This window comes from Pseudoalteromonas sp. Xi13 (assembly GCF_003952205.1).
Classification (GTDB): Bacteria; Pseudomonadota; Gammaproteobacteria; order Enterobacterales; family Alteromonadaceae; genus Pseudoalteromonas; species Pseudoalteromonas atlantica.
Genome location: NZ_CP034439.1, coordinates 37,501 through 95,171, shown reverse-complemented (window position 1 = coordinate 95,171; position 57,671 = coordinate 37,501). Strand labels below are relative to the sequence as shown.

Here is a 57,671-nt window from a genome sequence, read left to right as displayed (position 1 = left end):
TTTTCTGCCGACATACACAACTCCTTTGGGCATAATAAAATAAAAGCCGAATGTACGCTAAAGTACACTCAGCTTTGTATCATGTTTTTTACGTTACGCGTACTACTTTAAACTGCGATAAAAAAGTGTAGTCACTTTCTCTTTTGGCAACCAGCCTGCGTACTTAAGATTAAGCGCAGCCAGCGGATCGGCTTTTAGTACTTGCTCTAAGCTTGCGTTATTTTGCATTGCTTTTAGCATTAAATCTTTGGCTTTTTTAACAAGTTTAGCATACGTTTCCAGCCCTGAACGGTCACTTACCGGCCCATGCCCGGGTATCACTATGGTGCGCTCATCTATTTGCTTAATAACGTCATTTACGGCTGCTAATATTCCATCAACACTGCCGCCGCTATCTACATCTACAAACGGCAAGCTGCCAAAGTTAAAGTAAATATCGCCCATGTGCACTATGTTATCGTTATTAAAAAATATCACCGAATCACCGTCTGTATGTGCATGGGCGTAGTGCACTACATGGGCGTGTTCGTTATTAAAATGCAGTTTTAAATCGTGGCCAAAGCTAATGCGTGGCAGGTAATCTGAGTTTGCACCGTGTTTTTCTTCTAATCGCTTATGTACGTTGTCGTGCGCAATGACATGCGCACCGGCTTTGGCAAAGTTTTCGTTGCCGCCAGTGTGGTCGCCATGATGATGCGTATTAATTACAAACTCTGCACTACCGGGTTTTAAATCGCTAATGGTTTTTTTAATGTCGTCTGAAAGCTTAGCAAATTGGTCATCAATAATGTAAATGCCATCTTCCCCTACACTTGCGGCAATGTTACCGCCTTGGCCAAACAGTACATACACACTGTCGCTTAGTTTTTCTGCCGTTACCGGATTTTCATCTGCCTGTGTTGCACTGCTAAGTAATAAGCCTGTTATTAATGCGGGTAGTATTTTTTTCATTTTAGTTCTCTGTTGATTTATTAATGATTATATAGAACGTGATTAACTGTAATTTAGTTCATCGTGCTGGCTCTATCACTATTTGATGTATTAGCGTTTGTGGTAGTAAAGGCGTGTGCTTACCTTCAATGTAGTCACTAAAGCCTGCACGGTAGAACGCGGATAGCGGATGCCCCGACTGCCCACCGGGCACTGCCATAATGGCGTTTTCTAAATGCCCTGGTTGGGCAATAAAGCGCTGCGATGCACCAAAGCTTTTGCCCTGTACGGCGGGCATGTAGCTATCGCCAAAAGCTGGCGCTACAGGCATATTTAAAAGCTTAGCCAGTATGGGCATTTGTTTAGCAAACGGGTGCTCAATATTAAGCGCATTAACTTTACCCCACTGCCAATTTTGTAAGTTATCCCCATACTCAGCCCCAAGTGCGGTCACTGTTTGGCTAAATGCACCTAATAACTGCTCGTCCCAATTTTTATACTCAGGGTTTACCCATGAGCCCGGCCTATCTTTAATAAGCTGCCATATAGCTGGTTCTAGATCGCGTTTTACATATCTAAGCGTGGCGTCTTGCTCATTAAGTTTGTTCTCCATGCTTGCAAATACAGTATTAATTAATGTGCTGCGGTAGTGTTTAACTAAGGTATAACCTACCGAGCTTGCACATGCGCATTGCTGCCAGTTTTCAAGTGCACTTATGTACTGTGCGTTTTTGGCTTTGTCTTTTTTAAGCTGATTAAGTAGCAATGTGTGCCATGGCGTTAAAAAGCGGGCTTGGTTATCAAGCTGTAGCGCGTAAAAGTCGCTTTCAGCAAAGCTTTGTTTTTCAAATAATCTATCACGAATTTGGCTTGAGCGTGCGCCTAGTGCATAACCACCGTTACCAAAGCGTGCATTATCAGAGGCCGACACAACGCGGGAATTACCTGTCCATAATCGTCCATTTTGCGGGTTTTTAATATAAGGGCGCTGATGCTCATTTTGCTGCCAGTCGGGTGAGTATTCGTTTGCATTAACACTTAGCTCACTCGGTGTTTTACGCGCCGGTATAGCGCCAATATGTTGCCATGCAGCACTGCCTTGGCTATCTACCACCATTAAATTTTGTACCGGAATACCCACATCGCTTGCCACATCTAGCGCATCATCTACGCTAGTTGCTTGCTCTAGTTTTAGCAGATCCATGTTTACAGCATAAAGTTGGTGTGCAGCCCAGCTAAGTGCATAAGGCTGTTTATTTATATATTTTACTGGGCCGTATTCGCTCATGGTTAATGAGTAATCGTCCACGTCGCCACTAGGCAGTGCGATAGGCTCATTGACTTGCCATGTTTTATTATCGTTACTTAAAGCAACCCAATCGGCCGTGTCTATGTAGCCGTTAGTAAAGCCCCAGGCAATTTTATTATTGGTACCCACCACAATAGCAGGGGCGCCGGGTAGCGATACGCCAGTTACCTGAGCTTGCTCGCCATTTTGCCTGTAATTAAGCTGTGCCCTGTACCAAATAACCGGCACCGCCATAGATAAATGCATATCATCAGAGAGCATGGCTGCTCCCGTTTGGGTATGCGCACCGGTTACTGCCCAGTTATTGCTGCCGCGCTCTTGGTTTGCCTGAATATTTTTAACCGTGTGCTGTGCTTGCTCTGGAAGTTGAGGAATGGTGCCTGTAAACGGGGCAAGTTTACTGCCATCAAGCGCCGCTTGGTATTGGCTAGGTTGTGTTAAAAAATCAACCATGTGTTGCCCGTATGCTTGCTCAATATGTATGAGCGCTTCATCTCGCTCAAAGGTGGCACTTTGCAAATCAAGGTACATGCTAAATATAACTAATAGGCTATCTTCACTTTGCCATGGTTTTTGCGCTCCGCCTGTAAGTAAATACTCAAAGCTTGCAAAGCCAACTTGTGCCAGCCCTTCGTTTACACCTTGGGCGTAGCTGTTTAATAGTTGTTTATCACTTTCGGGTAAGGTGTTTAATATAGCGCGGCTGCGTTTTCGCAATTGATGAAAGCGCATTTTTTTATCAAGCCCAAGGGCCGCTTTACCAAATAACTCACTAAGCTCACCGGCGGCGTTACGTCTTAATAAATCCATTTGAAAAAAACGGTCTTGCCCATGCGCATAGCCTAACCCGTATGCGGCGCTATTGCGGTTTTCTGCCTTTATAACCGCCTGCCCTAGTGCATCACGCGAAATAGTAACCGGCTTCTTAATTGCTGTACTTTGGCCTTTACCATCAAGTGTGGGCATACTTAAACTTAATACGCCATACACAAGCGCTGTGCCAGCTAACCCTAAAACCACAACGAGTAATACTAGCCATTTGATTACTTTAAACATTAATTTGTCCTTTGCACCATTTGTTGCACATATAATAACCATAGTTTTATTAAATAATAATGTTCTTACTCGCAAAGGGTGAAATAAACATCAAAATCCACGATAATAGCCATTCCACATTTTGTGCAGATCTAGTTGAGACTCATATGACTGAAAAAACATTTATCAAAGGTAAAGACCGCGACCTAGAATCGTCTATCTCTACCATGCAAAACAAGCTAAAAGCGCTAAACATCAATGTTGAAGAAGCACTTTGGCTTAACCCTGTAGCTAACTGTTATTCAGTTCATATAAAAGACAGCGACTGCGGTGTTATGTTTACCAATGGTAAAGGCGCAACCGATAAAGCATCTATCGCCTCTGCGTTAGGTGAATACTTTGAACGATTAAGCTGTAATTACTTTTTTGCCGACTTTTACCTAGGTGAAGAATTTGCAAACAGCGACTTTACTCATTATCCAAATGAGAAATGGTTTAAAGTTGAAGGCAATGAAGTACCAGAGGGCATAATGGACGAAAGCCTTTGGGATTACTTTGACCCAGAGCGTGAGCTTAATGCCTCACACCTTTTTGACTTTAACTCAGGTAATAACGAGCGCGGCATTTGTACATTGCCATACACACGCCAACGCGATAACCAAGACGTATACATTCCGGTAAACGTAATTGGTAATATTTTTGTTTCTAACGGCATGAGCGCAGGTAACACTAAGTTTGAAGCACGTGTACAAGGGCTATCAGAAGTATTTGAGCGCGCCATTAAAAACCGTATTATCGCAGAAGGTATTTGTTTACCTATCGTCCCTGAAGAGGTTGTAAAGCAATACCCTAAAATTCACGAGGCGTGTGAAGAACTACGCAGCCATGGTTTTCATTTACGTATTGCCGATGCATCACTTGGCGGTAAATACCCTGTAATGAGCGTAACGCTTATTAACCCTGTTGATGGCTCTGTGTTTGCCTCATTTGGTGCTCACCCATCATTTGAAGTTGCCCTTGAGCGTACAGTTACCGAGCTACTACAAGGACGTCGCCTTGATCAACTTGATGTGTTCCAACCAGCTACTTTTGATAACGATGAAGTTGCAACGCCTGAAAACATTGAGCTGCACTTTATCGACTCAAGCGGTTTAATATCGCATGACTTTTTCCGTGCCGACGCCGACTTTGACTTTGTTCATTGGGACTTTAGCGGTACAACGGAGCAAGAATACAACTTCTGTACTGACTTAATTCACAGCATGGGCCACGACATTTACATTATGGATTACACACACTTAAACGTGTATGCATGTCGTATTTTAGTACCAGGTATGTCAGACATTTACCCAGTAGATGAACTAATTTGGCGTAACAACAACGAAGGCGCTAAATTCCGTGAGGCATTCCTATCGCTTGATCAGTACGATGCGCAGCAGTGGATGGACATTTACGACAGCCTAGAAGAAGCAGGCCACAGCGATATTATTCGTGCTGCTGAATTTATTGGCCTTGCCACCGATGCCGACACACCATGGCATACACTGCGTATTGGTGAGCTTAAAGCGCACTTATGTTTAGCCGCAGTCAACGAAGAAGCCATTGATTGGGTAGACTGGATACTACACACAGGCCAAGTAAACGAAGATGCAATGCGCCACTTCCGTTGTTTAAAAGCCATTCTTGAAATTAAATACGATGACGAGCGCGACTACGCCGACTACCAAGATGCACTGGGTTTAATGTTTGGCAGCGATAACGTCACGCTGGCTATTGAAATAGCAGAAGGCCGTAAATTATTTAATGGTTTAACCTTCCCAGGTTTATCGCTTGAAGGCTTTAAAAAGCATGCAGCACTACTTGATGGTTACCGTAAGTTACATGTCGCTAAGCAAAGCCATTGGGCACGTGAAGTAACCGACGCTTAATAGTTAAACTACTAATTATAAAAATAAAACGGCGCTAATTTATCAGCGCCGTTTTTATTTATACAATAAATTAGCTATAGTTAAATTGCCTAAAATAACAGCATGACTTAGCCAATGCCGCCAAAAAATAACAACAAAAAAAACACTACCAGCAACTATAAGCTGACCTTTTGGTTATCGCTTACGCTAATAATATTAGTGAGCATTGTGTTAGATAGAATTAACTACAATCGCGCAAAAGACGCCCACCGCCTACAAATTTTATCTCAAGTAAGTACATACCGTGCACAACTAGAGGCCACCTTGGTATCAAACATTCAGCTAGTTCGTGGATTAGCGGTTGCTGTATCAGCTGAACCTGAGTTACAACAAGCACGGTTTGAGCAAATTGCCGCGCCTTTGTTTAAAACCTCCAGTGAGCTGCGCCATATTGGTGGTGCGCCCGACATGATAATTCGTATGTCTTACCCACTAAAAGGTAACGAAAAAGCCATTGGCTTAAACTTTTTAGAAAACAAAAACCAACGCCTAGATGCCATTAGAGCCCGTGATACCAATACTATTGTTATGGCAGGGCCACTTAAACTAGTGCAAGGCGACATTGCCCTTATTGCCAGAGTGCCTGTTTATATTCCGCCCGAAAACCGCTTTTGGGGGTTATTATCTGTGGTGCTCGACATTGAAAAAGTATACAAAAACTCAGGCATAAAAGAGCTTGAAAAAAACTACAACATTGCTATTCAAGGGCGTCATGGTTTAGGCAAAAAAGGCGAGTTTTTTTATGGCAATAACAATATAACCACACAAGAGCCGCTTGATTTTACGCTTAATTTTCAAGGGGGAAGCTGGCAATTATACGTAGCCCCTAAAGAAGGTTGGAGCCCCGCACCTTCAACTATATGGCCGCTTAGAATCGCCATTATAATTATTTGCGGATTATTAATATGGGCGTTCTTATTCTTTTTAAAAATGCTAAACCGCCAGCAACAAAACGAAAAAATGCTGGAGGCCATGAGTGACCTTGCCCAAATTGGGGCGTGGTCATTTAATTTAGAAACCAAACAAGTGTATTGGTCAGATATGACCAAAAAAATATTTAAGTACCCGCTAAATAAAGAGCCTACCTGGCCTACAAACTTAAATTACTTTAAAGCCGGTGAAAGCAGAGAACGTATCACTCAGCTGGTTGAATCTGCAATTAAAGAAGGCAAAAGTTACGAAGCCGAACTTGAAGTGATTGACTCTGAAGGGCGCGAAATGTGGGTGCTTATTCATGGTGAAGCTGAGCGCAAAAACGAGCGCTGTGTAAGAATATTTGGCTCATTGCAAAATATTGATACCCGTAAGCGCATTGAACTTGAAAACAGCAAAATTGCCCTACATAACGAAATTTTAGCGTCGCTTACAGCCAACGACCTTATTTTAAGTGGCCAATTAAGCCAATCTAAACAAGTTATTACTGAATCTATTTGCCATGCATTAAACATTGAGCAAGCCAGTATTTGGTTTTTTAATAGCTCAAAAACCTCATTGAGTCCTATAGCATCCCATAATATTGAGAACAGAATGGGTAATAATAATGCGGTATGGCTTAAAAAAGAGGCGCCTGATTTTTTTGAAGCCATAGAAAAACACGCTGTGTTTAGCACCAGTGATGCCCAAAATCACCCTCTACTAAAACCCCTTAAAGCGCATTACTTTGCGCCGCTTAATATTAATGCCATGCTGTGCGCAATCATACCGGCGGGAAATGGCACCATTGGCATAGTATGCGCTGAGCAATGTGCTTCAATGCGCCCGTGGTCACGTAACGAAGAAAGCTTTTTAATTGCTGTAGCCGCCCTAGTGGGCAGCTTGCATTCAAGCCAGCAACGTATTGAAACAGAGCAACAGCTAGTCACCGCCAAAGAGGCTGCAGAGCAAGCAGTAATGGCTAAAAGTGAATTTTTAGCCAGTATGAGCCACGAAATAAGAACCCCCATGAACGGCGTACTGGGCATGCTAAATATTATCAAGCGCACCCAGCTCAACCAACAGCAAGAGCACCATATTGAGCTTGCACAATCTTCAGCTCAGTCGCTGTTAAATATAATTAACGACATTTTAGACTTTTCTAAAATTGAAGCAGGTAAACTTGATATAGAAAATGTGCAATTTAACTTACCTAAATTACTTGGTGAAGTTGTTGAGTCGTTTGCGCTTAAAGTGGAGCAAAACAATACCAATCTCATTTTAGATGCCACCCAAATTACTATCAGCGAAATAATTAGCGATCCGAATAGGTTGCGTCAAATTTTAAATAACCTGATTGGCAATGCTGTTAAGTTTACTATTGATGGGCAAATTCTGGTGACCGCGCAGATAGATGAAACCACCGATGGCAGTTTTTTACATTGCTCTATTATTGATACCGGCATAGGAATAGAGGCAGAAAAACAAAAAACTTTATTCGACTCATTCACTCAGGCCGATGCCTCAACCACCCGCCAGTTTGGCGGCACAGGCCTTGGCCTAGCTATTGTTAAGCAGCTTTGTGAACTAATGGAAGGCGAAGTAAGCGTAACCAGCATGCTAAATGAAGGCAGTACTTTCTCGTTTTCTATAAAAATACAGCCCCGTTTAACTAAAGCGCAAGATTTACCCAGCCACTTAATTAATAACAAACATATTTTAATTATTGATGCCTGCACACTTAACGCCAATATTGCCGCCAAACAATTACGCGTATGGGGCGCACACGTTAATATTTTAAGTGACTATAGCGGCATCATTAATTATTTTGATAACTGCGATACCCAGCCAGATGCATTATTAGTCGATTATCATTTTTTTGAGCAAGCTGCGCACCCGCAAATAAATACATTAAAAAACCGAGTAACCACCAAGCAAAGCAAACTGGTTGTTATGGCACCGATGAGTTATTCGCAAGAGCATAACAACATTGGCATAAATATAGACTGCCTGATATTTAAACCGCTTACTCCGTCAGATCTATTTGATTCACTCACTAACGATAAATACATTGAGCAACAACAGCGCCAAGCACAACTGCAAAATGAGTTAACCGAAAAGCCCAAAGAAATATCAGCGCACGCGCAAGTACTTTTAGTAGAAGATAACAAAGTAAATCAGGTGGTGGCCTCAGCGTTGTTAAAACAAGTTGGGCTTACCTTTGATATTGCACAAAACGGCCAAGATGCACTAGATAAGCTAAACAGCAGCCAAGACAAAAAATACCAGTTAGTTTTAATGGACTGCCAAATGCCCGTGATGGATGGCTACCAAGCCACGCAAGCTATACGCGAAGGAAAAGCGGGTAAGCATAATAAACATATTACAATCATTGCTTTAACGGCAAACGCAATGCAGGGCGATAGAGAGAAGTGCCTCGATGCAGGAATGAACGATTATTTAACCAAACCTTTAGATTCCGCAGCACTAGAGCCTAAATTACAACAATGGCTTGGTACACAATAAAGGTGTAAGCTAAAAATACTGTTTACTAATAAAGAAAAGCCATGCATTTATCAGCAAATCAGCAGCGCGTTATTGGCTGCCTTTTAGAAAAACAAAGCACTACACCCGAGCATTATCCACTGTCGTTGAACGCACTGACGAATGCGTGTAACCAAAAATCAAATCGAGACCCGGTTGTAAACTTGAGCGAAAGTGAGGTGCAACAAACACTTGATGAACTTATAAGTCAGCGCCTTGTAACGCTAGACGAAGGGCTTTCGGGACGAGTTAATAAATACGATCACCGTTTTTGTAATACAGAATTTAGTAGTTTACAGTTGAGCACGCAGCAACGGGCAATTATATGTTTACTGCTGTTACGCGGCGCACAAACACCCGGTGAGCTAAGAACGCGCAGCGCTCGCCTAGCTGACTTTACAAACGTTAGCGAAGTAGAAACTGCCCTGAGCGCGTTAGCAAAAGATGACTACGTAACAAAGCTTGAGCGCGAGCCCGGCAAACGAGAAAGTCGCTACATGCACCTTTTTGCTGACCCAGCAGTAGCGCCAAGCCCAGTGCCAGCTACAGAAGTCGCAGAAGTTAAAAACGATGAAATTAACGAGTTACTTGCAGAAATTGAGGAACTAAAAGCCGAGCTTAGCCGTATAAAAGCACATTTAGGACTTTAATTAATAACCACTAAACCAGATAATGTAAGCCTATTTAAAAACAACTTATTAAATAACGAGGAGCTGGCCATGCGCGCCGAAATTATGGCTGAAATGAAAGTTCAGCCAACTATTGATGTAAACGCCGAAATTACCCGTCGAGTTAACTTTATAAAAGCACGTTTAGTGGCAGCCCATAGTGTATCGCTAGTGCTTGGAATTAGCGGCGGTGTTGACTCATCGACCTGCGGGCGCTTGTGCCAATTAGCCGTAGATGAACTAAACGCAGAGCAAAACACTAATAAGTACCAATTTATTGCGGTTCGTTTGCCATACGGTGTACAAGCAGATGAAGACGAAGCGCAAATGGCCGTTGACTTTATCAAGCCTAGTAAACGCATGACCGTCAACGTAAAACCTGCTGCCGATGCATTACACGAGCAAGCTATGGCGGCGGTAGTAGGCAGTGGTGAGGAGCTACCAGAGCAAGCTAAAATTGACTTTGTAAAAGGTAATGTTAAAGCACGCCAACGCATGGTAGCGCAATACGAAATAGCTGGTTTTTGCCAAGGCCTCGTTGTGGGTACCGATCACAGCGCTGAAAACATTACTGGTTTTTACACCAAATTTGGTGATGGCGCATGCGATTTAGCCCCGTTATTTGGCTTATCAAAACGTCAAGTTCGCGCACTTGCAACTGCCTTAGGTGCGCCTGAACTATTAGTAACAAAAGCCCCAACAGCTGATTTAGAAAGTGACCGCCCAGGCCTCACCGATGAAGAAGCATTAGGACTGAGCTATGATCAAATTGACGACTTTTTAGAAGGCAAGCCAGTGGCTGCAGAGGTTGAGCAAAAACTAACTGATATTTATGTTCGCACTCAGCATAAGCGCCAACCCATTCCGACTATTTACGATGATTTATAATGGCTAAGCAGCTAGTGCTGCGTATGCACTAGCTGATCTATTCGCCGTAATGTTACGTAAAACAAAAAACTGATTTATAGTTAATTTTAACGCCTGCCAAAGAGAAAACTGCATTACATGACATCTCCTATTTTAATAACAGGCGCTGGTCAACGTATTGGCCTTGCGCTTGCTAAGCACTTTTTATCGCAAGGCCAAGCTATTATTATTACCTATCGTACGCGCCACGATGCAGTCGACGACTTAGAACAACAAGGCGCCGTATGCATACACGCCGACTTTAGCAGCGATGCCGGTATAGCTAGCTTTATTGAAACACTAAAACAGCAAACTCACTCTTTACGTGCCATTGTGCACAATGCCTCTAGCTGGGACTGCGAAGCCAGTAACCCTGATTTTTCGAGTTTGTTTGATAACATGATGCGCATTCATGCCAAAACACCGTATTTAATTAATAATGCCTGTGCACAGCTATTAATGGCATATCAAGCTGATGCTTACACACCGGCTGACATTATTCATCTTACCGATTACGTTGTTGAAACAGGTAGCCCAAAGCACATTGCCTATGCCGCAAGTAAGGCTGCACTTGATAACTTAACCAAGTCGTTTAGCGCTAAGTACGCACCAAATATAAAGGTGAATTCGGTTGCGCCATCGTTGATTATTTTTAATCAGCACGATGACGAGGCTTACCGTGCTAAAACCCTTAAAAAATCTCTTATGGGTATAGAACCAGGTTGCCAAGAAATTATTAATAGTATTGATTTATTACTGCGCAGCCACTACATCACAGGCCGCGCTTTGCCTGTGGATGGCGGCCGCCATTTAAAGTAGAACACACATTAAACTGAGAAATTTATGCATGACGATTTAAAGCAAAGCTACCAAAACATTATTACCGCTGTGGGTGAAGATGCAGGCCGAGAAGGTCTTCTCGATACACCAAAACGTGCAGCAAAAGCCATGGAGTATTTAACCAAAGGGTATCGTCAAACGCTTGATGAAATTACCAATAATGCGGTATTTAGCTCAGACGCTGACGATATGGTACTTGTCCAAGATATAGAGCTTTACTCTATGTGTGAGCACCACCTATTACCTTTTATTGGTCGTTGCCATATTGCTTATATTCCCGATGGCAAAGTACTAGGCTTATCTAAATTTGCGCGTATTGTTGATATGTTTGCACGCCGCTTTCAAATTCAAGAGCAGCTTACTCATCAAATTGCTAAAGCCGTTGAGGAAGTAACCGGCGCAAAAGGCGTGGGCGTTATTGTTGAAGCTAAACACATGTGTATGATGATGCGCGGTGTAGAAAAGCAAAACTCAAGCATGCGTACCTCTGTAATGCTAGGTAACTTTAGAAGTGACTCTAAAACGCGTAACGAGTTTTTACAGCTTATTAAGGGTTAATTATGGCCAACGCAATTATTAACGTAACCAACTTACGCTTACGTACATTTATTGGTTTTAACCCAGAAGAACGGGAAAAAAAGCAAGATGTAGTGATTAATTTAGAAATTCACTACCCTGCCGATGACGCCTGTAAAACAGACGAAGTGGACCAAGCGCTTAACTATAAAGTGATCACCAAAGAGGTGATAAACCTAGTAGAGCAAGGGCACTTTTTGTTGCTTGAAAAGCTGGTTGCCGAAATACTTGCAGTATGCCATACACATCCAAGCGTGCATTACGCAAAAGCCAGAGTAGATAAACCGCATGCACTGCGCTTTGCCGACTCAGTTTCGCTCACGCTTGATTGGTCAAAGTAACTTTACAAAACCGCTTGTGCACCACTGGCAAGGGCAATAACGGCTAAATACCGCGCGCCTTTGCCAATGCTCACTAATAATAAAAACAGACTAAAACGCACTTTAAATATGCCGCCAATTACCGTTAGTGGGTCGCCAACAATCGGCAGCCAAGCAAACAGTAAGCTATATACCCCATATTTTTTAAATTGAGATTGCGCTTTTTCAAGCCCCTTGGCTGATACCGGAAACCAATTTTTGTGTTTAAAACGTAGCACATGAGTTCCCAACCAATAATTAACACAACTTCCTAGCACATTACCTGAAGTCGCGGCTAACCACAGCAGCCACAGATTAGCTTTTGCTTGGCTTATCATGGTAACAAGTACCACTTCTGAAGAACTTGGTAATAAAGTAGCGGACACAAACGCACTAAAAAATAAGGTGATATAAAGCATTAAGTACTTAAAGTAAAAACCCAGCATACAGCTGGGTTTATTAAAGGGTCGTCATTTATTTTATCAAATTTAGACTCAGTGGGTAATTAAACTCTTTCCCTTCATTGGCTTTAATACTGGCTAAAACCACCATGATAAAAGAAAAAATAGCCACTAAAGGCAGCAAAACGAGGCCGATTACGGCAAAGACTAGTAAAAAACATACAAAGTAAGCTATAGCCATAGTAATTTGAAAATTAAGCGATTTTTTACCGTGTAAATCGACAATTGGCATTTCATCTTTTTTAATAAGCCATACCACTAATGGCCCAAGTATAGAGCCAAACGGAATAACAAAACCGGCTACAGCGCTTAAATGGCAAAGCATAGCCCATGTTTTTTCGTCTTTTGATAACGGCTCAAGCTGTTGATTTTCTTCCATTACGCTCTCCTTATTAGTTAATACATACTGCCTTTTTATTGAGCAGGTGTCTATATAGAGGCGGCTATATTGTTAAATAACACGCCCTAACCCGCTGTGATAAAAAAGTGATAACTTTGTGAGAGTTTCTTGAGGTGGTTATTCAATACTTAGCCTGAATCATCACTTACAGGAAATAATAATGAAAGCTTCAGCATTTACAGTTGCAACCCTTTTAGCAGTAGCTAGCCAATCAACATTGGCAGTAGAGCTAGAAGTAGAAATTACTAACCTCACTAAAGGCCTTTACTTTACACCGGTACTAATAACAGCACACGATAGCGAAGATAAACTTTTTGAAGTCGCAACCGAAGCCTCTACTGCACTGCAAGCAATGGCTGAAGGCGGCGATATATCAGCACTTGTTACTCAAGCGTCAGCAGCGAGCAGCGATATTGCAGAAAACCCAGCGGCAGGCCTTTTAGCACCCGCGGCGTCTGCAACAGCAGAGCTCACAACTACCGATGGCAACGAATACCTATCTGTAGCGGCTATGTTACTGCCAACCAATGATGGCTTTGTAGGTCTAGATAGCTGGAAAGTTCCAACAGAAGCAGGCACCTATACTGTTTACCTCAATGGTTATGATGCAGGTACAGAAGCAAATAACGAGCTTGTAGTAGAAGGCTCGGGTGCACCTGGTGTATTAGGCATCCCTGCTGCACCGGGCGGCCAAGCAGGCACTAACGGTACAGGTATTACAACTGGCGATACAAATACGATGGTGCACATTCACCCGGGGGCCCTTGGCGATGATGACCTAGAAGGTGGAAACAGTGATTTGAATAACACTGTACACAGATGGTTAAACCCCGTTGCAAAATTAACTGTGACGGTTAAATAGGAGAGTTAATTATGTCATCTCTTTCTAATTTTAAAAAAAGTGCGCTTATTTTACTGTTAGCCAGCTCACTAGCCGCATGTGGCGATAACGATAATAACGACTCTATTGAAGATCAAGAACCTGTGGTTGTTGTAGAGCCCGAACCTGTTGTTTATGAGTTTACTATCACTTTTAGTAACTTAACGGCTGGACAACCACTATCACCACTCTCGGTCATTGCATTTGATGAAACCCCACCATGGAAATTTGGTGAGACGGCTTCTGTCGGTTTAGAAATGATTGCAGAAAGCGGCGCTAATGAAGAGTACCTTAGCGATGAAAATGCACTTGCTTCAGTCTCGGCTGAAGGTGGTATTGGCCCTAGCGAAACAACCTCTGTAACCCTTTTAGTTAATGCACAAGATGTTCTTAATTTATCTTTTGCTGCCATGCTTGGGAATACAAATGACGCTTTTACCGGTCTTAGTTCTGTAGATGTATCAACATTGGAAGTAGGCAGTTCAATATCACGAACGACGCCCGTTTACGATGCAGGTACGGAAGCAAATACAGAAACAGCTGACACTGTGCCTGGTCCCGCTGCTGGCGGCGAAGGGTTTAACGAAATACGCGACGATATTGCAGATATAATCACAATGCACCCAGGTGTTGTGTCTAATCAAGATGGCTTATCAACCTCTGCACTAGGTGCTGAACATAAGTTTGATAACCCAGTATCAAAAATCGTGATCACTCGTACACAGTAAAACAGCTTGTAATGGGGATGTGAGGCGACACGGATGTCCCTTTTTTACGAGGTTAACCATGCGGCACGAAAAAATACTGGTAGTAGAAGACGACAGAGAAATAGGGCAATTAATAACAACTCAACTTGCTGCGTTAAATTTGCATGTTGACCATGTTGTAAGCGCTGAGCTCGCACTTAAAAAAATAGCAAAACAACCTTACGGGCTTATTTTACTGGATATAAACCTGCCACAAATGGATGGCTTGAGTTTATGCCGTAAAATAAAAGAGCACTACCCTACCATTTCCGTTATTTTACTTACCGCGCTCAGTAGCGATATGGACCGTGTAATTGGTCTTGAAATGGGTGCTGATGACTATATTTGTAAACCCTTTTTTGCTCGCGAATTACAAGCCCGCGTTAAAACACAATTACGCCACCGCTCACAGCTTCTAGCAATTCAAAATAACGAAAACGACAGCCCGTGCAGCGAACAAAGGCTAAATATCGGCTCACTCAATATTGAATTTAGCTCACATCAAGTTTATTTAGACGAACAAGCACTTAACCTCACCGCCACTGAATTTGATTTACTGGTATATTTTGCTCGCCACCCAAACCATGTTTTTAGCCGCCAGCAATTGCTCGACAAAGTATGGGGGTATCAGCACAGCGGGTACGAGCATACCGTTAACTCACATATAAATAGGTTACGCGCCAAACTTGAGCTACATCATCAAGCGCCTATTATCGAAACCGTTTGGGGCGTTGGCTACAAACTAAATCCAAGCCAACTTACTTAAGAGCCTTATTATGAACCTATCTTTGTATCAAAAATTAGCGGTGTCGTTGGTGGTTATATTTTGCTTTATTTGTGCACTCGTATACAGCTGGAGTAAACAACTAGAGCTCACCTCAAAACATCATGGCGAGCAAAACCTGCACTTAGCCCTTGCTGAGCATTTAGTACAAGATAACCCATTAATAAAAGAGGGTGTATACGACTACGCAGCCCTAGAAAACCTATTTCATACTTTAATGTTATTAGGCCCCGCATTTGAGTTTTATTTTGTAGATGAAAACGGAAAAATCCTCACTTACTCAGCAGAGCCTGGTAAAGTTAAACGCACTCATATTAATTTAGCCCCCTTAAAAAAGCTGATTAACAACCCAGCTGCAGCGCCAATTTATGGCGATGATCCAAGAAATAAAGCGCAGCAAAAAATATTCTCTGTAGCGCCTGTTTTTAATAACGATAAGCTGCAAGGGTACTTGTATGTAATTATTGGCGGTGAAGCTTACGATACCTCTTTAAACACAATTAAAAATAATGACAAACTATGGCTTGCCGCATTATGGCTTGGAGCTGCACTTGCATTTTTACTGATTGCGATGCTTATTTTACTGCGCTTTTTTACCAACCCTATTCAGCGATTAGCCCGTGATGTAAGCAATATTGAAGCAGCTAATTACAGCCTTGCCGATACCAAACTCAGCAACTATTCGACCCAAAAAAGTAACGAAGTGCACAGTTTAGGCCGTAACATTCAAGCGATGGTTACCCGTATTGACGAGCAATTTAAAGCTCTTGAGCAAAGCGATAAACAGCGCAAGGAGTTGCTTACTCATTTATCTCACGATTTAAGAACCCCCCTTGCCTCTTTGCAGGGGTTTTTAGAGGTGCTTAATCAGTCGGGGTCACAATTAAGCGCTCAAGAACAACAAGAATACTTACATGTATCCCTTAATAACTGCGCGCAGCTTAAACAGCTTATTGAACAAATTTTTGAATTAGCCCATTTAGAAAACGGCGAAATAAGCATTCACAAAGAAACCTTTAATTTAGGTGAGCTTATTTACGATTGCATTGCGAAGTTTTCTCTAACCGCCGAGAAAAAAGGCCTTAACTTAACGGTAGAGCCTGCAATTTGCGATTTTCCTGTTGTAGCCGATATTGCAAAACTTGAGCGTGTTTTAAGTAATTTAATTGATAACGCAATAAGGCACACACCTAAAGGCGGCAGTATAGCTGTAAACGTTAAGCGTATTGATGAAAAGCAATTATTTGTGCAGGTTTCTGATACTGGCGTGGGTATTAAGCATGATGAGCTAAACGCGATTTTTAATCCGCATTACCAGGCTTCAAATTCAAATAACGAAGGGCGCCAACAAGGTGGCTTAGGGCTGGCTATTTGTAAGGGGTTACTAAAACTTATGGACAGTGATATAAATGTACAAAGTGAGCTGGGCAAAGGCACTATGTTTAGCTTTAACTTGCCGCAAAAAATAAAGGTATAGCCAACGGCTATACCTTTAGAACATTACTTAATTTTGATTTTGTTAGTTTTTAATACCGGCTAAATCAAGCATAAATGCATAGTTTAGCGCAGTATCTTCTAGGCGTTTAAAGCGACCAGACGCCCCACCATGGCCGGCTTCCATATCTATTTTAAACAGCAGTTTATTATCATCTGTTTTATAGTCACGCAGCTTTGCAACCCACTTAGCCGGTTCAAAGTATTGAACTTGTGAGTCATGTAAACCGGTAGTCACTAACATATTAGGATACGCTTGCTTTGAGACTTGATCATACGGCGAGTACGACAGCATGTAATCGTAGTACTCTTTTTCATTTGGGTTACCCCACTCACCATACTCATTGGTAGTAAGTGGTATGCTTGCATCAAGCATGGTGGTAACTACATCAACAAAAGGCACTGCTGCGACCACCCCTTTATATAGCTCTGGTGCTTGGTTAACCACCGCGCCCATTAATAAACCACCAGCACTACCACCGTAGGCAAATATTTCGTCTTTTGCGCCATAACCTTGTGCCACTAATGATTTGGTTACATCAACAAAGTCGTTAAAAGTGTTCTTTTTAGTTAATAACTTTCCGTCTTCATACCATGGGCGTCCTAACATTTGCGAACCACGCACATGCGCTATAGCAAACACAAAGCCACGGTCTAATAAGCTTAAACGTGAGCTTGAAAAAGTAGGGTCCATGGTGGCGCCGTACGAGCCATAACCATATTGCAGTAATGGGTTTGTGCCATCCTTTTTAAATGCATCTTTACGGTACACTAAGCTTACCGGCACTTTTATACCATCGCGCGCACCTACAAAAATACGCTCCGAGGCATAGTTATCTGCGTTAAAATCACCTAACACGGCTTGCTGTTTAAGTAGGGTTTTATCACCTGATTTAAGGTCAATATCGTACGACGAAACCGGTGTCGTCATACTGGTATAATAAACACGTAATTTGTCGCTGTTTATATCGTTGTTGCCATAGCTTGCAATGGTATAGGCACTGTCGTTAAAGCTTAGCGTGTGCTCATCTCCAGTCGATAAATGGCGAACAATAAGGCGCGACTGACCCAACTCTCGCTCTTGATATACAAGGTAGTCTTTAAATAAATCAACGCCTTCTAGCTTAATATCATCGCGCGGCGCAATTACCGTTTGCCAATTTGCTTTATCATGCGCTTTATCTACATCCACCTTCATAAGCTGAAAGTTAACCGCATTTAAGTTAGTGACGATGTAATACGTATTGCCAAGCTTTGAAATACTGTATTCAAGATCGTCCTCACGCTCAATTAAGCGCTTAGGTTTTGCTTTATTATCATCTGCGCTGAGTACCGACATACCAGAGGCATTGGTGCTGCTGTGCCAAATATATATTTCTGAGCCATCTTTGCTCTTACTAATACCCGTGTAATAACTTGTATCAGCTTCTTCGTAAATAAGTTCATCATCGCTTTGCGGTGTACCTAACGTATGGCGAAAAACTTGATAGCCAAGTAAGGTTTGTGCATCTTTTTTAATGTAGTAAAAGGTTTTATTATCGTTTGCCCAAATAACGCCGCCATTTGTTCCCTCAAGCGTGTCTTCGAGTAATTGACCTGTGGTTAAATCTTTTACCTTTATGGTGTAAATTCTACGGCTAACGGTATCTTCCCCGTACGCCATTAAATTTCCGTTAGTACTTACAGATAAGCCACTTACAGCAAAGTAGTCGTGATCTTTGGCCAATGCATTTACATCTAAAATAACTTGCTGATCAGTGCCTTTAAAATCGCTACTGCGAACATAGGTAGGGTATTCGTTTTCGCCACGCGTTTGTGATGAATAAAAATAGTCGCCTTTTTTAACAGGCACCGAGTCATCGTCTTTTTTAATACGCCCTTTTAACTCTTCAAATAACTTATCTTGCAATGTTTGAGTATGCGCAAGCATTGCCTCAGTATAAGCGTTTTCAGCATTTAAGTAACTTATAACGTCTGGCGCTTTACGCTCGTCATCACGTAACCAGTAGTAATCATCAATACGTGTATCGCCATGAATCGTCATTTCATGAGGTACTTTTTTAGCAATTGGCGCCACGGCGCTCACTGGTTTTTCTGTTTGTTGTGTTTGCATAGTAGTTGCTGTATCTGAAGGTGTACTTTTTGGCGCATTATCACACCCGGCTAGCACAGCGAGTGATAACGCGGCTAGCGTGAATGAAGAACGAATCATTATGAAATCTCTATGGTTTTTATTATTGGTGCTATTAAATATACCTAATAATAAAGCGTGGTGTAATTTAGTTTGTGAAGCTATGTAAAAAGGGAGCCGAGGCTCCCTTTAAAATAAAGTGCTAGTTATAAAATTACTTTTGTTTACGACGACGCATAAATGCAAACGGCGCAGCAAGTAACGTTAACCAAGCTAGTGAGCCCGATGAACCATTGCTTTCAGGCTCTGGTGTTGGCGTCACTGGCTGAGGGTCTGCAATGGTATCGTTAACAACGATTGATACCATAGTTTCTTCGGCGCTAGTGCCTGATGCTTCACGCACTGTGTATGTAAAGCTATCTTCACCAGAGAACTGTGCATTTGGCGTATAATCAATCGTGCCATCTTCATTCACGGTTGTAGAGCCATTTGCAGGTGCAGAAACCACCTCAACAGTTGATGCCACTAAGCTGCCTTTAATCCTTACACCTTTATGGGCAGAAAATTCTGCATTTTCTGTTTCTGAAGAGGCTACTGCGTCAAATACAAAACGCGACTCAGCCATGTCATTGGCTAATACATCAATAGTCACTGTTTGCTCTTCATCAACTTCTACTGCATCTGCAGCTGTGTAATGGCTACGATCTTTTGCAAAGGCTTGATATTGAATATCAACAACACCGCCTTTGATTTGATCGACTAAGTAGCCACTACCAATAGCATTACCCGTTGGAACTGTGTCCAGCATTGCACCTACGTTGCCATCAGCAGACTCTACACCCGCTGAGTAAGGTGCAGGTAAAGCAGGCACATCAATGTAGTTCATACGAACTTCATCAGTCCCTTCTTTTAAGATCACTTGGAACGTGTACTTATCACCTAAAGAACTACCCCAAAGCTCAACGTCATGCCATTCTACAACTACATAGCCGCTATCAAATTTAGCCACATAAAGATCACCGCCACCGCTCGTGCCACCCGCTAAATCAAAGTCAGCCCAAAGCGGCGCAATAACACCATTAGGTGTACGTGCATTAGGCATTGCTTGAGGGCTCCAAGAGTTAGTTGTATTTACATCTGCACCAACAGCAATAAAGCCGTTATCTGAGATAGTAAATGCTGAGTACTCTTTCCCATCAAAAATAAAGTCAGCTTCAACCGTAATGGTTATCTCATCACACCCGTCAGGACACGCTTGTGGCTCAATGCCTTCATCAGCCAATGAGAAGGTACCTAAGAAATCACTGCTGTTAATAGCAAATTCTTTTGGCCCTAATGTGCCCGTCCAAGTTAGTTCTTTATTGTCTTCACTTAATGTTACTTCACCTGCACCATTAGTCACTTCCACAACAGGGGCAGCACCTTTAAGAAGTTCTGCATTTTCATCAAGTTTTACATTTACTGATAGCTCGTCAGTGAACAGAGTATTATTAAATTGCACACCTACTTTTGCTGGAGTAGAAGAATTTAAAGAATCGGCATCGACGGTTGCACTGAATACACTGCTATTTGTTGCTTCGTTATCGTAAATAGCAAATGGTAAGTGAGCGATTTGACCTGTCTCAGTATGAGTCCACACTACGTGGCCAAAGTTCCAACCTTTAACATCGTTAAATGTTGAATCAATATCTAAGTTAAACTCAGCCATGTCAGTGCTTGTTTCTGCACCTTCAGAGTCTGTAGAGGTAGAACCGTGCGCGCCAAGCATAACGGTGCTAGGCGAAACTGTAATTTCAGCGCCTTGCATATCGGTTACTACTTTTGCAGTCCACTCACCAGCAACATCAGTCATATTTTGCACGGTATTTGAGAAGCTACAAACGCTTAAACAACTTGGATCGGCGTAAGAGCCATGATCAAATGTAAGTGCTGCCTCTAGCGCATTAGGCATATCTAATCGACCGGCACCTACATCAAATGCATCAGCTTTGGTAACTAAGTCTTCTTTATGTAGGCCATCCATTTTAGATGAGCTCATAAGCGCCGTTTTGATTTGTACCGCATTCCACTCTGGGTGAGCTTGCTTCATCAATGCTGCTGCACCAGCAACATGAGGGCTTGCCATACTTGTGCCTGTAATCGCATTAAAGGTAATACCATTACCTTCATCTGGCGAGTACGCAGATAAAATATCTGTACCTGGCGCTGCAATATCAGGTTTTAAGAAGCTAGGCTCACCATTAGGACCACGCGAACTTGAAGAGTTTACTGCATCAGTAAATTTCTCTTGAATTGTTCTTTTAACACTAGGGTCGAGTGAAGCAATAACCGGCTCTTCAGCTGCAGTTAACAGCTCAACCAAGCTTAAACCATCTTCTTGGCTAATCGCTGAGGCTGGAATTGTGGCGTCATCCATAGACATGCCCATAGCACCGCCAGCAACATTGTTGTGGATAATTACCGCTGTTGCACCTGCTTTCGCCGCATTTTCAGCTTTGGCTGAAAACGCACAGCTACCACGAGAGATTAATGCTACAGAGTCTGCAAATGAGATATCTTCAGCAAACTCTTCACACCCTTCAAAATTATCAGGAGCAATCACTTGCGCCGAAATAATAGGAAGTGAAATAGGGTCTGTTAATAAACCATTGCTTCCTTCAATGCTTAAATAGGTTTCACCTGCCACTTCAATTTGTTGAGAGAAGAAACGCCCTGTTTGCGTATTGGCAACTGTTAAACCAGACTCAATACAGCTAGGACAACCAATAGTTTGTGCGCCGTTACCATCGTTACCTGCTGCGGTTACAACCACTACACCCGCTTCTTCTGCAGCTGTGAATAAATCACTGTATGCACTGCTTGATGGATTACCACCTGCACCACCGCCCCACGAGTTATTAATTACGTCTGCGCCATCTTTAATGGCCGCTTCTAATGCCCCCATTAGTGCAACGGTAGTACCACTGCCTCGTCCATCGGCTGTGTGCCAAAGCGCTTTATAAGCCATTAACTGTGCCGCTGGCGCAACACCTGAAATTGACACGTTATTGTCTTGGTAAGTAATTTCAATTGGGTTACCTACAGCAGTACCCGCAACATGCGTTCCGTGACCGTCGTAACCGAGTGGAGAACCAATATATTCATCAGGGTGAACATCACTTGGTGTTGGGCCAAATGCACGCGCCACAATTAATTTATTATTACAAAAATCGGCTTCACCACCCTCTATACGACAGTAATCGGGGTTTTCTGCGATGTAAGCCGCTTCTTCTTCACTAAACTCTGCAGCTGCAAAACCCACATCTGAAAACATAGGATTTTCTGGGCGAATACCCGAGTCAATAATAGCAACTTTAACGCCTTTACCAGCTTCAGATTGACCACCAAGCGCCTGCCATGCCTCAACGCCTCTAATCACATCAATAGAAGCATCCATTAATGTGTGGTACTCAGTATCTAAAAATACTTTTTTTACACCCGCAAGTTTAGCGAGCTTTTCACGTTGACCTTGCTCACCTTCTACCACGATACCGTTGAATAACGTACTAAATGAATGTGAAACTGAGCCACCGCTAACAGATGCGGCTACTTGCGCTACACTTTTTTGTTTTGCTTTTAAGTAGCTGCTGTACTTTAACGCAGGTGCTGAAGATAGATTAACTTTACTATCCCCAGTTACTGCTGCAGAGGTTGCTTCAAGCCCTGCAATGCCGCCTTTGTAGGTTGCTAGCGGCTCGTCTTCAAGCTGGATAATATAGCGTGCTTTAGTAGAAATGGTTTTATCTTGAGAGTATGTTTTTACACTTGATGTTTCTGGGACATATCCTTTAGATAAATCAGGTGCGGCGGCTGCACCGTATGACATCATAGCTAACCCTATAGCTGATGAAATAGCGGTTCTTTTCAGTGTTATATTAGACATTATTTCCCCTGGAGTGAGTTTTATATTATTGTATTTACTCAATTCAATGTGATTAGAATTGTGATTTTAATATAGAACTACAGCCCTCAGGCTAGCAACAACTCAATTACAAGTGGATTACAAAACTGCAGGAATAGCATCGCAAAAACATCACAACAAACTAATTTTAAATAAGTTTTTCCATTTCTGTAATTTGTAAATCACTGTAAACAAAACCTAACTTCTCTATGGAAAATGAATGAGTAACGACGTTATAAATATTTTAACCATGGCTAAAGTAATTCAGACTGCCGTCGCCCCTGTCTTTTTAATTACGGGTATTGCTGCCACGCTCGGGGTTTTATCTAATCGTTTAGCCCGCATTACTGACCGTGCGCGACAACTTGAGCGAAAACTCAAGGTAAGCACCGATGAAGACTTTAATAAAACCCTAGCCACAGAGCTGCGAGCCCTGTTAAAGCGCTCTCGATGTATTCACATTGCTTTTAGTATGAGCGTGCTAAGCGCCTTGCTAGTATGTGCTGTGGTTATGCTGTTGTTTTTATCACACATTCAGTCTATTAATTTAGGGGTGACAATTGCCAGCTGTTTTGTGGCTGCAATGGCCTTATTAATATGTGGTTTTATGTCGTTACTTGGTGAGGTATTTTTGGCCACACGTAGTATGCGCCGAGGGATGATATTTGCTGATATTAACGATTAGCAATAAAAAAGCCCGAGATTTTCTCGGGCTTTTATCACAACATTTTAATTTTATTGCGCAGTATAAATAGTCTCTAACACTTCAATTCGCGCTTCTTTAGTATAATCAGATGACTTTAACTGCTCTGCAGCAGCTAAAATATCTTGGCCCTCATTAACAGCTAATACCGCTATTTTAGTACCTGGGAAAACAGACACTACCTTTAAGCCAGACAGCTGAGCTACCTCTGTTGCGTTCATGCCATCTTTAAGCAAAACAGTAATATTGCCAGAAAGCGACGTTAAGTTGTTTGTTAGGACATTACGTACCAGTGTACCTTTTGTTACTAACGATGAAGCCTCAGAAGATTCAACAACCGCCATCTCACCTTTAGTCGAAACAACATACTCATCAGCAGCAACACTTGTTGGTACTAAACGTAAGTTTTTTTCTACAACGTAAGAGCCAAAGTCGGTTTTGCTGTATTTCACACTATTTACCGGCTTTTTTGGAAGTTGCAGCTCTTTATCTGCTACTGAACTCGCTGTTGCACTTAGAGAAATACACGCAGCAGCACCTAAAATAACTAATTTATTCATTTTCATATCTATATTCCTTACTCTTGACCTGCGTGACCAAATGCTCTCAACGAAACGCCTTCTAAAACGCTTGCGGCACGGTTATTTGAAATACCTACGGCACCAAGTCCGTTATCCCCGCCATCGCTGAATGCAAAGCTATCTGCTGCAGCATCAAGAACACGAATAGTCCAAGTACCTTTTGTTGTCTCGCCATAGAAAGCATTAGACAGTAGTACCGCATCTCTTAAAACATACCCTGTGTTCCAACCGTTAGTAAAGCTATAAGCTGGGTAAAATAGAGCTTGCTTAGACGCTAGTAATACACTGCGTGTGCCTGATGGAGACGTCACTTCAATTGCTAAATCGGTACCAGCAGATGTTTGCGTACCATCCGCTAAACCAAAGCCCATTTCAGTATTGCTCACATCAAACTTAAACTGCATTGCTTCAATGTTTAGCTCTTCTTCAACAGTGATTTGCTGTGTAACACCCGCGGCACTGTTATCTGGGATTTCTAGTGTAAGAGCCTCTTCTTCAACAACAGAGCCAACACCACTCCAATCTGTAATAACTTGCTCACCTAATGCTACGTCGTACTCTTTTGCCATCGCAACTGCAGCACCAGCATCTACACGTCCAAAACCATATAAGTTATTAAAGTTATAACCTGCTGCATTTTCAACCCAGCCGTCATGCGCTACAAATTCACCTTCACCAACGCTAAGCGTTACAACTTCATCTTCTGCATCGTTAACTGTGCTTGTAGTAGCTAAGATATGACGAACATCACGCCATGTTAGCTCTGAATTAGCTGATAAAATCAGTGATACTACACCTGACGCATTAGGTGCTGCCGAAGAAGTACCATTAAACGTAGAGGTATAGTTACAGCTAGCGTTATCTTCATGTCCTGGGTAGTTGAATGGGTATTGCGATGCAGCAAAGTCTTCGCCATATGCTGCAGCCCATGCCGTAATCGAGCTACCATTAAAGCCTGAGTACCCATTAATACAGGTCATTTGATCAGTTGTCACCATGGCAGGCGCCCAGCGCCCATATTCACCCGCAGGGGCTGAAACCATTAAGTTAGCACCACCGCTTGAGTAGCTTGTATGCGTACCATCAGCATTTACAGCTGCAACGCTTAAGTAATATGGATGACCTTGGCTTGGCTCAAACGCGCCGTTATAACAAGTAAGGCCTAGCTCATTTGCGCCGTTATCGGCACATAATGACCCTTCACCGCTACCATCGACAAACGAGTTACCGCTCGATTTCATGTTTAGGGCACCTTTACCATCACGAAGGTTAAGGTTAGGGTATGACTCGATAGCTTCATCTAGCTCTGAGTAGCCAATAAACGTTGGGAAGGTAATACCGTAGCTGCGGTTAAACGCAGAAATATTTTCTGATGTGCTAATACCGCTACCTGGGAAACCATGCGCAAGTAAATCAGTTTGCTCAATTTTATCGCCACCTAGGTAGTTCATGCCAATTAGACCAGCATCTGGTGCAACACCGCGCCCGCCCTTACCATTCCAACCTTTCGCTGCAATTAAGCCTGCAACACTGGTACCGTGGTCGCCGCTATTTGACAGGCTAGTAGGGTCGGTGCGATCCAACACATCAACATCTAAATTTAAAGAACGGTTTGGTAACACGTTATCAACTAAGTCTTCGTGACGAATTTCCATACCAGAGTCAACAACAACCGCCGTTACGCCAGCACCTGTAACACCTTGAGCGTACGCAGCTGCTACGTTCATATCTTCGCCAGCAACCAATTCTTCTGCTTCTGATTCAGCAAAATCCTCGTCAAAAATAGTTTGCGCTTCTTCTTCGCTGTAACCTAATTGGTTGACATATAAATCAATTAGGCCTTGTTTCATTTCATCGCTTAGAGCGTACGATTTTTGACCTGTGTTACGCAGATGCCATTGCTGATTAGCCAAAGGATCTGACGCAATATCACTAATTGTTAATTGCGCAGACGCCGACTTACCATTTGCATTAGCGGTGTAATCAATTACCGCGTCTTCGCCTGAAACAGGAACGTAAGTAAAGGTATCGCCTTCAACAGTTAGTAAGCCATGGCTAAAAGTATATACGCCATCTTGCGCTTCAACCGCTTCACCATTTTCAGTAAATGTATAACTAAGTGTATCGCCATCGTTATCACTTGCATTAAACTCAGCAGTTACAGGTACCCATTGCTTTAAACCAGCAACGGCGACATCGCTTGCTTTTGGTGCAACATCAGTTACTACAGCAACTTGGCTATTATTGTCATTGTCGCTGCCGCCACACCCTGCTAGCGTCATAACTACTGCGGCAGAAAGTGCCGACATTTTAAAAATATTATGCTTCATAAACTTCCTTCGTTAATTATTTTTATGATGACTCAAGGTACACAACAGGGCACTTAATAACAACGCACTGTTTACAGTCGTTAACAATAAACTGACAAACTGTAATGATATATTCAGAAAACAAGCTATGGGTCATTAAAGTTTCACTTGAATAAAATAAGTAATCGATTCAAGATGTCTAATTAGTAGATATAATTTCTTACAGGGGCAAAACATGAAATTAAAACAATTTTTAGCAGGGGTTGCTTTAGCAACATGTACACTTAGCGTATCTGCAAATACTGCATTTAAAGAGCCAAGTGATGCTATTGAATACCGTCAAGCTGCGTTTTCTATGATTTCAGTGCAAATTAGCGATATGGGCGCGATGCTAAAAGGTAAAATTCCTTTTGATGCAGAGCAATTTAAAATGCGCGCTAATAACGCAGCAGCCCTTTCTAAAATGCCATGGGAAGCGTTTTACGAAGGCACTGATAAAGGTGATACAGCAGCATTAGCTGATGTATGGTCTGATAATGCAACCTTTGTTAAAAAAGCCAATGCCTTTGCTGCCAATGCAGATAAGCTAGCTTTAGCAGCTCAATCTGGCGATAAGGCGGTAATTGGTAAAGCATTTGGCGCATGGGCCAAAGGCTGTAAAGATTGCCACAAGCAATTTAAAGACTAATTACAATTAAAACAATGCACACTAAAACGGCGCTTTATGCGCCGTTTTGTTTTTTTGTTAGCTATTAACTTAGCAAATAACTAAGTGGTTCTTTGCCCCACGTAACAGCCAGTAGCACTAACAACCCAACAAAAATAGCCCACGCCAACCAAGGAGCTTTCGTGTTATCTATATTAGTTTGGGTGGCTTGCTCGCTGTTAGCCTGTTCACCAGTGATCATTGCTTTGACAAGTGGTTTTCCTTTTATTTTATACACAACAATGGCAGTAACATGCAGACAAATGGCATAAAATAAAATATCGAAATTAAGGCGGTGCAGCCAATTTGCAAAATCAACTGTTGAGCTCGACACATACTCAACCAAAGGCCCATCAGTCAAAATGCCATCACTGCTCATTAGCCCGGCCACTAACTGCACTATAATAAGTACAAAAAACAACAAAACCATGTAGCTACCTGGCGCCGAATGACCCACTCCTTTACTGGGGTTTTTGAACTCTTTAAGTACTGCTATTGGCGAGTGCAGTAACGCGCTTAATTTTGCCGTTTTACTGCCCACCAAGCCCCACACTAAACGGGTCACTATTAATGCGATTGCGAAAAAGCCAGCCACAAAATGAAGCTCAATCATGCCCTCGTCAATGCTAAAGTAAAGCACAGCAATATTAATCACTAATAACCAATGAAAGCTTCTTATAAAGCCATCCCATACTTTTATACTTTGCATATACATCCTCAACTTGTTGCCAGGCTCTGGCACATTATTTTGATACTAAAGCCATTATTCCAAAGTTTTACTAACGCTGCATTAATGATATTACATAAAGCGCTATTTATGGCACACTAAACGCACAAACTTATTACTTACTTGTATTAATGAATATAACTAAACGCGCAGTATTAAAAGGTTTTTTTGATATGCTCCCGCTTTGCCTGGCGGTCGTTCCTTGGGGAATATTATGTGGCTCTTTAGCGATTCAAAATGGCTTTAGTGCCTTTGAAACACAAGCAATGTCATTACTTGTATTCGCGGGTTCTGCACAATTAGTTGCAATTGAACTAATGGCCGGTAACACCCCTTTACTGACTATTTTATTTACTACATTTATTATTAGCTCTCGGCATTTTTTATACGGTTTAGCCGTACGTCATAAAGTTATTTCACAGCCATTACGGTGGCGCTTACCAATAAGTTTTGTACTAACCGACGAGCTGTTTGCCTTTTCGCATCAACGCAAAGCCTATAAAACAAAAGCGCGCCTAATATACGCTTTAAGCGCGGGTTTTAGTTTTTATATTGCATGGAACCTTTGGACACTCATAGGCATAGTTGCAGGAAGTGTGCTCCCTGATTTAACAAATTTAGGGCTCGACTTTGCTATTGCAGCTACATTTATTGCGCTTGTGGTACCGGGCATAAAAAATTTAGCCTCGCTGGTTACTGTGATTGTTGCGGGTATTAGCGCCACAGTTTTAAAAAGCACGGAGTTTGAGTTGTGGTTGGTTTGTGCTGCTCTACTTGCAATGAGTGCAGGCTACTTTACTGCAAGGCTTACACAAAAAAAGGACAGCCCATTATGATGCTCACTATATTATTAATGGCGTGTATTACCTTTTTTACTCGTTACTTATTTTTACATCAACGCCTTGGTTTTAAAGTGGGCCCTAAAATGCAGCAGTTTTTAAGCTTTAGCGCACCCGCTGTACTAACCGCTATTTGGGTACCCATTATTTTTATAAATGAAGACGGGCTCAACCTAAACTGGCATAACCCTTATTTAAGCGCAGCTATCGTTGCCATTATTGTTGCCTACAAAACACATAATATTTATTACACAACGCTTGCCAGTATGGGGTTATTTTTAATTTTAAACTAGGGCGTGTTGGCGTTTGAATTTGCAGCAGTATGTTTGGTTTTTAGGCAAGGCAGAGCCTGTGAAGTGTGGTTATTCCCCATAAATAGGCGATAACGTAGCATAAATGCCAAACATGCGCTGCCCTTTGGGTTCTGCCTAGGGGCGATAAACTCTTTGTTGCTCGGTTTTTACTTAGCCCACTAGGTTACAAACCTCGCGCCGCGATTTGATCGCCCCTAGGTTGAACAAATTTCAATCCGCAAAGTTCAACACGCCCTAAATAACAGCCAACCCATTGGCGCATAGTTAAGCGCGGTATTAACAAGCCTAAATTTTATACTTTTAGTAACGCGCTACAGCGGGTAGAATGTAGCTAACAACAATAAAAAAGCACCCATCATGCATGAATTTCATCAATTAACGGCTACTGCGTTAGACGGTAAAACAATTAATTTTAGCGACTTTGAAGGCAAGGTTGTGCTTATTGTTAATACCGCAAGTGAGTGTGGTTTTACTAAGCAGTACGAGTCGCTACAAACTCTTCATAGTGAGTACGCTAAAAGCGGATTGGTTATTATTGGTTTTCCATGTAATCAATTTGGTCAGCAAGAGCCAGGCGACGCAACGCAAATACAACAAGGCTGTTTAATTAATTACGGGGTAAGCTTTTTAATGGCCGCTAAGGTTGATGTAAACGGTCGTCACGCCCACCCTGTATTTAGGTATTTAAAATCGGCCTTACCCGGCTTTTTAACACGAAAAATAAAGTGGAACTTCACCAAGTTTTTGATAGCGCCCGATGGCACACCTATCAAGCGCTATGCGCCTTTTACAAAACCAGAAAAGCTAGAAACCACTATTCAACAAGCACTCGCTAAATTAAGTACATAATAAGTAATAAAGAGGCATAAAGCCTCTTTATTGCCAATGTTTAGCCTTTAAACATGCGTAAACGCACATTCAAACCCTAATAAAAAGGCGCATTATTTTAACTAGCACAATTTAGTCTATGTAATCGTTTAAGTCGTCTTCACCTAGGTTTTTACGCAAACGTTTTTGCTCAAGGTAATCTTCCAACTTCTTTTTCACCTTTTGCTTTTTTTTGTCATGCTGATTACGCCCGACCATTTCGTACTCGTCTTCAACAAAATCATCATCTAGCGCATCGTAACTAAATGTCTTACCCACAACCCACTCCATAAAGTGTTTGAGACCAACTCAGGTTTATTCCTGCACTTGGTAAATTAAAAATGTTTAGCGCTAAAATACGAACAAATTAGCACCAAAATAAAGCCACGTGACTATCGTAAATAGCCTTCATGTCAATATTGTGAATAAATAGCGCTAAATTAAGAAAGTGGAAAGTGAGAGTTTTTTATCGTTTCGACAAATAAAATTTATCATTTATTTATTTTTAGTGTTTTTGACTAAAAAGTAGTTTATTTATCAAAATTAAAAATCATTACAAACACACAAATTTTCATAACTTACTGTTTTAAAATAAAAATAAATAATGGCACTAAACTTGTTAATACTTAGCCGTCATCAACAATTATTAGAGAATAAACATGAAAAATTTACTATTAGTAAGCGCTTTAATTTGTACACCCGCTGCAATGGCACATAACGATAACAATGCGGGTATTTCGTTTAGCAATGAGCAGTGCAATGTAGAGTTTAAAAACGATGTACGCATTAAACCTAGCGAATTAGAAATTTTTACCGCATCTAATCAATTCATGCGCTTTAACAGCAATGGCAACTTAACTATAAATGGCGAACAAGTATCCATTAACAGCGAACAGCGCCAAGCGCTTACCCAGTATTCTGACAACTTACGTACGCAGCTACCTGAGGTCGCTAATATTGCCCTAGACGGAGTGAAAATAGCCGGTGTAGCACTAGAGGAAGTAGCCAACGCATTTAATATTGATGGCCTTGATGACTTATCTGGTCTCATGGACGATATAAGACTTGAAGTAGAAAACACCTTTTATCAACAAGGTACGTTTGTAATGGGCCAACAAAGCTTTAATCAATTTGGTGAAAACTTTGAACATCAATTTGAGGAGCAAATAGAAACCGTGGTTGAGTCTGCCGTTATGCAATCAATGGGCAGTATTTTAGTTGCTTTAGGCTCTGAGCTGCTTGGTTCGGGTGGAGATATGGATGCATTTGAGCAGCGCATGGAAAATATGGGCGCGCAAATAGAAGAAAAAGTAGAGCTGCATGCCAGTGCGCTTGAAAAGCGTGCCAACTCTTTATGCGACAGCTTTGCCAACATAGCACAGCAAGAAGAGCAATTAGTAGCGCAGTTACCCCAGCTAAAAGGCTACGAGTTATTTACCATTAAACAAAATTAATACACCGCACCGTATTTAACATCCCTTTAGCAGCACTTGTATATTAGGTGCTGCTTTTTTATTCTTTTAGCGTGTGAGCCAGCGCACCTAACGTGCTAATAGCCTGCTCTATTTTTTCGCTCCACTGCACCCCGTAACTTAGCCTAATACAGCTTTTATACTTATTACTTGCTGAAAAAATAAGTCCGGGGGTTATGCTAATACCAGCTTCTAGCGCCAGTAAAAATAACTTTTGACTGTCTACCCCTTGGCCTAAATCAAGCCAAATAACACACCCACCTTTAGGGTCACTAATACGCGTATTTTTAGGCATCGCGTTTAATAAGCACCACCGCATGCGCTCTTTGTTATTACGTAAGCGCTGCCTAAGTACTTTTAAATTACGGTCATACTCACCACTGGCTATAAACTCAGAAAGCGTCCACTGATTTATAAGTGAGGCAGAGCAACTTAATGCACGCTTATGCCGGCGCGCTTGTCCAGCAAACTTGCCTGCTATTAACCAACCAACTCGATAACTTGGCGCAGCCGTTTTTGAAAACGAGGCGCAGCTGATCACAAGCCCCTTTTTTGAATACGCTAAAGCGGGCGTGCCACGCTTGGCAGTAAAGTGTAGATCACCGTACACATCATCTTCTATAAGCACAACATTATGTGACTCTATTAAGTCCACCATTTGCTTACGGCTTTCATCGCTCATAAAGCTGCCAACCGGGTTATTTATGGCGGTCGAAAACAAGCATGCTTTTATATCATGTTGTTCAAGCGCTTGAGCTAAGTCGTTAAGCCAAATACCATTGTCGGGGCATAGCGGGATTTCAAGCGCCTTTAATCCTAAGCTCTCTATTAGTTCAATAATGCCGTGATAACAGGGGGTTTCAATTGCAACCACATCGCCGGGCTTAGTAACACACTTAAGTGCGATAGCCAGCGCCTCTTGCGCGCCATTAGTGATCACCAGTTCATCTATATTTACACCAATACCAAAGCCTAAGTATCTATGCACTAATTGCTTTTTAAGCGCAGCAAAACCATCAATAGGGCCATAATTAATAACACTCGCCCCAGCAATTGTCATAACCCGGCGCATGGTACGGACTAAAGCTTTATCGGTAGGCGCGGCAGCAACGGGATTGGCAATACCAAAGGCAATTACATTAGGTTGATGAATAGCGCTGTATACCTGCTCTATTAATGCTTGTTTATTTACAGTGACAGGCTCGCGGCTTAGTTTTACACGCTTTGGCAAACTGTAAACCGTATTAAGCACCGTTAAAAAGTAGCCCGATTTTTCACGTGCCTCTACTAACCCTTGATCTTCTAACGCTTGATACGCTTGCTTAACTGTCGGAATGCTAATATTTAAGTTACTGGCCATTTTACGAAGCGAAGGAAGCTTTTCCCCAGGTAGTAACACCTTTTGTGCTTGCATGTCTTTAATTAGCTCAATAACTTGTTGATATAAAAACTCGGCTTTTTGCTTATTGGCAGCTGGCTGCATATCTCGCCTCAAATCTGTATAGGTTACATTTATACTTTTCTGTATATGGTAAGTATACAGATAGACTCTAAAATAACCACTCAATCGGTTTTTTTAGAGGTTTGCCATGAAAAGCGCAGCGCTATATCTCACAACAGTGTTAATTTGGGGCTCTACGTGGCTCGCGATTTCGTTTCAGCTAGGCGATATTGCTGTGGAGCTTTCTTTGTTTTATCGCTTTGCCATAGCAGCTGCATGTATGTGGCTATTTGTGGCCTACAAAAAGCCTAATATGCGATTTTCGTTAGTCGATCATGGCTTTTTTGCTTTATTGGCCATTTCTAACTTTGGCTTAAATTATTTGCTTTTGTATTGGGCACAAAACTACCTCTCATCGGCAATGGCCTCTATTGCATTTTCAATGTTGCTAATAATGAACATAGTCAACACCCGTTTATTTTTTGCAAAGCCCATTGCCAAACGTATTTACTGCGGCGCGTTAATCGGCGTGGTGGGTATTATTTGTCTGTTTTGGCCGCATTTACAGCAATTCGACTTGAGTAATGGGGCGTTGGTCGGGTTACTACTTGCCCTTGGGGGTACCTTTGTGGCTTCATTGGGCAATATGATTAGTGTACGTAATTCTAATCGTCAAATAGGTGTGCTGCAGGGTAACGCATGGGGCATGTTATATAGCGCAATAGGTTTAGCCGTTTATGTATTAATAAATGGTATAACGGTCAGTTTTAGTGCCCCTACCAGCTATTGGCTGTCGCTATTGTATTTATCGGTTTTTGGCACTGTGATTGCGTTTGGCTGCTATTTTGCCTTGTTAAAAAACATTGGCCCCGAAAAAGCAAGCTACGCCATAGTGCTGTTTCCGTTAGTGGCCGTTGCATTAAGCAGCTTATTTGAAGGCTTTGAGTGGCATGCAAACACCTTTGCCGGCTTTAGTTTAGTACTACTGGGTAATGCAATTGTACTTACCCCCACAAAAAGAATTAACGCCTTTTTAGCAAGCCGCTGCGTTGCTAAAAATGGCTCCGTCCCCAGTTAGAGGCGTTTTTAACGCACTAACACAAAAGCGCCTACCCTACTGTAGGCGCTTTTTTATTGGTATATGAAAATTAATAGCCTGCTCCTGGATAGCAATAACCGCGGGCGTAACACCTACTAGCTCGCCATCGGCCTCAATTAATAAATCTCTAGTATTAATACGCGCCTGTTTGAGTTGGCTATAAGTAAGCTTTTTTAAAGTATGGTGGCGCTTAAAAATTAATTTAATAAAGCTATATAAATGATCAACAAGACTACCCGCTTGCATTTGGTAGCAATCAAGCAGTCCATCATCAATTTTAGCCCTAGGTGCTATTTTAATGCCGCCGCCAAAATACTGAGAGTTCGCAAATACAGTTATTAAATTTTGATAGCTACATTGCTTATTTAAAAATGCTCCATTTAGTGTGCTTTCTTTGTAAGTAAAGAGCGATTTAAAACTCGTCCACTTATATCGCCAAGCTGACATGCTTTGTAAATGACCCAACTGCTTAATTACATGAGCATCAAAACCAACACCAGCCACATTAATAAAGTAACGAGTATTAATTTTACCTACATCAATTAAGTGTGTGGGGGCATTAAAAATAGCGTTTTGCCACTGTTTAGCTGTGCAATGAAAGCGACGCGCAAAATCGTTGCCCGTACCACAAGGTAATATTGCCAAACTACATGCACTGTCAATCACACCATTAAGTGCCAAATTAAGCGTGCCATCGCCTCCAATAGCCACTGCTATTTGGCTTTTTTGTGCATTCAATTTAACGTTTGCTAAGTCGTACTCAAAATTACCTGTCGTTTTAACCGTAATATAGAGAATATTTTTCTTCTGGCATGTTTTTTTAAGCCAATCGAGGTGATCTAACACCACACTTTTTACGCTCGGTTTAACTATTATTAACAACTGCAAGTAATTTATCTCCTATTAGCCAGTACACCAGCATAAATAAGAATTAAGTTAAAATTAATTTATCTGAATAATTAATCATAAAAGTGCGTAAAAATTTACTAAAAACATTAACAAATACAAAAAACACTTATAAAACAAATCAAAACCTAGTTCCCCTGATTAAATAATTATGCAAAATGGGCACTTGGTAGTTTTAATTAAAAACAAAACAATGCAAATTCAGATAAAAATAACTAATAGCCAAGCCTTAGTTTATATTGTTGTATTTTTAAACAAAAAAGAGTCAAAATGCTCGCGATTTAAACACATACACCTTGGAGCAAAGACATGAACCCAATAAACACCCTAAACCAAAATGCAACAGCCCACGTTGGAGTAAAGCCAACTAACCGTAAAGCTAAAATGCTTGCTAAATTAAACCGTATGGGCAAAAAGTTAGCATTAAACAGCGCCGCGCAATACAAATAATCAACCTTGTTATGCTTATTAAGCAGGGGCAGTAAACAACTAACCACTATTGAAAGCCCTTCTTTAGCTCCCTTAGTTTGCTGCCACCCTTTAATTTTTAGTTTAAATCCTTCTAATTTCCCTCTATTTACAAAAAAAACCGCAATTACGCCTACTTTTTAAGCAAACAGTTTATTTGCTATTTACACGACGGTATCACCTAAGTATTATTCTGCGTCACGGAGAGATGGCAGAGTGGTCGAATGCACCGGTCTTGAAAACCGGCATAGGTTTGTAGCCTATCTAGGGTTCAAATCCCTATCTCTCCACCACTATTTAATTAATGGTATGAATAAACTACCGTTAATACAATCTGTTATGCGTTGGAGAGGTGTCCGAGTGGCCGAAGGAGCTCCCCTGCTAAGGGAGTATAGAGTTTGTAGCTCTATCGAGGGTTCGAATCCCTCCTTCTCCACCATTTCTTTTTAAAAACCGCTTAGTTGCGGTTTTTTTGTGCCTAAAATTTAACAACCAATGTATCCATGGAGGGTGAGAGTCCTCGCTAGGGTTCGATAAAATGTCTGGAACACTTTAAGCCGCCGTAGGCGTTGCGAAGCAATTAATTACATGGATGTAATTAAGCTAACCCCTCCTTCTCCATCATTTCTTATTAAAAGAGGTGAATCGAAACACATTGAATACACTGGGTAGTTACGGCATTATTAATAACAACTCCACTAACGTAAGTTTAATTATGTTTCGTTTAATTGCACCTTTAATAGGCCTTGTGGCTTTAAGTACACACGCAGCCCAAGACATTACGGTTTATAAATGTACAATTAAAGGAGTCGCTACATTTAGCCAAACACCCTGTGCTGACAATGCAGAAGTTATTAAACTAAAACAGCCACTAGTTGCCGATAAGTACGGTAATAATGCAAACTCACCCGCAATGCCTGGTGCCTCTGTAGATAACTACATTGAGATTAAAAAAATTGAGCGTGAAATTAAACGCCACCAGCTTACTATCAAAAATTATAAAGAAGACTTAGCTGACGCCAAACAACAAGCCAGCTATGTTACTCAAGATCAAGCTAATAGAATGGGCGCCGAATCAATAGCCGATGCGATAGCCACTAAAACTACGGCGATTCAAAACCGCTATAACGCATTAATTAGTGCTGTAGAGCAACAAATCTCTATTTTACAGCAGCAAAAACAGCAGCTGAGCAAACAACCTTAACTGCTAAATAAGCAGTTTACAGGTTGCGCAAGGTACACTTTTTACAACATATATTAAAAAATACCGCAAATAACATACTGTTCGCTATACTGATATTTAAAATTAAGTACTTTTAAAAAGTCAGGGAGCTATGTGAAAAATTTTAACTCAAAATATCATTCAGTTATCTTTTACATAATTTTTTCATTAGCGTACTTTTTAATTGGTATTTCACTCACTAAACTCGCCTTTAATACTCAAATTATCCCGGTATGGTTGCCTGCAGGCATTGCCTTAGTTGGATGCTATATGTGGTGGTGGCGCTTCATTCCAGCGCTTTTTATAGCAGCCTTTGCTTTTAACTTTAATATTTTTGACAGCACAGCTCACGATATGGTGTTAGTTGGCAATACCTTCAGCCAAGCCATGTATATTGCTATTGGCATTGTATTGCAGGCAATGGTGGGGGCTGGTTTACTTAAATATTGGCTTGGACACCCGCTGTATTTTAAAAAACGCGCAAGTATCATTTATTTTATTTTTGTTGTGGGCATTGCGGTTAGTTTAATTTCAGCAAATTTTGGGGTATTTGCGCTAAGCCAATTTAACTCTGCGTACGATATTAAAGATCATTGGCAAAATGTGTTATTTTGGTGGCTAGGAGACTCATTAGGCGTAATTATTGCCACTCCTCTGCTGTTGGTGCTTACTCAGTTTAAGGGGCAAAATAGGCCTATATCGCCGCTGCCTACGTTAGCGGTATGTAGTATTTTATTTGTATCTGTTGCAGTAACTACTCAGCTTTATAACCAAGAAAACAGACAAAATACCGTTAAAGTCGCCGAGCGAGAAGCTCACATTATTGAAAATAGCTTATATCGCTACATCAACCAAAGTTTAATAGCGGTGCAAAGCTTAGCCAGCCAAGTACAATCTAACCCAGATTTAAACCAACAAGACTTTTACACCTACGCCAGCGAGTTACTGACGCAGCATTCGTTTATTAAAGCGCTTTCGTGGAATCAAAAAATAGCGCAAAGTGAGCGAGCTTCGTTTACCCAAGAAGTTGCCGATATATACCACCTAGACTTTGAAATTGTCGGGGAGCCCCTTGAGCCAGACGATCCTATGGTCATCGTTAAATACATTGCCCCTTTTAATGGCAACCAAAAAGCGGTTGGTTTTAATGTGTACTCAAACCCAGACAGAAAAGCATCGCTAGTAGACCCTGCAATTAGTTATCAGCCTGTCAGCACTAAAATTATTCAGTTAGTGCAAACAGCTGAGCCTGAGCCTGCCTATCTGCTATTTGCCCCCGTGTACGAACAGCAAGAGCAAAAAGCTATTATAAAGGGGTACGCAACAGGTGTGTTTTTAGTGCGTAATATTATTGAGCAAGCGATTAACGAGCAACAATCAGAGATGTTTTCTATTGCGTTTTATGAAGATGTAAATAAGCCCGCTTTTTATAGTAACTACGGCAAAAGTTTAAATATCGCTCAGGGCAGCCGTGTTATGAAACTAAAGCTCAGCTTTGGTGGGCAAACATGGAATGCACATTTAGCCTTAAAAGAGAAATACCTTGCCCCCCATAATAACCAATTAACACTGTTTTTAATGGCCTTACAATTGGTGGTATGTGCCTTAATTTTAATTGTTTTACTGCTTTTTAATCAGCAACAAATTGCCCTTACCCGAAAAGTCGCAGAGCGCACCCACTCGCTTGCGCAAGCTAAAAAGCAATCTGACTTAGCTAATCAGGCTAAAAGCCGATTTTTAGCCAATATGAGCCATGAAATACGCACACCATTAAATGCAGTTATTGGCTTTTCATCATTAGCGCGCAAAGAAGACAACGCACACACTCTTATTGGTTACTTAGACAAAATAAACTCTTCATCTAAAAGCTTACTAAACCTGATTAACGACATACTTGATATTTCAAAAATTGAATCACATAAGCTTAAGCTAGAAAGCACAGCATTTGACCTACATGCAATTATAAAGCGTATTAACACAATGTTTGAGGCCAGTGCAGCCAATAAAGGCATTGGCTGGCAGGTTAGCAGTCATCTTCCGGTAGATACTTGGTATGTAGGCGACCCTTTACGCTTTGAGCAAGTAGTGCTAAACCTTTGCAGCAACGCAATAAAATTTACAGAGCAAGGCAAAGTAAGTGTAGACTTTGGCGGAGAGTTTATCAGTACTGACAAAGTTAAAATTACCGTAACCGTTACAGATACGGGTATTGGCATAAAGCCTACCCAGCAGTCCAAGCTATTTAGTGCCTTTACCCAAGCCGACGACTCAACATCAAGGCGATACGGTGGCACAGGCCTGGGCTTAACTGTCGTAAAAGAGCTCAGTAAATTAATGGGCGGTAACGTCACATTACAGAGCGAACCAAACGTTGGCTCTACGTTTAAATTTGACGTTGAGCTTCGCACCAGCCCAGTACAAGAGCAAGCCGAGCTTGTATACTCGGGTACTAAATTTGCGGCTTTAAAAGTGCTAGTAGCAGAAGATAACCCGGTAAACCAAATGGTAATTAAAGCCATGCTAGGCTCATTAGGTATTGTTGCCCATATTGTCGAAAATGGTGAAGCGGCAGTAGATATAGCAAAAGAGCAACACTTTGACTTAATTTTAATGGACTGCCAAATGCCAATAATGGATGGTTACAGAGCCACCGCTCTAATTAGGCAATTTAAAAGTGAGGTAGAGCTGCCCATTATTGCGCTGACCGCCGATGTTATGCCTGAGGATAAAGCCCATGCTCAAGCCGTTGGTTTTAATCAGCATCTTGCAAAACCGCTAGAACTGGTTAAGCTAACCGCGTGCTTAGCCCAATATGCCGAAATTGAAGAGCACTAATACAATGATGCGCTAAATAAATGCACTTGTGTTAACTTAGTTTAAAACACCACCACCCACTATAAAGCAGCCCAAGGTAAGCAGTAATGGCAACTTTTACCCACCAATGGTTTAGTGATATTAACCAGATAGACGTACACGAATGGACTCGCTTATTCGGTAATGAACCTTTTACCCGCCATGCATTTTTATATGCATTAGAGCAAAGCCACTGTGTAAACAAAGAGACAGGCTGGCAGCCTCAGCACTTAGCGGTTTATGAAGCTGATAAACTAGTCGCACTCGCTCCTGGGTATTTAAAAAGCCACTCTTACGGAGAGTATGTTTTTGATTGGGCATGGGCAGAAGCCTACGAGCAACACGGATTAGCCTATTACCCTAAATGGCTAAGCGGTGTACCTTTTAGCCCCATTGAAGGCCAGCGTATTGCCATTGCACATACGAATACACAAAGCGTATACGAGTACATAAAAAAGCAATTAAATTTAACGAGTGTGGAGCAAGGTTGGTCTGGCTGGCATGTTAACTTTTGCCCAAAGGTTCAAGCTCAAGCCCTGTGTACTGACGATATAATGCAGCGCGTAGGCGTGCAGTTTCAATGGTTTAATAAAGGCTTTAAAACCTTTGACGATTTTTTAAATACACTCACCGCACGCAAACGAAAAACGCTAAAAAAAGAGCGAGCTAAAATAGCACAGCAAAATATTTCCATTGAATGGCTGCAAGGCTCGCACCTAAGCCCTGAAACAATGCAGCTATTTTGTGAGTTTTATCAGCGTACTTATTTAAAACGTTCTGGGCATTTAGGGTATTTAAATGTTGAGTTTTTTACTTTATTACAGGCACTAATGGGCGATCAGTTAATTGTTATGCTTGCCAAAAAAGACAACAAAATAGTGGCAGCAACGCTAAGCTTACAAGGTGAAAACACCTTGTATGGCCGCTATTGGGGCGCCAGCGAAGAAATAGACTCCCTTCATTTTGAGCTGTGTTACTACCAAGGGATTGAGTTTGCGATTAAGCATAACTTACATTGCTTTCACTCAGGCGCACAAGGTGAGCATAAAATACCTCGTGGGTTTGAGCCTGTTTTTACCTACTCTAGCCACTATATTGTTGAACCCGACTTTAGAGCAGCAATAAACGACTACCTAAAGCGAGAACGCCAGCATATGACAATTTATAAAACGCAGTGCGCTGATTTACTGCCGTTTAAAAACCAATAACTGATTGTTCGCTGGCATAGCTGTATCACTTATGAGTGTAAGGCCAGCATGCCTTGCTAATTGCTCTATGGCCTCAAAATCACGAATACCGCTAAATGGGTCACGCTGTGTTAAAAAGCGATCGAACTCTTCATTACTTGCACTTGTAAACTGCCCTTGGTATTTGAAAGGGCCATAAATACACACTACACCTTGGCTTACTAAGTGTGTTGTAACCCCTTTAAAAAATTGCTCAACCAACTGCCAACTTACAATATGAAACGTATTTGCTGTGTAAATGGCATCTACGTTATTTACCGGCCATGCATAATTCAAATCAAGCTCAAGAGGGCCGTGTAAATTAGTTAAATTTGCCTCCTTATGCCATAAATTTATGCCCTCATGGTTTATACGGCGATCACTTGTATACCACTGTAAATGCGGTAATTGCTCAGCAAAAAACACACTATGCTGCCCCGTACCCGAGCCTACTTCGAGTACCGATTTTGTCTTATTAAAAGCCGTTTTAAGCACTTCTAAAATAGGACCCTTATTGTTTTCACACGCTTGTGAGAAAGGTTTGATCATGACCTGCACCAATATTGAAACTTATTGCACAACATTAACGCAAAAAAATGGCACTGAACAATTAAAGTTTTATAGATAATTTATAAAAGTGAGTTAATTCATGGCACTAAAATAAAAATAAGGCGATGGTATGTATTATGCTTTAATTAAATCAACCCTAAGTAGGGTGTATTACCAATATTAAATACGAGGATAAAATTATGCATACTCCCCCTTACACCGCTGTAGACGCTGTGGTCTCAGTGACAGAAAAAAGCACCGAAAAACCAAGTAGCACCTGTGATAGTAGAGCCACTGTAATCGACTTACTTTCTCACTGTAACCAAAATCAACAGGCGCTAAAAAAACATGAAACAGACCAAATATTCATTCTTGGCTATAATTGATACTCAATTAAACGCTGCAAATAATTTTTATAATAACTGTTTACACTGAAACCGATTAAATGTAATGATAACTATTATCGTTAACTTAGGTCGGTTTTTTTATGTCTCCCTTTCAGGCATTACAGCCTTATCATCATGAACTTGCTTGTAACTGCTTACGCCCGGGCTTACATGCGCCTATGGTGGTAGCTCACTACATAGAAACCGCTTTAAACGTTGCTAAAAGCTTTGAAAAACAGCGTAACCCCTTACTACAAGAGTTATATTTATTACGCACTCACCATGAAATTATCAATAAAATGTGCGACCCTCTAATACACAATGCCATTCGTAAGCAGTGCCTTGAGCAATTATATAAACCCTTATTGGCATTAAAACGCTTTTACTATGCACATAACGATACTGAAAAATTTTTAAAACTTGAGCGCGAAGCTCGCGTACTCAGTCACGAATTTAACCCTTTTTAAGGAGCGACTTATGAGCAATTTTAGAACCGAATCCGACAGCATGGGTGAATTACAGGTCCCTAGTGATGCGCTATACCAAGCGCAAACCCAGCGTGCAGTTAACAACTTTGCTATTAGCGGCTTAACTATGCCAAAACAGTTTGTAACAGCGCTTGCATACATTAAGCAAGCTGCAGCACAAAGTAACTTTGAGCTAAATCACTTAAGTAAAAGTAAAGCCAACGCTATTGAGCAAGCATGCCAACAAATTATTGATGGCGAGCATTACGAGCACTTCCCGGTTGATATTTTCCAAACTGGCTCAGGCACCAGCTCGAACATGAACGCGAATGAAGTTATCGCAACGCTTGCAACCCGCATTGGTAATGAGCCAATTCACCCCAACGATGATGTAAATATGGGGCAAAGCTCTAACGATGTAGTGCCTACAGCCATTGCACTAAGTAGTGCTATTAACGTGGTTTATGAATTACTGCCATCTCTTGAAAAACTATCGCAGAGTTTAGAGCAAAAAAAAGCAGACGTTGGCAAAATAGTTAAAACTGGCCGTACGCATTTAATGGATGCCATGCCCGTTACGTTTGAGCAAACGCTAAGCGCGTGGCAATCACAAGTAAATAATGCAGCCTCAGGCATTCGCCATAGCTTAGAGCGAGTATGTGAGCTTGCCCAAGGCGGGACTGCTGTTGGCACGGGTATTAATGCTGATGGCGAATTTGCCTCAAAGTTTGCTAAAAACTTAAGCGCAAATGTGGGTATAAGTTTTAAGCCAAGCAGTAACTTTTTTTACAATATTGGCTCGCAAGATGCCATTGTAGCGCTCTCAGGTCAGTTAAAAGTACTCGCTGTAGCACAAATGAAAATAGCCAATGACTTACGCTGGATGAACTCAGGCCCACTTGCCGGGCTTGGCGAAATAGAGCTTGAAGCACTGCAACCTGGCTCGTCGATTATGCCGGGTAAAGTAAACCCGGTGATCCCAGAAGCGGCAGCCATGGTAAGCGCTCAAGTTATAGGTAACGATGCAACCATCACCGTGGCAGGCCAAGCCGGTAATTTTGAGCTAAACGTAATGCTACCTGTTATTGCGCACAATATTTTACAAAGCATTGAGTTACTTGCTAATAGCGCCCAAGCATTGGCAGATAAAGCCATTGCGAGTTTTAAAGTAAACCAGCTCAATATTGATAAAGCACTGGCCAAAAATCCAATTTTAGTGACAGCGCTTAATCCGGTGATCGGTTACGAAAAAGCAGCCAAAATAGCTAAGCAAGCGTATAAAGAAGCCCGCCCAATAATTGATGTCGCAGAGCAAGAAACCGACCTTCCACGCAGTGAATTAGAAACACTGCTTAACCCCACTAAACTTACCCAAGGCGGTTTATAAAGGTAAATCTAAAACGGCTTTAATTACTTGATAATATAGTTTTTATTGCCGTTAAAAATGCACCGTGTATGATAGTGATGAATAATTCATCACTATCAAGGTTTGTTATGCGTACTCCACTGTTAGCCCTACTTTTACCACTTTGTTTAACTGCATGCCTCGAAACAACATCGCAAGATGCACCAACTAACTCGGCGAACGAGCTTAAAGAAGTACCGCATAAAGAAGTACCTCAACAAACCAGCAGTGAAAACAAGCACAAAACCCCTACTGATGCATCACAACCCATAAAAACCGCTTTAAAAGCAGTATCACTTAACGACATTAAAACCGCAAAAAGCAAGCTTAATACGTTAATTGCCAATACACAGTGCGATACCTCTGCACAATGTAAGGTTATGCCTGTAGGAAGCAAAGCTTGCGGCGGACCAAGTGATTATGTTGTTTACTCAACAAAATCAGCTAAAGAGGGGCAAGTCAGTTCGCTTGCAAAGCAAATAACAACGCTTGAAAAAGCCTACAACACACAAAATGAAATGATGAGCACGTGCCAGCATTTAACTTCTCCAAGCACGCAGTGTGTTGAAAATAAATGTGTTAAACTTGAAGGTTCAGCGGTAAGTGTATTTTAAGGACAAGGTTATGAGTTGTTTACCATCAGCAATTAAATTATCAATTGTGAGTGTTGCCACCAGCGCTATGCTATTACTTAGCGGCTGTGCAAACACATCATCAAGTACTGAGCAAAATCAGAATTTGTCTGACTTGAACTACGATCTTAATAACATTGTTAGTGATAATAGTTGCACCGCAAGCTTTCAATGTAAGGTACTCGAAGTAGGAGCACGAGCATGTGGTGGGCCAAGTAAGTATGTTGTGTATTCAACGCTTAATACCTCTCAAGAGCACGCCGAAGAAGTTGCCCAAAAAATTACACAACAACAAAAAGCGCAAAACAAAGCGCAAGGTTTAACCGATTGCTCACCGGTACTTGAGGTACAAACCCTGTGTATTAATCAGCAATGCCAGGCATTTGATATAAAATAGCGCAAACGCCAATTTCAGCGTTAACCTATAAAAGGTATTAACGCTGAAATAACCACCACTAGCACCACACTAATTCCTGCTTTAACAATGTATTTCATCGGCATTTCTTTTTTTACCCAGTACGCATAAATAAATCGCACAAAGTAACTTGCAGCTGTGCCAAATAAAGCAAAAATAATTAAGTAAGCAATTAAAATAATATTCATATAAATCTAAATTAACTACTTAGTGTTTTTAGTATGAGCAATTAATAACTCTGCGACTTGTTGCTTTACGGCTCGCTTATCATCACTTTGGACATTAAACCGCGTTGCTAGTTGGGCTATTTCATCATCGTTTAAATTAAACGATAGGCGCTGACGTGTTTTTTTAGATTTCACATCTAAGCCTAAAATTTTACGGATCATATCTGAGGGCGTAAGCTCTTGGTCAATGGCCTGCTTTTTTATCGACTTTTGTACTTCGCTGCTTAAATCAAATGCCATTTGTGTGGCACGCACGGCTTGCTCTTGACGTAACCACTTGTCTTTAGCATCACTCACTTCGCATCTCCTGGAAACAAGTCGACTATATCGGTAATTGGGCGTGTTAGCGTTAGTGACACTTCGGTCTCACCGCCATCCCATATTTCAATATTTAAGCCATGCCCTTCGTCAGGCGATGCTAAGCAAATCATTTCACAAGGTTCGCCACCTTCTTGCTCATAGCGCGGTAGTGACTGGCCACGAAAATCTTTGTTATGGAAATAGCACACATAAGGCGATTCACTTTGCTGATAGCTTTTAGCTAAAAACTGCATAAACTGCTCTGGCGTATTTTGCACCTGTATATGGGTTAACGACTCTTCATCAAAAATACGTGCAAACTCGTCTAGCCCAAATATTTGCTCTACGTCGTCACGCTGAATTTTGATTGAAAAATTAGCCCACTGCTCGCCATCATCTTGCTCAATTTGTAAAAATACCACCTGTCCGCTGTTCGTCTCTAGCACAAACTCAGTATCACTATTGTGTTGATATTGATAGGTTTGAATATCAATAACACGCAGCGTTTGCCCTTTTAACCACGACGGATATGCAAATGAATCGATAACGCTAAACATGTCACCTTTTTTAAGCTCACTTGCATGGTTAAGCTGACGTTCTGGCTCTTTTTTAGATTTGAAAAAATTAAACATAATGAGGCATCCCTTAAGCAAAAAAGGTAACTAAGCTAAGCTTAATTACCTTTTATAAATAATGTACTAACTATTAGCCGTTTTGCTTGGCTTTAATGCGCGCTAAAATATCAGCACTTTTTGGGCTTGTATCGCCAATACCGGCTTCAGCCATTTTTGCTTTTAAATCGTCGCCATTTACGTCCGACTCAAGTTGCTTTGCAGCACCAAGCTGGTCGCTACGATCCTGTTGGCGTTGCTTAATACGCTCAAGCGACTGGCGAGCCGATGTCATAGACGAGCTATTGGTATTAAGCGTGCTGTTAACAGCCATAGTAGCTTGCTGAACGCTTTCTGTGGTTTTAACCATAGTAAGCTGACGTTGGTTTTCTTTAATCGACTTCTCAGCGTCTTTAACTTGTTGTTTAAGCGCTACAATATGATTGCTAAAACCTGCTAATACTTGCTCGTTTTCCGCTTTTTCAGCTTCAAAGTCACCAATTTTTTCGGCAATTTCTAATGCTAAGGCTTCGTTACCTTTTTCAAGTGCTTGGCCTGCATATGCTTCGTGCTCAGCAATTGATGCATCAACTGCGCTAATTTTACGCTTAGTTTGCATTTCTTTAGCCATTACTTCTGTAAGGCTCTTTTTAGCACGATTAAGTGCATTTTGCGCATCTGCTATTTCTTGTTCAAAAATACGAATGCCGTTTGCATCTACAATTGCTTCGCCCGCTTCACGCGCGCCGCCACGTACTGCTGTAAATAATTTTTTTAATATACTCATAATCTTAACTCCACTAACTAGTTACTAATCGTTTAAATACAAGGTCACGGCTTCTAGTGCGTCAATAGCGTTGTCAGCTAGTGTCACTAGTTCGTGGGTAATATCATCTAATGATGAATTTACCGACAGTGCACCAAAAATCGCGTATTTGTTATCGATTTTAGCAAATGCACTCAGTGGAATTGGCACGTTTAAACGTAGTAGTGTTTCGTTTAACTCGTTGCGTAATTCACTTTTTACTTCATCTTCGCCAAACAAGTAGCTAATACATAACAACTGCTCTTGTGTTTGCGTAACAAAAATTGGAAGCTCATCGTTTCCATCAACTATGACTTGTAAAACATCTTGCTCACCAGGGTTGGCAATCAAGAAAGACTCAAAGTTAGCGCCTTCTGTTTCAAAAGAAGCTAATTTTATTGAAAGTTCATTTAATTCCATGTCTCTGCCTTTTTGCTGTTTGACATATTATGTCTGAGTTAAGATTCGCATGGCCGACATATTATGTCAACCATGTTTTATTAATTTTTATACAATTCGCTTTCTATCTGCCACGCATTACGGTAGTAATCATATAGCTGACCAGAACCTAACCTATTGACCTCAATACTTTTAACTTGTTCAAAATACTGGTTAGGAAATACAAAGCTGGCTAATAAATATTCTTTACTTACCCACCTTGATGGCACCGGCATAGCGCTTATATTTTTAATTCGCCCACTGGCTGGTTGACCCATTTTAGTGGCTATTGTCCACCCCCATTGCCCAAACGAAGGAATATTTTGCTGGTACTGCTCAACATAATCAAAACCCGCCGCTTTTACCGTTTTAGCAATACTTAAAAATGCTTTTTTTGCATGATAAGGCGAGGTAGACTGCACAGCCATTGCGCCATCGGGAGCTAACAATTGACGTACATGGTTATAAAAATAGTCGCTGTACATTTTGTTTAAATCGGGGTGATTAGGGTCCGGCAAGTCAATTAAAATAGTGTCAAATTGCTTACCTTGATCAAGGAGCCTTTCAACCTCTAAAAACGCATCTCCCACAATAATATTGGCGCGTGGGTCTAACATCGATTGTTTATTTAGCGCTAATAACCGCTTACTTATAGACTCAGGCGCTGTAAAATCACCGTCTTTATGGCCAAATAAATTAAGCAGCTGTGCATCTAAATCAATTAACGTTACGTCGTGCACTGGCCACTTTAAAACATCTCTAAGGGCAAGCCCGTCGCCACCACCAATAATTAATACGCTATCGTGCCGGTTTGATGCGAGCATTGCCGGATACACCAGCATTGAATGATATATTTGCTCATCAATACTCGAGAACTGTAAACGCCCATTTAAATACAAGTCGGTAATAGGCGCTGGCTGGTTTTTACTTAAGCGCTCGGTTAATACTACATGCTGGTATTTAGTTGCTTGTGAGTAAATAACTTTATCTTTATAAAGTACATTACTTAAGCTGTTCATCCAGCTACTTCCCATTACTAAAATAAACCCAAACAGTGCCAGTAATACTATATGGCAGATCAGAAGTGCCTTAGCAAAGCGCACATGAGCATGGTAGCGCCATAAAAAGGCGAGCCCTGCCAATATATTAAAAAGAGCTGTCCACGCTGCAGCTTGCATTATAGGCATCGCCAGCATAATGCTTACCCAAATAGCCGCACCAATACCCGCGCCAATATAATCGGCACCATAAATAGTGCCTGCATTGTTTTCTAAAAAACGCCCGTACACATGTTGGCGAATACGTGCAATAAGCGGTATTTCCATACCAATAAATAAACCCAGTACTAAACCAAACACATAAGGTAAAAAGCGTGACCACTCTTGCAGCTTTTGAAATACATAGCCATTGAGCACAACATCTGGCGGTAAATTAAAAATACTAGAAAACAAATGAGGAAGTGAATAACTTACAGCAATTACACCGGCTATTGCCAAAATACAGCCCATGCCAACCAGGGCAATAATACTTTCAAGCCAAGCAAAGGCGGTAAAGGCATCTTTAAACCAACGGGCTAAAAATGCGCCTAAGCCCATGGCAACTATCATTGTGCCAATCATGGCATAGATAGCACTCTCTACAGAGCCCAGTACCCGCCCTGCGTAATGCGACAGTAAGTATTCATAAATAAGGCCGCACCCAGCGAGTACGGCCATAACAGTTATTAGTAAAATATCGTGCCCAAGTAAACGTGATTTACTTGGGCTAGCTGTAGTTGATGACACTGATTATGCGCCTAGTAAGGTTGCCATAGTAATACCCACAGCAAACGACACTGCAGCAGAAATAGCACCTACACCTACATTTTTCTGACGGTTAACTTCATCTGAAATATCACAACCTGATAAAATTATTTTGATGGTGATTAAATGCAAAATGATGAATGCCACTAAACTTACAATCGCGCTAATAGCCCAATAAAGCAGGCTAGCATTAATGTTATCGGCCGCATACGGTGCAATACCTGATGCCGCAGTAATAGCTAAGGCACTTCCTACTAAAAAACCTGCGTAGCGTATACCTACAGCTAAATTGCCATCAATAATGGCTTGTTGTAAACAATCACCGCTTTTATTGGTACGCTTAAATAATTGTACGCGGTATTGGCTTACAAGCAGTAGTGCAACACTGCCAATAATAAAGGCAGCAATAACGATAGGCAGCCCGTGCCAACCCTCTGTTGCTACCCATAAAAGTGCAGAGCGAATCACAATCGCCACACTCACTACATGACCAAAATCGATAATAGAAGCCGTTACATTACCTTTTACAATTTCCTCGTGCAGGCTGACTTTGCGAAGCGCGACCTTATCTTGAAAAAAGTGGCCCAATTTAATCAGTACAATGGCTAAAGCACCATAGCCTAGCATTTGCAGGGCTTCTTGTTGTAACGACGCAGCAAAGGCACCACTACTCACACCCGTTAATACAATGGCAAGTGCAACTAAGCCTGCCGCAAAGCTAATACCAAAAGCAAAGTTATCGCGTTCTGTTATTTCGTCATTTGCATGAAGGTTTGAAACCCAGCCCTTAATGTATTTTAGGCTTACAAATAACAACACTATAATTGCAAAATCAATCGCCAAAGCTTGTAGCGACCACGTAGTTATTCCATTAAATTCGTACATATTTCTAACTCCAACTTATTCTTTACTTACCACGGCTCACGCCACGAGAGGTTCTGCTACCGCTATTGCGTACCGATCCAGAGCTATTGCTATAACTACTCGAACGCGAGTAACTACTGCGGCTTTTAGGCGGTGTATAACTACTGCGGCTTAAACCCGAGGCACCCGTTTTTTTGCTCGCATAAGGGCTAGTAAACTGTTTGCCTTGGCGTTGGTACGTTTGACGCGTACGCGTTTCTAAAGCACTTTGCGTTTTAATTTGTTTAGGGCTTGAGTAACGATAGCGGCCGTAATCGTTGTAATAGCTATATTTACGGCGGCTGCTCCAACGTCCGTATTCAACACGGTCAAATACATCGCCTAAAATACGGTACATGCCGTACCACTGCCAAAAGCTAATACCATTACTATTAGTTTGCCAGTTACCGTAATTAGGGTTGCCCACCAATTGATTACCTTCGCCTGCGCCCTCTGCCTCTTTACTAATAGCACCAACGCGCGCAAGGCTGCCCTTAGACATATCGGCTAGCATATTAATCGGGTCAGTTAACGCATCAGAAAACAGCGTAGGCTTAGCCGCCTCACGTAGTAAATCAATACTGTGTAGCGTATCTTCGTAAGGAGGGATTAAATAAGTGCCTTTAATATCTTTAAGTCGTTGTGTTAAACCACTGTAAAGGGCACCCTGCCTTGTAGCATCAAGGGTAATTACATCAACAACCTGACTAAGTTCTGGCTGTTGCTGTTTAAGGAGTTTGCCATATTCTTTAAGCAATACAGCATTACGTATAGTCCCATTATCAAGCGCGGTACCAAGCTGTGCAAGCTCAACATCTGCCTTTTTAATAGACTCTTGAATTGTTTGTTGTAGTTGCTCTTCTTTAGATTGACAACCCATAAGCACTGCAAACAAACAAAACAGGCTCATAAGTTTCCAAGCTTTTATATTCGACATTCATGTCACCTGATTTAATAAATAACCGCATTAGTCTTACACAGGTCACTTATTAAGCCAAGAATGAAATTGCAACAAAGTAAGTCTGCCTAAAATAAAATAACCAGCTATAGTTACTCTATGAATTTAAACACATTCTTTTACTTACGAATTTAGTAAGTAACATCAGCGCTACGCGTAAGCCTTCTATTAATAAATAACAACAATAAGTAATAACTCTTTTAGTGAAAGAGCATGACAGTAAGAAGGGATTTGGCTAAATGTTTCATAGTATTCGTAACAAATTTATTATTATTACGACTTGTTTAATTGTACTAAGCGCTAGTTTTGTTTTTTATTTAGCTATTAATGAGCACGAGGATTTATACCGCCAATCAGTTGAAGAAAACCTCGATGCTATGTCATCAAATATTTCAGATAATTTGTTACGTGTTATGTCGCAAGAGATAGATTTATTTTCTATCACTACTGAGCTTTTGGGGTTAGATAGGTACGAGCACATAAAGTTTGTAAATGTATTTGATAGTAATTGGCAGCTAATACAGTCCTACGTGCACCCTAATTACTTAAAGTACGAGGACTTTTCTCCGCAGTTACAGGGAGTCAAACCACAAAGTTTGCCCCGTACCGTCAGTGTTACTAATCAAGGCTTAGTTGCCTTAAAAACAATTGGTGAGGAGCAGTTCCCTATAGGCTACCTATTAATTGTTCAGGATTTTAATAAGCCCCTCAATGAAAGCAAAGCGAGCTTATTTAATAGTGCAGCCCCTATCGTTATTTTTAGTATCGTGATCACCATCATCATCTCTTTTTGGATATACCAACATTTATTAAGCCCGCTATTAAAACTTTCTAAATTCACACAAAAAGTAGAAAAAACAACTAACTATCAACTCCAATACCAGGGCTCAGGCAACGATGAAGTATCGCAACTTGGCAAAGATATTAATAACTTACTTAACACTATTAATTCCCAAGTGCTCACTAATCAAAAAAACACCGCACAACTATTAAAGCAAAAGCAATCAATGGAGCACTTAGCTAACTTCGATATATTAACTGGCTTACCTAATCGAATGTTTATTATGGGCTTACTAAAAGAAGAATTAACACGCTGTAAAAATAATCATCAAGATATAGCAATTATGTTTTTTGACGTAGATAGCTTTAAAGGTGTTAACGATACACTTGGCCATGAAACGGGCGACCTACTTTTAAAGGCGGTAGCCAGTAATATTAAAAAGCACTTACGCGAAAACGATGTTATTGCACGCTTAGGGGGTGATGAGTTTTTAATAATGCTGCGTAATATAAATAATTACACCGACGTTATTGATATCGCGGAGCAAATTATCAGCTCAATGCAAACGCCTTTTACTATTAACCAGTGGGATATACCTACTGGGGTAAGTATTGGTATTGCCCACGCTAAAGAGGCCGAGTTTGACATTAATACGTTAATTAGTAATGCAGACATCGCAATGTATGCCTCAAAAGAAAAAGGTAAAGGGTCGTACACTGTTTTCCATAGAAAAATGTTAGAAAACAGCAAGCGAATGGCTCAAGTGGCTAATTTAATTAGTCATGCAATTGCGCAAAATGAGTTTGAAGTTGTGTATCAGTTAAAAATAGCTGCCAATGGTGAGGCTAATGGCCTTGAAGCCCTTATTAGATGGCAAAGTGAAGAGCTTGGCTTTATTTCACCAAGTGAATTTATACCCATTGCAGAGCAAGCAGGTAAAATAAAAGCAATCACGCAGTGGGTTGTCTCCAGGGTATTTCAAGATTTACCCACACTAAAACAAACTATAGGTAACCATGTACTCGTTTCTTTAAACCTATCGAGCCATGATCTTAAAGATAATCACTTTATTGATGTTGTAAAAAATAAATTGATTAAATACAACGTCGACATTGCAAATGTCCAGTTTGAAATAACCGAATCAAGCTATCTCGATAATTTTGAAAACTCCAATGAATTCTTTAACCAAATAAAACAAATGGGCGGGTCTATAGCCCTTGATGATTTTGGAACGGGTTATTCATCGCTAAGCTACCTGACAAAAATAGATATCGATACCATCAAAATTGACCGTATGTTCGTTAATCAATTTGACAGCTCAGAAAAGGATGCGGCGGTATTAAAGGCCATACTCGATTTAAGTAAACGCCTAGGTTTAAAAGTATGTAGTGAGGGTATAGAAACAGCCTGCCAGGCTAACTACCTAATTAAAAATGGCAGTGATGAAATGCAAGGGTATTATTTTGCAAAGCCTGTAGCCATAGCACACATTCCAGCAGCTAAAGCCCAAGCAAAAGAAGCATTTAAAGCGCTAAATTTAAAATAAGTCAGCGCTACTAGTAAACCATAAATTAAGGCGTTAGCGTTACAACAGTTAGCTCGTCCGGGATTTTTGTATCAGCAGGTAAATAAGCAACTGCATTTTCTTCTTTCAATAAATACGCAATAATTTCTTTAGTCGAGCTAAATTCTACGGGTGGCTTGCTACGCCCTGTAAATCTCATCTGAGCCCAATAAGCCTGAATTCTCGATTCGGTTAAGCCAACCAATTTCGTATTAAAGTCGATTCGTAACGGGTTTCCGGCGGGTAAATTTACTGCTTTAAATTGACGACTCATCGCGCCGCCCATATAAATATGGCGAATTTGCTGCTTACTCAAAGCTAAGTTTTTATTGGCTGTATTAACAACAATGATCACTTTACTTGTGTGGCTATTATCCGCGTAGGCTTGTACGCTAATAAACAATAATGACCAAGTAAAAATACACAGCAGTATTATATGTCTAATCACGTAAGTTAACTTAGAGTACATCATCAAAATACCCAATCTAAGCCAATAAGGTAAAGATTCGTTTTTCTATTAAAGCTAACATCCTCAGGGATAACAAAAAAAGAATTACTAACCTCATCGCCCTCTAAAGCAGATACTTCCGCCTTTAATGCCAGATTAGGTAGCACATCCCATCGTATACCGAGTGTCCATGTTTTTAGTGAGTCGGGCGCCGACTCTGCAAACACGCTGTTATAAGCCTGTGCCAGCTGATCAAGCTCTACATTAGCACCAATAGGGATTTCATTCTGATTGGCATTAATTTCTACATCGCTGTCTGCAAAGGTTAAATGATAAGTAAAAGGTGCATCGTTATAGCCTACGGTTAAGTAATAGCTTTGTATAATCGGAATTATATCTAACTGTGTTTTAATCTTTACCCACTCACCTCTAAAAAAATAATCTAAATTATCATAAATAACACCAAACTGATCTGCATGTGCACTGCCCTGCGTTGTCAGCGATGCTGCACTTTGGCTAAAATTAAAATTCTCTAAAATATCTTGTAGTTGGTTAATCGATTTAAGATCTAACGCTATGTTACCGTTATACCTTGAAGCCCTAAATTCTATATTTTCAATATTCAACTTCCCTATCACACCCACTAAATTATCCACCTCAAAACCTGTTTTAAAAGGGCCTATGCCAATACTTCCCGACTCTTCGCCATAGTACCCTTCAATACTGATATCAAAGTCATCTGAGCCAAATTTGTAAATAGCATCAATACCATTAAATGTTTTAAATAAGTACGTGTCGTATACTTGTTGTGGCGGATTGATCCATGGGTATGCAAACCCTACATCAGAGAAGTCGCTCATTGTAAAAAATGGGGTTCGCAGCTTACCGATTTTTATCTGTAGGTTTGTTGTGGGCGTATAAGTTAAATACAGCCATTCAAGTCCACTCTCACCAGATACCGTTGTGCTATCAGATCTAAATAACCCTTGTGCTGTCACTGACCAGTTTGTATTAAACTGATACTCAGCTTGAAGACCTATTAAACTTGATGGTGAAAAGTTAAGACTGTCGTCGTAGCCTCTATATTCGACATCTTTTTCATCTAAATAACCACCAATAACACGTGCGTAGCCTGAAAAATCAAACTCACCTGATTTAGCCGGTAAATGGTGTAGGCTCACGATTAAAACGAATATCTGAAATATTTTATTTCGCATAGACACTCAGCAACCTATATAAAAAAGCGCTGAATATTAAAAAGTAACGACATTTTATAATTCTGCAGAATAATTATTATGAGGTATAACTATAGTCAAAGTTAAAGAGTGTGGATCAAAATAGTCTGAACTATAAGCTATTATTTTTATACACCTTAATAGATTAGTTAAGTTAAGGGACTTACTTGTACTGTAATACCAATTCACTTAATTAAGTGATCTATTTTGAGGGTGGAAAAACATGTCGGTATTACGTAAAGGCAGGTATTTTACTTTTCTGCAGACGTAAAAAAGCCCGGCTCTTTCGAGTCGGGCTTTCTTGTATTTGGAGCCTTGCGATGTAGTGGTGCCCACAGCGGTAGAGAGTCACATAGCAAATGCTACACTATCGTTGCCCCGGCTCGCCTTCGAGCTGTTTTACTTCTCTGATGAGTTAGCCATGGGTCTGGCTATTTATTAAATCCCAGACAGCAAAAAACCCGTTACATCGCTGTAACGGGTTTCTCTTATTTGAAGCCTGGCAATGTCCTACTTTCACATAGCAAATGCTACACTATCATCGGCGCTGTTTCGTTTCACTACTGAGTTCGGCATGGGGTCAGGTGGGTCCAAAACGCTATGGTTACCAAGCAAATTAGGTGCAAAGGATTAATGACAAGCACGTAGTGCTTCTTTTTCCTTTGCGCAAGGTGCCTCAATGTTAACGCTACGCGCTAAGAGTCACCTCATAAATTTGGAAAATATCTGATAATATTTTTTAAGTCTAAGTATCTATCTACTTTAGCTATTAACTTCTGTCGCTTGTTTCTGTCACAAAACGCGTTTGGCGTTGTATGGTTAAGCCTCACGGGTAATTAGTACAAGTTAGCTTAATGGCTCACACCACTTCCACATCTTGCCTATCAACGTTGTAGTCTTCAACGGCCCTTCAGAGACTTTAAAAGTCTAGTGAGAAATCATCTCGAGGCCTGCTTCGCGCTTAGATGCTTTCAGCGCTTATCAGTTCCGAACGTAGCTACCGGGCAATGCCATTGGCATGACAACCCGAACACCAGCGGTTCGTTCACTCCGGTCCTCTCGTACTAGGAGCAACCCCTCTCAATTCTCAAACGCCCACGGCAGATAGGGACCGAACTGTCTCACGACGTTCTAAACCCAGCTCGCGTACCACTTTAAATGGCGAACAGCCATACCCTTGGGACCGACTTCAGCCCCAGGATGTGATGAGCCGACATCGAGGTGCCAAACACCGCCGTCGATATGAACTCTTGGGCGGTATCAGCCTGTTATCCCCGGAGTACCTTTTATCCGTTGAGCGATGGCCCTTCCATTCAGAACCACCGGATCACTATGACCTACTTTCGTACCTGCTCGACGTGTCTGTCTCGCAGTTAAGCTGGCTTCTACCATTACACTAACCGTACGATGTCCGACCGTACTTAGCCAACCTTCGTGCTCCTCCGTTACTCTTTGGGAGGAGACCGCCCCAGTCAAACTACCCACCAGGCACTGTCCGTAACCCCGATTCAGGGGCCAACGTTAGAACATCAAAACTACAAGGGTGGTATTTCAAGGACGACTCCACAACAACTAGCGTCGCTGCTTCAAAGTCTCCCACCTATCCTACACATGTAGGTTCAATGTTCAGTGCCAAGCTGTAGTAAAGGTTCACGGGGTCTTTCCGTCTAGCCGCGGGTACACAGCATCTTCACTGCGATTTCAATTTCACTGAGTCTCGGGTGGAGACAGCGTGGCCATGGTTACACCATTCGTGCAGGTCGGAACTTACCCGACAAGGAATTTCGCTACCTTAGGACCGTTATAGTTACGGCCGCCGTTTACCGGGGCTTCGATCAAGAGCTTCGTCCGAAAACTAACCCCATCAATTAACCTTCCGGCACCGGGCAGGTGTCACACCGTATACGTCATCTTGCGATTTTGCACAGTGCTGTGTTTTTAATAAACAGTCCCAGCCACCTGGTCACTGCGGCTCCCGTCCGCTTAGAGAGCAAGTCTCATCACAGATAGGAGCGTACCTTCTCCCGAAGTTACGGTACGATTTTGCCTAGTTCCTTCACCCGAGTTCTCTCAAGCGCCTTAGTATTCTCTACCTGACCACCTGTGTCGGTTTGGGGTACGATTCGGTATAATCTGAAGCTTAGAGGCTTTTCCTGGAAGTATGGCATCAGCAACTTCACACCCTTGGGTGCTCGTCTCGTGTCTCAGCCTAACAGCAACCCGGATTTACCTAAGTCGCTAGCCTACTCACTTTCACATGGACAACCATCGCCATGCTTGCTTAGCCTTCTCCGTCCCCCCATCGCAATTATACCAAGTACGGAAATATTAATCCGTTTCCCATCGACTACGCCTTTCGGCCTCGCCTTAGGGGTCGACTTACCCTACCCTGATTAACATGGGATAGGAACCCTTGGTCTTCCGGCGTGCGGGTTTTTCACCCGCATTATCGTTACTCATGTCAGCATTCGCACTTCTGATACGTCCAGCATACCTCCCGGTACACCTTCAACCGCTTACAGAACGCTCCCCTACCACTCATCCTAAGATGAATCCGCAGCTTCGGTGCATAGTTTAGCCCCGTTACATCTTCCGCGCAGACCGACTCGACCAGTGAGCTATTACGCTTTCTTTAAAGGATGGCTGCTTCTAAGCCAACCTCCTGGCTGTCTGGGCCTTTCCACATCGTTTCCCACTTAACTATGACTTTGGGACCTTAGCTGGCGGTCTGGGTTGTTTCCCTCTTCACGACGGACGTTAGCACCCGCCGTGTGTCTCCCGGATATTACTTTACGGTATTCGGAGTTTGCAAAGGGTTGGTAAGTCGGGATGACCCCCTAGCCTTAACAGTGCTCTACCCCCGTAAGTATTCGTCCGAGGCTCTACCTAAATAGATTTCGGGGAGAACCAGCTATCTCCCGGTTTGATTAGCCTTTCACTCCTAGCCACAGGTCATCCCCTAACTTTTCAACGTTAGTGGGTTCGGTCCTCCAGTTGATGTTACTCAACCTTCAACCTGCCCATGGCTAGATCACCGGGTTTCGGGTCTATACCTTGCAACTATTCGCCCAGTTAAGACTCGGTTTCCCTACGGCTACCCTAATCGGTTAACCTCGCTACAAAATATAAG

52 protein-coding genes, 2 tRNA genes and 2 rRNA genes (2 of these 56 only partly in view) are annotated in these 57,671 nt (G+C 41.5%); 30 read left to right on the top strand and 26 right to left on the bottom strand.

Translation table 11 applies throughout. The annotated features are described in order from the left end of the window. The 3 genes from EJ103_RS00460 to EJ103_RS00450 form a co-directional block, all read right to left on the bottom strand. A protein-coding gene (locus EJ103_RS00460; protein WP_029773759.1) for a bifunctional GNAT family N-acetyltransferase/carbon-nitrogen hydrolase family protein crosses the window boundary here: on the bottom strand, positions 1–14 show its 5' end (the start). Its footprint begins 1,519 nt before the window's first position; the window shows 14 of its 1,533 coding nt (coding positions 1–14); its start codon is at positions 12–14; the stop codon falls past the left edge of the window. Positions 15–102: 88 nt separating this feature from the next. Further along, positions 103–951: an MBL fold metallo-hydrolase gene (locus EJ103_RS00455; RefSeq protein ID WP_126005453.1), complete on the bottom strand. Its 849-nt coding sequence runs from the start codon at positions 949–951 to the stop codon at positions 103–105. 58 nt (positions 952–1,009) lie between these two features. Continuing rightward, positions 1,010–3,295, bottom strand: coding sequence for a penicillin acylase family protein (locus tag EJ103_RS00450; RefSeq protein ID WP_126005451.1), 2,286 nt, complete (start codon positions 3,293–3,295; stop codon positions 1,010–1,012). A 146-nt stretch (positions 3,296–3,441) separates the two neighbouring features. Here EJ103_RS00450 and ycaO point away from each other — a divergent pair, with 146 nt between their 5' ends. The 7 genes from ycaO (at position 3,442) to folX (ending at position 12,028) form a co-directional block, all read left to right on the top strand. Beyond that, entirely contained in the window at positions 3,442–5,202 is a 1,761-nt protein-coding gene (ycaO, locus tag EJ103_RS00445; RefSeq protein ID WP_126005449.1) for a 30S ribosomal protein S12 methylthiotransferase accessory factor YcaO, read from the top strand. Between the two features lie 114 nt (positions 5,203–5,316). Then, on the top strand, positions 5,317–8,679 hold the full coding sequence (locus EJ103_RS00440; protein ID WP_126005447.1) for an ATP-binding protein: 3,363 nt from the start codon (positions 5,317–5,319) through the stop codon (positions 8,677–8,679). Positions 8,680–8,720: 41 nt separating this feature from the next. Next, positions 8,721–9,347: a DUF480 domain-containing protein gene (locus EJ103_RS00435; RefSeq protein WP_121636792.1), complete on the top strand. Its 627-nt coding sequence runs from the start codon at positions 8,721–8,723 to the stop codon at positions 9,345–9,347. A 69-nt stretch (positions 9,348–9,416) separates the two neighbouring features. After that, on the top strand, positions 9,417–10,253 hold the full coding sequence (gene nadE / locus EJ103_RS00430) for an ammonia-dependent NAD(+) synthetase (RefSeq protein ID WP_055255384.1): 837 nt from the start codon (positions 9,417–9,419) through the stop codon (positions 10,251–10,253). A 117-nt stretch (positions 10,254–10,370) separates the two neighbouring features. Next, complete coding sequence (gene folM / locus EJ103_RS00425; protein WP_126005445.1) at positions 10,371–11,090, top strand: dihydromonapterin reductase; 720 nt, start codon at positions 10,371–10,373, stop codon at positions 11,088–11,090. A 24-nt stretch (positions 11,091–11,114) separates the two neighbouring features. Beyond that, complete coding sequence (gene folE, locus EJ103_RS00420; protein ID WP_004589001.1) at positions 11,115–11,669, top strand: GTP cyclohydrolase I FolE; 555 nt, start codon at positions 11,115–11,117, stop codon at positions 11,667–11,669. A gap of 2 nt (positions 11,670–11,671) precedes the next feature. Beyond that, on the top strand, positions 11,672–12,028 hold the full coding sequence (gene folX / locus EJ103_RS00415) for a dihydroneopterin triphosphate 2'-epimerase (RefSeq protein ID WP_024032091.1): 357 nt from the start codon (positions 11,672–11,674) through the stop codon (positions 12,026–12,028). Between the two features lie 2 nt (positions 12,029–12,030). Here folX and EJ103_RS00410 read toward each other — a convergent pair whose 3' ends face one another. Further along, positions 12,031–12,465 carry a YqaA family protein gene (locus EJ103_RS00410; RefSeq protein WP_126005443.1) on the bottom strand — a complete coding sequence of 145 codons (435 nt, stop codon included), beginning with the start codon at positions 12,463–12,465 and terminating at the stop codon, positions 12,031–12,033. Between the two features lie 55 nt (positions 12,466–12,520). After that, complete coding sequence (locus EJ103_RS00405) at positions 12,521–12,886, bottom strand: DUF4870 domain-containing protein (protein WP_024032093.1); 366 nt, start codon at positions 12,884–12,886, stop codon at positions 12,521–12,523. A gap of 181 nt (positions 12,887–13,067) precedes the next feature. On the opposite strand from EJ103_RS00405, the gene EJ103_RS00400 reads away from it, so the two are divergent. From EJ103_RS00400 to EJ103_RS00385, 4 genes are read left to right on the top strand one after another with little or no spacing between them, the layout of a single operon-like run. Further along, a complete protein-coding gene (locus EJ103_RS00400) occupies positions 13,068–13,769 on the top strand; it encodes a spondin domain-containing protein (RefSeq protein WP_126005440.1) in 702 nt (233 codons plus the stop codon). Positions 13,770–13,780: 11 nt separating this feature from the next. After that, positions 13,781–14,515, top strand: coding sequence for a spondin domain-containing protein (locus EJ103_RS00395; RefSeq protein ID WP_126005438.1), 735 nt, complete (start codon positions 13,781–13,783; stop codon positions 14,513–14,515). A 58-nt stretch (positions 14,516–14,573) separates the two neighbouring features. Continuing rightward, a complete protein-coding gene (locus EJ103_RS00390) occupies positions 14,574–15,299 on the top strand; it encodes a response regulator transcription factor (RefSeq protein WP_126005436.1) in 726 nt (241 codons plus the stop codon). Between the two features lie 10 nt (positions 15,300–15,309). Beyond that, positions 15,310–16,794, top strand: coding sequence for a HAMP domain-containing sensor histidine kinase (locus tag EJ103_RS00385; RefSeq protein WP_126005434.1), 1,485 nt, complete (start codon positions 15,310–15,312; stop codon positions 16,792–16,794). 42 nt (positions 16,795–16,836) lie between these two features. On the opposite strand, the gene EJ103_RS00380 is transcribed toward EJ103_RS00385, so the two are convergent. Together EJ103_RS00380 and EJ103_RS00375 are read right to left on the bottom strand one after the other, a co-directional pair. Then, positions 16,837–19,023: a S9 family peptidase gene (locus EJ103_RS00380; protein ID WP_126005432.1), complete on the bottom strand. Its 2,187-nt coding sequence runs from the start codon at positions 19,021–19,023 to the stop codon at positions 16,837–16,839. A 133-nt stretch (positions 19,024–19,156) separates the two neighbouring features. Continuing rightward, on the bottom strand, positions 19,157–22,864 hold the full coding sequence (locus EJ103_RS00375; RefSeq protein WP_126005429.1) for a S8 family serine peptidase: 3,708 nt from the start codon (positions 22,862–22,864) through the stop codon (positions 19,157–19,159). 238 nt (positions 22,865–23,102) lie between these two features. On the opposite strand from EJ103_RS00375, the gene EJ103_RS00370 reads away from it, so the two are divergent. Beyond that, on the top strand, positions 23,103–23,567 hold the full coding sequence (locus EJ103_RS00370; RefSeq protein ID WP_004589012.1) for a DUF2721 domain-containing protein: 465 nt from the start codon (positions 23,103–23,105) through the stop codon (positions 23,565–23,567). 50 nt (positions 23,568–23,617) lie between these two features. Here EJ103_RS00370 and EJ103_RS00365 read toward each other — a convergent pair whose 3' ends face one another. Beyond that, the gene (locus EJ103_RS00365) at positions 23,618–24,151 is read right to left on the bottom strand and encodes a hypothetical protein (protein WP_004589013.1); all 534 of its coding nucleotides are present in this window, start codon (positions 24,149–24,151) and stop codon (positions 23,618–23,620) included. 11 nt (positions 24,152–24,162) lie between these two features. Continuing rightward, positions 24,163–26,496, bottom strand: coding sequence for a S8 family serine peptidase (locus EJ103_RS00360; RefSeq protein ID WP_126005427.1), 2,334 nt, complete (start codon positions 26,494–26,496; stop codon positions 24,163–24,165). A 214-nt stretch (positions 26,497–26,710) separates the two neighbouring features. Here EJ103_RS00360 and EJ103_RS00355 point away from each other — a divergent pair, with 214 nt between their 5' ends. After that, a complete protein-coding gene (locus EJ103_RS00355) occupies positions 26,711–27,163 on the top strand; it encodes a cytochrome c (protein WP_024032101.1) in 453 nt (150 codons plus the stop codon). 64 nt (positions 27,164–27,227) lie between these two features. Here EJ103_RS00355 and EJ103_RS00350 read toward each other — a convergent pair whose 3' ends face one another. Then, positions 27,228–27,890 (bottom strand): cytochrome b/b6 domain-containing protein, encoded by a 663-nt coding sequence (locus EJ103_RS00350; RefSeq protein ID WP_126005425.1) that lies wholly within the window; start codon positions 27,888–27,890, stop codon positions 27,228–27,230. A gap of 149 nt (positions 27,891–28,039) precedes the next feature. Between EJ103_RS00350 and EJ103_RS00345 the strand changes: the two genes are divergently transcribed. The 3 genes from EJ103_RS00345 (at position 28,040) to EJ103_RS00335 (ending at position 29,910) form a co-directional block, all read left to right on the top strand. Then, complete coding sequence (locus tag EJ103_RS00345) at positions 28,040–28,744, top strand: AzlC family ABC transporter permease (RefSeq protein ID WP_126005423.1); 705 nt, start codon at positions 28,040–28,042, stop codon at positions 28,742–28,744. Then, positions 28,741–29,040: an AzlD domain-containing protein gene (locus EJ103_RS00340; RefSeq protein WP_004589018.1), complete on the top strand. Its 300-nt coding sequence runs from the start codon at positions 28,741–28,743 to the stop codon at positions 29,038–29,040. The genes EJ103_RS00345 and EJ103_RS00340 overlap by 4 nt, the downstream gene beginning before the upstream one ends. A gap of 378 nt (positions 29,041–29,418) precedes the next feature. Continuing rightward, a complete protein-coding gene (locus tag EJ103_RS00335; protein ID WP_126005421.1) occupies positions 29,419–29,910 on the top strand; it encodes a glutathione peroxidase in 492 nt (163 codons plus the stop codon). Positions 29,911–30,021: 111 nt separating this feature from the next. Here EJ103_RS00335 and EJ103_RS00330 read toward each other — a convergent pair whose 3' ends face one another. Continuing rightward, complete coding sequence (locus EJ103_RS00330) at positions 30,022–30,207, bottom strand: hypothetical protein (protein WP_004589020.1); 186 nt, start codon at positions 30,205–30,207, stop codon at positions 30,022–30,024. 380 nt (positions 30,208–30,587) lie between these two features. Between EJ103_RS00330 and EJ103_RS00325 the strand changes: the two genes are divergently transcribed. After that, positions 30,588–31,382, top strand: coding sequence for a YggN family protein (locus tag EJ103_RS00325; protein WP_004589021.1), 795 nt, complete (start codon positions 30,588–30,590; stop codon positions 31,380–31,382). A gap of 58 nt (positions 31,383–31,440) precedes the next feature. Here EJ103_RS00325 and EJ103_RS00320 read toward each other — a convergent pair whose 3' ends face one another. Further along, positions 31,441–32,883, bottom strand: coding sequence for a PLP-dependent aminotransferase family protein (locus EJ103_RS00320; RefSeq protein ID WP_126005419.1), 1,443 nt, complete (start codon positions 32,881–32,883; stop codon positions 31,441–31,443). Between the two features lie 106 nt (positions 32,884–32,989). On the opposite strand from EJ103_RS00320, the gene EJ103_RS00315 reads away from it, so the two are divergent. Beyond that, positions 32,990–33,919 carry an EamA family transporter gene (locus tag EJ103_RS00315; RefSeq protein WP_126005417.1) on the top strand — a complete coding sequence of 310 codons (930 nt, stop codon included), beginning with the start codon at positions 32,990–32,992 and terminating at the stop codon, positions 33,917–33,919. 36 nt (positions 33,920–33,955) lie between these two features. Here the strand turns inward: EJ103_RS00315 and EJ103_RS00310 are convergent, their stop codons facing one another. Further along, positions 33,956–34,828 carry a YegS/Rv2252/BmrU family lipid kinase gene (locus EJ103_RS00310; RefSeq protein ID WP_126005415.1) on the bottom strand — a complete coding sequence of 291 codons (873 nt, stop codon included), beginning with the start codon at positions 34,826–34,828 and terminating at the stop codon, positions 33,956–33,958. A gap of 327 nt (positions 34,829–35,155) precedes the next feature. Here EJ103_RS00310 and EJ103_RS20115 point away from each other — a divergent pair, with 327 nt between their 5' ends. The 6 genes from EJ103_RS20115 to EJ103_RS00285 all read left to right on the top strand — a co-directional run bounded on the left by EJ103_RS20115 (position 35,156) and on the right by EJ103_RS00285 (position 40,597). After that, entirely contained in the window at positions 35,156–35,296 is a 141-nt protein-coding gene (locus tag EJ103_RS20115) for a hypothetical protein (protein ID WP_164521604.1), read from the top strand. Positions 35,297–35,516: 220 nt separating this feature from the next. Continuing rightward, positions 35,517–35,607: transfer RNA gene (locus tag EJ103_RS00305), tRNA-Ser, on the top strand. Between the two features lie 53 nt (positions 35,608–35,660). Next, a tRNA-Ser gene (locus tag EJ103_RS00300) sits at positions 35,661–35,753 on the top strand. Positions 35,754–36,029: 276 nt separating this feature from the next. After that, positions 36,030–36,518 (top strand): RNA-binding protein, encoded by a 489-nt coding sequence (locus tag EJ103_RS00295; RefSeq protein ID WP_164521603.1) that lies wholly within the window; start codon positions 36,030–36,032, stop codon positions 36,516–36,518. Positions 36,519–36,650: 132 nt separating this feature from the next. Beyond that, positions 36,651–39,371 (top strand): ATP-binding protein, encoded by a 2,721-nt coding sequence (locus EJ103_RS00290; protein ID WP_126005411.1) that lies wholly within the window; start codon positions 36,651–36,653, stop codon positions 39,369–39,371. Between the two features lie 86 nt (positions 39,372–39,457). Beyond that, positions 39,458–40,597 carry a GNAT family N-acetyltransferase gene (locus EJ103_RS00285; protein WP_126005409.1) on the top strand — a complete coding sequence of 380 codons (1,140 nt, stop codon included), beginning with the start codon at positions 39,458–39,460 and terminating at the stop codon, positions 40,595–40,597. Here EJ103_RS00285 and EJ103_RS00280 read toward each other — a convergent pair. Beyond that, complete coding sequence (locus EJ103_RS00280) at positions 40,574–41,164, bottom strand: DUF938 domain-containing protein (RefSeq protein WP_126005407.1); 591 nt, start codon at positions 41,162–41,164, stop codon at positions 40,574–40,576. The genes EJ103_RS00285 and EJ103_RS00280 overlap by 24 nt on opposite strands. Positions 41,165–41,364: 200 nt before the next feature. On the opposite strand from EJ103_RS00280, the gene EJ103_RS00275 reads away from it, so the two are divergent. The 5 genes from EJ103_RS00275 to EJ103_RS00255 all read left to right on the top strand — a co-directional run bounded on the left by EJ103_RS00275 (position 41,365) and on the right by EJ103_RS00255 (position 44,451). Then, positions 41,365–41,550 (top strand): hypothetical protein, encoded by a 186-nt coding sequence (locus EJ103_RS00275; RefSeq protein WP_004589148.1) that lies wholly within the window; start codon positions 41,365–41,367, stop codon positions 41,548–41,550. Between the two features lie 101 nt (positions 41,551–41,651). After that, positions 41,652–42,017 (top strand): hypothetical protein, encoded by a 366-nt coding sequence (locus tag EJ103_RS00270; protein WP_004589147.1) that lies wholly within the window; start codon positions 41,652–41,654, stop codon positions 42,015–42,017. Positions 42,018–42,027: 10 nt separating this feature from the next. Beyond that, complete coding sequence (locus tag EJ103_RS00265; RefSeq protein WP_126005405.1) at positions 42,028–43,404, top strand: class II fumarate hydratase; 1,377 nt, start codon at positions 42,028–42,030, stop codon at positions 43,402–43,404. Between the two features lie 107 nt (positions 43,405–43,511). After that, positions 43,512–44,036: a hypothetical protein gene (locus tag EJ103_RS00260; RefSeq protein ID WP_206435487.1), complete on the top strand. Its 525-nt coding sequence runs from the start codon at positions 43,512–43,514 to the stop codon at positions 44,034–44,036. Between the two features lie 10 nt (positions 44,037–44,046). Continuing rightward, positions 44,047–44,451 (top strand): hypothetical protein, encoded by a 405-nt coding sequence (locus tag EJ103_RS00255; RefSeq protein WP_024032116.1) that lies wholly within the window; start codon positions 44,047–44,049, stop codon positions 44,449–44,451. Between the two features lie 20 nt (positions 44,452–44,471). Here the strand turns inward: EJ103_RS00255 and EJ103_RS00250 are convergent, their stop codons facing one another. The 8 genes from EJ103_RS00250 to EJ103_RS00215 all read right to left on the bottom strand — a co-directional run bounded on the left by EJ103_RS00250 (position 44,472) and on the right by EJ103_RS00215 (position 50,492). Then, entirely contained in the window at positions 44,472–44,657 is a 186-nt protein-coding gene (locus EJ103_RS00250; RefSeq protein ID WP_024032117.1) for a hypothetical protein, read from the bottom strand. A gap of 15 nt (positions 44,658–44,672) precedes the next feature. Further along, positions 44,673–44,993, bottom strand: a complete 321-nt coding sequence (locus tag EJ103_RS00245) for a hypothetical protein (protein ID WP_004589142.1) — start codon at positions 44,991–44,993, stop codon at positions 44,673–44,675. Beyond that, entirely contained in the window at positions 44,990–45,628 is a 639-nt protein-coding gene (locus EJ103_RS00240; protein WP_126005401.1) for a DUF4178 domain-containing protein, read from the bottom strand. The genes EJ103_RS00245 and EJ103_RS00240 overlap by 4 nt, the downstream gene beginning before the upstream one ends. Before the next feature lie 73 nt (positions 45,629–45,701). Beyond that, entirely contained in the window at positions 45,702–46,394 is a 693-nt protein-coding gene (locus EJ103_RS00235) for a PspA/IM30 family protein (protein ID WP_126005399.1), read from the bottom strand. A gap of 24 nt (positions 46,395–46,418) precedes the next feature. Beyond that, positions 46,419–46,832 carry a DUF2170 family protein gene (locus EJ103_RS00230; RefSeq protein WP_004589139.1) on the bottom strand — a complete coding sequence of 138 codons (414 nt, stop codon included), beginning with the start codon at positions 46,830–46,832 and terminating at the stop codon, positions 46,419–46,421. 80 nt (positions 46,833–46,912) lie between these two features. Continuing rightward, positions 46,913–48,634: a polyamine aminopropyltransferase gene (locus EJ103_RS00225; RefSeq protein ID WP_126005397.1), complete on the bottom strand. Its 1,722-nt coding sequence runs from the start codon at positions 48,632–48,634 to the stop codon at positions 46,913–46,915. Positions 48,635–48,637: 3 nt separating this feature from the next. Continuing rightward, the gene (locus EJ103_RS00220) at positions 48,638–49,537 is read right to left on the bottom strand and encodes a DUF350 domain-containing protein (RefSeq protein WP_126005395.1); all 900 of its coding nucleotides are present in this window, start codon (positions 49,535–49,537) and stop codon (positions 48,638–48,640) included. A gap of 22 nt (positions 49,538–49,559) precedes the next feature. After that, positions 49,560–50,492, bottom strand: coding sequence for a CHAD domain-containing protein (locus tag EJ103_RS00215; protein ID WP_126005393.1), 933 nt, complete (start codon positions 50,490–50,492; stop codon positions 49,560–49,562). A gap of 260 nt (positions 50,493–50,752) precedes the next feature. Here EJ103_RS00215 and EJ103_RS00210 point away from each other — a divergent pair, with 260 nt between their 5' ends. Beyond that, complete coding sequence (locus EJ103_RS00210; protein WP_126005391.1) at positions 50,753–52,840, top strand: EAL domain-containing protein; 2,088 nt, start codon at positions 50,753–50,755, stop codon at positions 52,838–52,840. Between the two features lie 25 nt (positions 52,841–52,865). Here EJ103_RS00210 and EJ103_RS00205 read toward each other — a convergent pair whose 3' ends face one another. The 4 genes from EJ103_RS00205 to EJ103_RS00190 all read right to left on the bottom strand — a co-directional run. Then, the gene (locus EJ103_RS00205; RefSeq protein ID WP_338128464.1) at positions 52,866–53,306 is read right to left on the bottom strand and encodes a hypothetical protein; all 441 of its coding nucleotides are present in this window, start codon (positions 53,304–53,306) and stop codon (positions 52,866–52,868) included. Between the two features lie 23 nt (positions 53,307–53,329). Next, the gene (locus tag EJ103_RS00200; protein WP_126005387.1) at positions 53,330–54,523 is read right to left on the bottom strand and encodes a hypothetical protein; all 1,194 of its coding nucleotides are present in this window, start codon (positions 54,521–54,523) and stop codon (positions 53,330–53,332) included. A 515-nt stretch (positions 54,524–55,038) separates the two neighbouring features. Further along, positions 55,039–55,153: ribosomal RNA gene (gene rrf / locus EJ103_RS00195) — 5S ribosomal RNA — on the bottom strand. 203 nt (positions 55,154–55,356) lie between these two features. After that, positions 55,357–57,671, bottom strand: a 23S ribosomal RNA gene (locus EJ103_RS00190); it runs 572 nt beyond the window's last position.

Bases quoted from the DNA above. Each gene is read 5' to 3' on its own strand.
- EJ103_RS00455 (WP_126005453.1), bottom strand. From the start codon at position 951: ATGAAAAAAATACTACCCGCATTAATAACAGGCTTATTACTTAGCAGT.
- EJ103_RS00450 (WP_126005451.1), bottom strand. From the start codon at position 3,295: ATGTTTAAAGTAATCAAATGGCTAGTATTACTCGTTGTGGTTTTAGGG.
- ycaO (WP_126005449.1), top strand. From the start codon at position 3,442: ATGACTGAAAAAACATTTATCAAAGGTAAAGACCGCGACCTAGAATCG.
- EJ103_RS00440 (WP_126005447.1), top strand. From the start codon at position 5,317: ATGCCGCCAAAAAATAACAACAAAAAAAACACTACCAGCAACTATAAG.
- EJ103_RS00435 (WP_121636792.1), top strand. From the start codon at position 8,721: ATGCATTTATCAGCAAATCAGCAGCGCGTTATTGGCTGCCTTTTAGAA.
- nadE (WP_055255384.1), top strand. From the start codon at position 9,417: ATGCGCGCCGAAATTATGGCTGAAATGAAAGTTCAGCCAACTATTGAT.
- folM (WP_126005445.1), top strand. From the start codon at position 10,371: ATGACATCTCCTATTTTAATAACAGGCGCTGGTCAACGTATTGGCCTT.
- folE (WP_004589001.1), top strand. From the start codon at position 11,115: ATGCATGACGATTTAAAGCAAAGCTACCAAAACATTATTACCGCTGTG.
- folX (WP_024032091.1), top strand. From the start codon at position 11,672: ATGGCCAACGCAATTATTAACGTAACCAACTTACGCTTACGTACATTT.
- EJ103_RS00410 (WP_126005443.1), bottom strand. From the start codon at position 12,465: ATGCTTTATATCACCTTATTTTTTAGTGCGTTTGTGTCCGCTACTTTA.
- EJ103_RS00405 (WP_024032093.1), bottom strand. From the start codon at position 12,886: ATGGAAGAAAATCAACAGCTTGAGCCGTTATCAAAAGACGAAAAAACA.
- EJ103_RS00400 (WP_126005440.1), top strand. From the start codon at position 13,068: ATGAAAGCTTCAGCATTTACAGTTGCAACCCTTTTAGCAGTAGCTAGC.
- EJ103_RS00395 (WP_126005438.1), top strand. From the start codon at position 13,781: ATGTCATCTCTTTCTAATTTTAAAAAAAGTGCGCTTATTTTACTGTTA.
- EJ103_RS00390 (WP_126005436.1), top strand. From the start codon at position 14,574: ATGCGGCACGAAAAAATACTGGTAGTAGAAGACGACAGAGAAATAGGG.
- EJ103_RS00385 (WP_126005434.1), top strand. From the start codon at position 15,310: ATGAACCTATCTTTGTATCAAAAATTAGCGGTGTCGTTGGTGGTTATA.
- EJ103_RS00380 (WP_126005432.1), bottom strand. From the start codon at position 19,023: ATGATTCGTTCTTCATTCACGCTAGCCGCGTTATCACTCGCTGTGCTA.
- EJ103_RS00375 (WP_126005429.1), bottom strand. From the start codon at position 22,864: ATGTCTAATATAACACTGAAAAGAACCGCTATTTCATCAGCTATAGGG.
- EJ103_RS00370 (WP_004589012.1), top strand. From the start codon at position 23,103: ATGAGTAACGACGTTATAAATATTTTAACCATGGCTAAAGTAATTCAG.
- EJ103_RS00365 (WP_004589013.1), bottom strand. From the start codon at position 24,151: ATGAAAATGAATAAATTAGTTATTTTAGGTGCTGCTGCGTGTATTTCT.
- EJ103_RS00360 (WP_126005427.1), bottom strand. From the start codon at position 26,496: ATGAAGCATAATATTTTTAAAATGTCGGCACTTTCTGCCGCAGTAGTT.
- EJ103_RS00355 (WP_024032101.1), top strand. From the start codon at position 26,711: ATGAAATTAAAACAATTTTTAGCAGGGGTTGCTTTAGCAACATGTACA.
- EJ103_RS00350 (WP_126005425.1), bottom strand. From the start codon at position 27,890: ATGCAAAGTATAAAAGTATGGGATGGCTTTATAAGAAGCTTTCATTGG.
- EJ103_RS00345 (WP_126005423.1), top strand. From the start codon at position 28,040: ATGAATATAACTAAACGCGCAGTATTAAAAGGTTTTTTTGATATGCTC.
- EJ103_RS00340 (WP_004589018.1), top strand. From the start codon at position 28,741: ATGATGCTCACTATATTATTAATGGCGTGTATTACCTTTTTTACTCGT.
- EJ103_RS00335 (WP_126005421.1), top strand. From the start codon at position 29,419: ATGCATGAATTTCATCAATTAACGGCTACTGCGTTAGACGGTAAAACA.
- EJ103_RS00325 (WP_004589021.1), top strand. From the start codon at position 30,588: ATGAAAAATTTACTATTAGTAAGCGCTTTAATTTGTACACCCGCTGCA.
- EJ103_RS00320 (WP_126005419.1), bottom strand. From the start codon at position 32,883: ATGCAGCCAGCTGCCAATAAGCAAAAAGCCGAGTTTTTATATCAACAA.
- EJ103_RS00315 (WP_126005417.1), top strand. From the start codon at position 32,990: ATGAAAAGCGCAGCGCTATATCTCACAACAGTGTTAATTTGGGGCTCT.
- EJ103_RS20115 (WP_164521604.1), top strand. From the start codon at position 35,156: ATGAACCCAATAAACACCCTAAACCAAAATGCAACAGCCCACGTTGGA.
- EJ103_RS00295 (WP_164521603.1), top strand. From the start codon at position 36,030: ATGTTTCGTTTAATTGCACCTTTAATAGGCCTTGTGGCTTTAAGTACA.
- EJ103_RS00285 (WP_126005409.1), top strand. From the start codon at position 39,458: ATGGCAACTTTTACCCACCAATGGTTTAGTGATATTAACCAGATAGAC.
- EJ103_RS00280 (WP_126005407.1), bottom strand. From the start codon at position 41,164: ATGATCAAACCTTTCTCACAAGCGTGTGAAAACAATAAGGGTCCTATT.
- EJ103_RS00275 (WP_004589148.1), top strand. From the start codon at position 41,365: ATGCATACTCCCCCTTACACCGCTGTAGACGCTGTGGTCTCAGTGACA.
- EJ103_RS00270 (WP_004589147.1), top strand. From the start codon at position 41,652: ATGTCTCCCTTTCAGGCATTACAGCCTTATCATCATGAACTTGCTTGT.
- EJ103_RS00265 (WP_126005405.1), top strand. From the start codon at position 42,028: ATGAGCAATTTTAGAACCGAATCCGACAGCATGGGTGAATTACAGGTC.
- EJ103_RS00260 (WP_206435487.1), top strand. From the start codon at position 43,512: ATGCGTACTCCACTGTTAGCCCTACTTTTACCACTTTGTTTAACTGCA.
- EJ103_RS00255 (WP_024032116.1), top strand. From the start codon at position 44,047: ATGAGTTGTTTACCATCAGCAATTAAATTATCAATTGTGAGTGTTGCC.
- EJ103_RS00250 (WP_024032117.1), bottom strand. From the start codon at position 44,657: ATGAATATTATTTTAATTGCTTACTTAATTATTTTTGCTTTATTTGGC.
- EJ103_RS00240 (WP_126005401.1), bottom strand. From the start codon at position 45,628: ATGTTTAATTTTTTCAAATCTAAAAAAGAGCCAGAACGTCAGCTTAAC.
- EJ103_RS00235 (WP_126005399.1), bottom strand. From the start codon at position 46,394: ATGAGTATATTAAAAAAATTATTTACAGCAGTACGTGGCGGCGCGCGT.
- EJ103_RS00230 (WP_004589139.1), bottom strand. From the start codon at position 46,832: ATGGAATTAAATGAACTTTCAATAAAATTAGCTTCTTTTGAAACAGAA.
- EJ103_RS00220 (WP_126005395.1), bottom strand. From the start codon at position 49,537: ATGTACGAATTTAATGGAATAACTACGTGGTCGCTACAAGCTTTGGCG.
- EJ103_RS00215 (WP_126005393.1), bottom strand. From the start codon at position 50,492: ATGTCGAATATAAAAGCTTGGAAACTTATGAGCCTGTTTTGTTTGTTT.
- EJ103_RS00210 (WP_126005391.1), top strand. From the start codon at position 50,753: ATGTTTCATAGTATTCGTAACAAATTTATTATTATTACGACTTGTTTA.
- EJ103_RS00200 (WP_126005387.1), bottom strand. From the start codon at position 54,523: ATGCGAAATAAAATATTTCAGATATTCGTTTTAATCGTGAGCCTACAC.